Here is a 55,698-nt window from a genome sequence, read left to right on the forward strand (position 1 = left end):
CGCGCGCACGGAGAGCCCGACTCGCGCGCACGGAGAGCCCGACTCGCGCGCACGGAGAGCCCGACTCGCGCGCACGGAGAGCCCGACTCGCGCGCACGGAGAGCCCGACTCGCGCGCACGGAGGCCCCGACTCGCGCGCACGGAGAGCCCGACTCGCGCGCACGGAGAGCCCGACTCGCGCGCACGGAGAGCCCGACTCGCGGGGGCGGGGGTCAGAAGGACTTGCTGCTGGGGCGGCTGCGCAGGGCGGCGACGTAGTCGTCGGGGGCGCCGGCCTGTTCGGCGGCGTCGGCGAGGACGCCGAGGTAGCGGGCGCTGGGCTCGCCGCCCTCGTAGTCGTTGAGCACGTAGATGTAGGCCAGGACGTCGCCGTCGAGGGTGTGCACCCGCAGCCGCAGCTTCTTGTGCAGGCCGAGCTCCCCGCCCTCCCACCGGTCGAGCTGGGGGGCGTCCTGCTCGGGCACGTCGTAGAGCACCACGAAGACCTGCTCACCGGGGGCCTCGACCACGGTGGAGAGGGCGCCCTCCCAGCCGTAGTCCTCGCCACCGAAGGTCAGGCGCCATCCCTGGAGCCACCCCGTCCCGGCCATCGGCGAGTGCGGGGCGCGCTGCTTCATCTGGGTCGGGTCCATGTTCGACCCGTACGCGGCGTAGAGCGGCACCGGCACAGACTAGTGCGCCGCCGCCCGCGTACCGTGATCGGGCAAGCAAGGTCGACATCCGAGAGGGCCCGATGACCCGCATCGTGATCATGGGCGGTGGCCCGGCCGGCTACGAGGCGGCCCTGGTGGCCGCGCAGCACGGCAGCGACGTCACCGTCGTGGAGCGTGCCGGCATGGGCGGAGCGTGCGTCCTGGACGACTGCGTGCCGTCCAAGACGTTCATCTCCTCGGCCGGCATCCGTGTCGACCTGCACCGCGCACCCGAGCTCGGCCTCGCCGTCGACCGCGACGCCATCGAGGTCGACCTACCGCGGGTGAACGCCCGGGTGAACGGCCTCGCGCTCGCCCAGTCGGCCGACGTCCGCGCCCGCGTGGAGCGCGAGGGCGTGCGGATCGTCCGCGGCGCCGCCTGCTTCACCGACGAGCCGGTGGCGCGCGCCCCGCACGTCGTCGAGGCCCGCACCGCGGACGGTGGCCGCGAGATCCTGCCCGCCGACGTGGTGCTGGTCGCCACCGGCGCGACCCCCCGCATCCTCGACGACGCCGAGCCCGACGGTGAGCGCATCCTGACCTGGCGCCAGCTCTACGACCTCGACGAGCTACCCGAGCACCTGGTGGTCGTCGGCTCGGGGGTGACGGGCGCGGAGTTCGTGTCCGCCTACGTCGAGATGGGGTCCCGCGTCACGCTGGTGTCCAGCCGCGACCGGGTGCTCCCCGGGGAGGACGCTGACGCGTCCGCCGTGCTGCAGAACGTCTTCGCGGACCGCGGTGTGGAGATCCTGGCGCAGGCCCGCGCCGACTCGGTGCGCCGCGAGGGGGACGGTGTGGTCGTCACGCTCGCCGACGGCCGCACGGTCCACGGCACCCACGCCCTGATGACGGTCGGATCCGTCCCCAACACCGGCGATCTGGGCCTGGAGCAGATCGGCATCGAGACCGACCGCGGCGGGTTCATCCCCGTCGACCGCGTGTCCCGCACCTCCGTGCCCGGCGTCTACGCGGCCGGTGACTGCACGGGGCTGCTCATGCTCGCCTCGGTCGCCGCCATGCAGGGCCGGATCGCGATGTGGCACGCGCTCGGCGAGGGCGTGGCGCCGATCAAGCTGAAGACCGTGGCGTCGGCGGTGTTCACCCGCCCGGAGATCGCCACGGTCGGGATCAGCCAGCGGGCGATCGACGCCGGCGAGGTACCGGCCCGCACGATCATGCTCCCGCTGTCGACGAACCCCCGCGCGAAGATGCAGGGGCTGCGGCACGGGTTCGTGAAGCTGTTCTGCCGGCCGGCCACCGGCGTCGTGGTCGGCGGGGTGGTGGTCGCGCCGGTCGCGTCCGAGCTGATCCTGCCGATCGCCCTGGCCGTGCAGAACGGGCTGACCGTCGACGACCTGGCGTACACGTTCTCGGTGTACCCGTCGCTGTCCGGCTCGATCACCGAGGCCGGGCGGCAGCTGATGCGCCACGGCGACCTCGACTGAACGACGCCGCCGGGTCCGGGTCGGGTCAGGGCCATCCCGGATACGGCGGACGGGCGCCGCGCCGACGATGGGCACATGAGCATCCAACCCGTCACGTCGAAGGTGCCGGCCGGACCGGTCGTGGTCGCCGCACTCGGCGCCCAGCTCCTCGACGACGCCCTGTTCCTGCTGATCCCGCCCACCGGGATCGTCCTCGGCCCGCTCGCGGGGCTGGTCGCGATCGCGCTGACGGCCGCAGGCGCCCGCGCGATCACCCGCGGCCGAGGCGCTCCGGTGGTGGCCCGCACCGGCCTCGCGGTGGGCCTGGCGTCCGCGGGCGTCGGGCTGGTCGTCGGCGGGCTCGGGTGGGTCGCGCTGCTGCTGGCCGGGATCACGGTCCTCGCCGGTGTGGCCGGGGCCGTCGCCGGGCGCGGGCTGACCACCTCGCGCCTGCCCTGAGCTCTCAGCCCAGCACCCCCGCGGCCCGGGCCGCGGTGATCCAGGACGGGAACTCGGCGAGCAGCCGCTCGTAGAGCGAGGCGTCGGGGACGTCGTCGATGTCGTCGACGGCGAAGAAGCCCACGTTGTCGACGCGCCGTCCGGTCATCGTGTCCAGCCGCTCCAGCACCCCGAACCGGTTGTGACGCCCGAGCCCCACGAACTGCCAGAAGATCGGTTCGTCGACGGCCTCCCGCAGCTCGCGCTCGATCTCGCGGTTGCGGGTGATCCCGCCGTCGGAGAAGAACAGCACCAGCGTGGGGGCCGCGGGGGCCGACCGGACGAACGCCCGTATCTGCGCGATCACCTTCGGCTCGTCGTTCGCGCCACCGACCGCGGCCATGTCGACCTGCCCGGGTTCCAGCGCCCGCGCGGGGCGCTTGCGGATCCGGAACTCGCCCACCCGGACGTGGCGCCGGATCCACTCCGGCAGATCGTCGACGGTGAGGTCGGGCAGCCGGGCCGGGTTGGTCGCGAACGTCCAGGCCTGCATCGACCCGTCGTCGTCCAGCGCGGCGGCGACGGCCGCCATCCGCTCCACGACGCGCCCGACGACGCCGTCGCGGTAGAGCCGCGACATCGACCCCGACGCGTCGAGCGCCAGCACCACCCGGGCGGTGACCCCGCGGGCGCCGCGCTTCTCCAGGGTGACCGTGACCTGGTGCTTGCGCAGGTCGAGACGCTTGCGCATGTCGATCGGCAGGCTCGAGCCGAGCACCGGGGGCTCGGCCACGGCGGGCTCGTCGACGGTGATGCCGTAGTCGGTGGCCAGCCCGGCCAGGCCCGAGTCGTACCCCTGGCCGACCGCGCGGAACTTCCAGGCCCCGCCCCGGCGGTACAGCTCGCCGCCGACGAACGCGGTCTCGGTCGACGCCGTCATCGCGAACTCGGCGACGACGCCGCCCCCGTCGCCGTCGACGATCCGCAGCGCCAGCCCGGGCACCTGGCCGAACGTGCCGCCGTCGGCCGACGCGCCCAGCACGACCCGGTCGACGGCGTCCTCGATCCGCCCGAGGTCGACGTGCACGGTGTCGCGACCGGGCCCCTTCCCGAGGTGGCGCACCGCTCCCGAGGAGTGCTCGGGCTGGTTGTAGAAGACCATGTCGGCGTCGGAGCGCACGCGGCCGCCGGGACCCAGCAGCAGCGCGGAGGCGTCGAGGTCGGGCAGGCCGGGTCCGTCGGTCCAGGTGAGCGCGACGTCGAGGCGGCGGGCGCCGACGGTGAGGTTGGCGCCCTTGGTCAGTGCGGTCATGGCGTGATCCTGCCGGAACGGCCGGACGGCCGGCGCGTCTGCAGTCGCGCCGGCCGTCCGGGGTTCAGCTGGTGTGGGCCAGGGGCACCTCGTGCGGTGCCCGGCAGCCCGACAGCGAGCAGTACGCCGTGCAGTCGAGGCAGTCGTGGAGCTCCGCCTCGGGGAGGGTGCCTGCGAACGGCCACCGGCCGGTGAAGCGCTGCAGGTACCAGTACACGAACAGGTAGTCGGGACGGTCGGTGTCGGTGACGAACGTCGCGGCTGCGGGGATCCGGTCGATCCACCGGGCGTAGGCGGTCATCGCGTGGACGGGTGGTCGGGACGCCCGGCGGGTGCAGAGCCAGTCGTCCGCCCGGGTCCGCCAGTGGGTCAGGCTGATCGGGTGGAGCGTGGCGCCGGGCAGTTCGCGGACGTTCGTGGTGAACGTCGCGGTCAGGACCCCGTCGGCGGTGAACGCCGCCGAGGTCAGGGTGAGCAGGGAGTGTGGGCCCGGGATGGGGCCGTCGGTGTGGATGTGGGTCGTGACGTACATGTCGGGGGGCATTTCGGATCCTGGTCGCCTGGATGGGACGTGCGGGCGCTCGCGGCGCGGCAAAGCCTGCGTGGCGAGAGGAACCGGGCCCCGTGGATGGGCACACGGGTGCATCACTGCTGTCCGCTATGCACTTGTCCAGCACGGTGCGGGGTCGCGGTGGAAGAACCTGGCCCGACGACGTTAGGCGCGGGTGCGGCGGAGCGTCAACGATCCGTCGCCAGGAGGCCGGTGACGACGATGTCGTGGTGCCGCCCGTCGGCGACCCAGGCCTCACGCATCCGTCCCTCGACGCGGAACCCGCACTTCTCCGCCACCCGGCCGGAAGCGGGGTTCCCCGCAGCCCACTGGTAGGTCACCCGGTGCAGCCCCAGCCCGCCGCTGAGACGTCCCACGAAGGCGAACCGCAGCACCGCGGACAGCGCGGTGGTCACCATCCCGCGCCCGCGCCCGGCGGGCAGTGCCCAGCACGCGGCCTCGGCCTGGCCCATCGGCAGGTCGACGTGCTCCAGCGACACCTCACCGAGCATCTCGCCCGTGGTCGGCTCGCAGACGGCCCACGTGAACCGCTCGTCGCGGGCCCAGTCCTGCGCGCGTCGGCGGATGTAGGCCTCGGCGTCGACGGGGTCGGCGGGCGGGCGGTGCCGCCACCGGAGGATCTCCGGATCGCGGCAGGACGCCAGGACGGCCGGGCCGTCGTGCATCCGCTCGTCGGCGCGCGGCACCCGCAGGTACCACGCGCCGGCGTTGATCTCGACGGCGTCCATGTCCTAGGAGAGGGGCGGAAGGGCCGACGGAGCAGGCCCGGCGGGGGTCAGGACGAGTCCTTGATCTCGCAGATCACGGAGCCCTGCGTGACCGAGTTGCCCGTCTCGGCGGACAGCCCCGTGACGGTGCCGTCCTTGTGCGCGGTGACCGGGTTCTCCATCTTCATCGCCTCCAGCACGACGACGAGGTCGCCCGCCGAGACGGTGTCCCCGTCGGCCACCGCGACCTTGATGATCGTGCCCTGCATGGGGGCCGTCACCGAGTCACCGGACGCGGCGGCGCCGCCCTGGCCGCCACCGCGCTTGCGGGGCGGGGCCTTCGCCGTGGCGCCGCCCCCGCCGCCGAAGGTCATGTCCCCGGGCAGCGAGACCTCCAGGCGCCTGCCCCCGACCTCGACGACGACCGACTGCCGGGGCGCGGCGTCGGCGTCGGCGTCGGTTCCCCCGTCGAAGGGCGGCACCTGGTTGTCCCACTCGGTCTCGATCCAGCGGGTGTGCACGGTGAAGTCCTCGCTCGCGAACGCCGGGTCGGCCACGACCGCGCGGTGGAACGGCAGCACCGTGGCCAGACCCTGCACCTGGAACTCCGCGAGCGCGCGGCGCGAGCGCTCCAGCGCCTGCGCGCGGTCCGAGCCGGTGACGATGAGCTTCGCGAGCAGCGAGTCGAACTGCCCGCCGATGACCGACCCGTTCTCGACGCCCGCGTCGACCCGCACGCCCGGCCCGGCCGGGAACGAGATCGCGGTGACGGTGCCGGGCGCGGGCAGGAAGTTGCGGCCCGCGTCCTCGCCGTTGATCCGGAACTCGATGGAGTGCCCGCGCGGCGCCGGGTCCTCCAGCAGGTTGAGCTCCAGGCCCTCGGCGATGCGGAACTGCTCGCGCACCAGGTCGAGCCCGCTGGTCTCCTCGGAGACGGGGTGTTCCACCTGCAGCCGGGTGTTGACCTCCAGGAACGAGATGAGCCCGTCCTGCCCGACGAGGAACTCGACGGTGCCGGCGCCGTGGTAGCCGGCCTCCGTGCAGATCGCCTTGGACGCCTCGTGGATGGACGCGCGCTGCTCGTCGGTCAGGAACGGCGCGGGCGCCTCCTCGACGAGCTTCTGGAAGCGGCGCTGCAGCGAGCAGTCCCGGGTGCCGACGACGATCACGTTGCCGTGGGTGTCGGCGAGCACCTGTGCCTCGACGTGGCGGGGTTTGTCCAGGTAGCGCTCGACGAAGCACTCGCCGCGCCCGAACGCCGCCGTGGCCTCGCGGACCGCCGAGTCGTACATCTCGGCGATCTCGCGCTCCTCGCGCGCGACCTTCATCCCGCGCCCGCCGCCGCCGAACGCCGCCTTGATCGCGACCGGGAGCCCGTGCTCCTTCGCGAAGGCGATCACCTCGTCGGCCCCGGACACCGGGTCGTTGGTGCCGGGCACGAGCGGCGCGCCCGCGCGGGTGGCGATGTGCCGCGCGGTGACCTTGTCGCCGAGGTCGCGGATGGCCTGCGGCGTCGGCCCGATCCAGACCAGCCCGGCGTCACCGACGGCCTGGGCGAAGTCGGCGTTCTCGGACAGGAACCCGTAGCCCGGGTGGACGCCGTCGGCCCCGGCCTGCTTCGCCGCGTCGACGACCTTCTGGATGTCCAGGTAGGACTCGGCGGCCGTCGACCCGCCGAGTGCGAACGCCTCGTCGGCGAGCCGCACGAACGGGGCGTCGCGGTCGGGGTCGGCGTACACCGCGACGCTGCCGATGCCGGCATCGGCACAGGCCCGGATGACGCGGACGGCGATCTCCCCACGGTTCGCTACCAGGACCTTGGTCAAGCGCGGCACGGTCGGCCTCCTCGAGATGCCCGGGGATCCCGTGCCCCGGCGCGTGGTTACCGGGGAGTTTAGGCATGCCTCCCGCAGGCGCCGGACGGGACGTGGCGAGGATGACGCCGCCGGTCGGCAGGTTCGCCCGGCCGGGTCGGTCATGATCGCGGCGGCGACGGCCTGCCGCGTGCACCTCGTGCCGGCGTCAGGTGTTCCTCGGTGTCGGTCGGGGCCGCAGGAGGCGCCCGAGCCGCGTGCGCAGCCGCGGCACCGGGGCGCCTCGGCCGTCGTAGCGCAGCCTGCGCTCCCGGTCGGCGAGCTCCCGCGCCGCACCGGTGTCGAGCCCGCCGCGGTCGCGCACGGCGCGTGCGACCTCCCAGCCCTCGCGCAGCGCCCCCACCGGTTCGTGCCCGTCGCGGAGCTCGGCGAACGTGCGCGCCCACTCCGCGTCGCCGAGGGCGGCGGCGAGCAGCGGCCACTCCTTCGCCGCCTCCCCGGCCCGCTTGCGCAGCAGGGCACGCCGGGTGGCGGCCAGGCGGGAGGGGTCGACACCCGCCGGCGGTGGGCCGCCCGCGACCAGCGCCGCCACCAGCGCCGACTGGCGGGCGGCGAGGTCGGCCCGCGACGGCCCGCCGCCCGGCTCCGGCCGACCCGGCTCGGGCCCGCCCGGGGCCGGGTCGGGGGGTGGACAGCGTCCGGGCGGGTGCGCGGGCGGCCCCCATGTCGCGCTCACGACGCCGCCGCGCGCAGGACGTCGAGCTCGGCGTGCAGCCGGGCCGCGGGTGGGTAGTGCCCGTCGCGTTCCAACATCACGGCCGGGGACGCCGGGAGGCGGTCGACCAGGTGCCCCAGCAGCGTGAGGACGTCGTCTCCGACCGCGGCGGTGTGGGTGTCGTGGTAGGGCCCCCCGGGGTCGTCGGGGTGTCGCCCACCGCCCGCGACGTGGACGTAGGCGATGCGGTCCAGCGGGAACGTGTCCAGCACGGCCTGCGCGTCCTGGCCGCGGTTCACCGCGTTGGCGTGGATGTTCGCGACGTCGAGCAGCAGCAGGGCGCCGGTGCGGTCGAGCAGCCGGGTCAGGAACTCGCCCTCGCTGAACTCGTCCTCGGGCCAGTCGAGCAGCGTGGCGATCGGTTCCAGGGACAGCGGCACGTCGAGCTCGCCCTGCAGGTGCACGACGTTGGCGACCAGCACGTCCAGGGTCTCGCGGGTGCGCGGCAGTGGCAGGAGGTGTCCCGCCTCGCGTCCACCTGCCCGGACGAACGCCACGTGCTCGCTGACCAGCGGCGCGTCCAGCGCGTCGGCGCAGGCGGCCAGGTGGGCGACGCGGGCCGGGTCGAGCGGGTCCGCTCCGCCGAGGGACAGCCGCACGCCGTGGGGCACCACCGGAACCCCTCGTTCCCGCAACTCCGCCACCCCTCGAGGCGGACCTGCGGGAACGAGGGCCTCGGCGATGACCTCGGTGAACCCGAGGTCCGCCGCGGCGACGACGCCGGCGATCTCGGGCCGCCACGCGAGCCCCAGACCCGCCACGGCCGGAACCGGCCCGGCGCGCCGCGGACGTTCACGCTCCGCAGCCACCGCCACCGCCACCGCCACCGCCACCGCAGCCGCTCCCGCCGCCGTCCCCGCCGGAAGCGTCCCCGCCGACGTAGCCCGATCCGCCCCCGTCTCCCGGCGTCGTGCGCTGCATCGCGAGCTCCTCGGCGAACGCCGGATCCGACGCCCACAGCGCGCTCGTGCCGAAGATCCCGATGCCGAGCGCGGCCGCCGCGGGGCCGTAGGCGACCCAGTCCGGGCGCGTGTCCGGGGCGAGCTCGTGGTGCTCGCGCTCGAGCCGGGCGAGCAGCCGGTCCCCGGAGCGGGACCGGCGCGGGGACCAGGCCAGCAGCACGCCCGCCACCGCGGACACGGCGAGCAGCGCGACGACGAGGAAGCCCACCGGCTTCCCGTCGGCGATACCGGCGAGCAGCCGCAGCAGCCCGAGCCCGGTCACCCCGGCGAGCCACCAGCCGGTCGCGCGGACCTGCCGGCGTTCGGTGTCGGAGAGCAGCATCCCGGTGTCGACGAGGCGCTTCTCGATCCCGCCCAGCGCCGACTGCACCGGCCGCTGCAGTGCCAGCCTGCGCCGCGTGACGGGGGAGCCGGCGGAGAAGTGGATGGCCCGCTCCAGCGCGTCGTCACCGGACGTGGGCCGGCCGACCGCGCGGATCTGCCCCTTCACCGGGGCGACGGTGCCCTTCAGGTGCATCGCGGTGAGCGCCGAGGTGACGGCCAGCTCGGGCCCGCCGTGCAGGTGGGCGACGTCGTGGGGGTGCGCGCCGGGGTCGCCGAACGGCCGATCGGGCCGTGGGTCGGCGAGCGCCCGGCGCGCCCGCATGGTGGCGAGGAGCACGGCGGCGGTGAGCACCAGGTAGGCCACGAGGAACGTCGGCCCGCTGATCCCCCAGGTGTCGCCCGTCATCGCGAGTGCCATGAGACACCTCCTGTGCGCGTCCTTATGGGACGACTCACAGTGGCACCGCGACGACCTCCCCGGGAACGTTCTTCACCAGGAATTGAGGTACGGCGCGACGCGGATGGCGCGTGCCGGAGGGCGGTTCGCGCGCCGGCGCGCGGCTCGCGCGCGGCCGGCAGCGCGCGAGCCGCGGGTGGGCGCGCGAGCTGCGGGTGGGCGCGCGAGCCGGGCCGGGGTGGCCGGCGGAGCGCTCAGGCCGCCGTGGCCGCGCGCACCTGGTTCTTGATCCGGGCGAGCATCGCCGACATCCCGCGCAGCCGCAGCGGGCTGACCGCCTGCGCCAGCCCGAGCGCGACGTAGAAGTCGTCGGGCACGGCGAGCACGTCGGGCGCCGGTTCGCCGTCCAGCCCGGTGTACATGATCGACGCGAACCCCCTGGTCGTGGGGGACTCCGGCGGGGCCGAGAAGAACAGGTGCACGAGCCGGGCCCCATCGCCGTCGGGGGGGTCGACCTCGACCGCGAGGAACAGCGGCGACTGGCACTCGTGGACCTGCTCCATCGTGTCCGCCGCGTCGGCGTAGCGCTGCGGCAGCTCCGGGAGCTCGCGGGAGAGCTCCAGGAGCAGCTCCAGGCGCTCCTTCGGGCCGACGTCGGCGAAGTCGTCCACCAGCTCCTGGAGCTGGGGCGGCAGCGTCATGCGGATCCCCGCTCGGTGCCCTGCACGATCGGCACCCGCACGGCGTTGCCCCACTCGGTCCAGCTGCCGTCGTAGTTGCGGACCTTGTCGAAGCCGAGCAGGTGGGTGAGCACGAACCAGGTGTGGCTGGAGCGCTCCCCGATCCGGCAGTAGGCCACCACGTCGTCGGACGGCGAGAGCCCCTGCTCGGTCAGGTAGATGGCCTCCAGGTCCGCGCGCGGTCTGAACGTGGCGTCCTCGGCGGCCGCGCGGGCCCACGGCACGCTCGCCGCGCCCGGGATGTGGCCGCCGCGGACGGCGCCCTCCTGCGGGTAGTCGGGCATGTGCAGCAGCTCGCCGGAGTACTCGCCGGGGCTCCGGACGTCCACCAGTGGCTTGCCCAGGTGGGCGAGCACGTCGTCCTTGAAGGCGCGGATCGCGGCGTCGTCGCGCTCCACGACCGGGTAGTCGGCGGTGGCCGGCGTGGCCTTGTCCGTGGTCATCTCGCGGCCCTCGGCGACCCACTTCGCGCGGCCCCCGTCGAGGATCCGGACGTCGGCGTGGCCGAACAGGCTGAACACCCACAGGGCGTAGGTCGCCCACCAGTTGTTGCGGTCGCCGTAGAACACGACGGTGGTGTCGCGGCCGATGCCGCGCTCGCCGCAGAGCCGGGCGAAGCCCTCGCCGTCGACGTAGTCGCGGGTGACCGGGTCGTTGAGCTCGGTGTGCCAGTCGACCTTCACCGCGCCCGGGATGTGCCCGGTGTCGTAGAGCAGCACGTCCTCGTCGGACTCGACGACGACGAGTCCCTCCGCGCCCAGGTTCGCGGCGAGCCAGTCGGTGGTGACCAGGCGCTCGGGGTGGGCGTACTCGGCCAGCTTCGGATCGGTGTCGTGTCGCAGAGCCATACGGTCCAGGCTAGTCCTGCCGCCACAGGTCGGTGACCTGGACGCCCACCCCGACGAGCAGTCGCCGGACCAGCGGCAGGCTCAGCCCCACCACGTTGGACGGGTCGCCGTCGACGCCCTCGACGAACCAGCCGCCCAGCGCGTCGAGGGTGAACCCGCCCGCCACCTGCATCGGCTCGCCGGTGTCGAGGTAGGCGTCCAGCTCGGCGTCGGTGGGGTCGCCGAAGCGCACCACGGTGACGGCGTGCCCCTCGGCGACCCGGTCGATCTCGCCGCCGACGACGCGCAGCACCGCGTGCCCGGTCACCAGCTCGCCCGTGCCGCCCGCCATCGCCCGCCAGCGCTGCCGGGCCTGCGCCGCGTCGGCCGGGCGGCCGACGAGCTCCCCGCCGACGTGCAGCATCGAGTCGCAGCCGATGACGACCGCGTCCGCCAGGTCGATCCGCCGGGCCACCGTGGTGGCCTTCGCGCCCGCCAGCGTGGTGACCTTCTCGGCCGGCGTGGCGTCGGGGATCGCCGCGAGGAGCGCGTCCTCGTCGACCGCGGAGACCTCGACGAGCGGGTCCACCCCCGCCGCGCGCAGGATCGACAGGCGGGCGGGGGAGGCCGAGGCGAGCACGACGCGCACGGTGGGCGACCCTACGGGCACACCCGGTGCGCGCCGGGCGCGACCCGGTTCAGCAGCTGCCGCCGCCCCCGCCGTCGCCCCCGCAGGAGCCGCCGCCGTCGCCGCCGGAGAACCCCGCCCAGCCCCCGGCCGCGGAGCCGGAGGATCCGAGGGTCCGCTGGGCACCGCCTGGCCGGTAGCCCCTGCGCACGGCGGCGACCGCGCCGGCCATCACGAGTCCGAGTACGACCAGCGCGAGCAGGCTCAGGACCACTGCGCTCATGTGACACCTCCTCGGGCCGCGCCCCGCGTCCCCCCGGACACCGGGCCGGTGCGGCCCCCGGTCACAGTGTGCGCCCGCTCACCCGTCGAGGCCAGGAACTTGATCAGGGCATAGGGATGTCGGGGTGGGGATCAGCGTGGCCAGTGGCTGGTGCGCCAGGCGCCGGGGCCGACGGTCAGCGGGCGGCGCATCGCGGCGGCCGGATCGGACCAGGGCCCGCGCGGCTTCGGCGGGGCGTCGCCGCCTGCGGACGCCGCGGCCGCGAGCACCACGGTGAGCGCGGCCAGCTCGGCGTCGGACGGCTCGCCCCGCACCACCCGGAACAGCGCCCGCCGCTCCTCCGGGGTGCTCACAGCGGGATGTTCCCGTGCTTGCGCGCCGGCCCCGCCTCGCGCTTGGTCTCCAGCATCCGCAGCGCCCGCCCGACGTAGCCGCGCGTGTGCGACGGCGGGATGACGCCGTCGATGTAGCCGCGGTCGGCGGCGATGTAGGGGTTGCACAGGGTGTCCTCGTACTCCTGCTGCAGCTCCGCGCGCCGGTTGGCGAGCTCGTCCCCCTCGAGGCCCTTGAGCTCCTTGCGGTAGAGGATGCTGACCGCCCCGGCGGCGCCGGTCACCGCGATCTGGGCCGTCGGCCAGGCCACGTTGATGTCGGCGCCCAGGTGCTTGGACCCCATCACGTCGTACGCCCCGCCGTAGGCCTTGCGCGTGATCACCGTGACCTTCGGGACGGTCGCCTCGGCGTAGGCGTAGATCAGCTTCGCGCCACGGCGGATGATGCCGTTCCACTCCTGCTCGGTGCCGGGCAGGAACCCGGGGACGTCGACGAACGTGACCACCGGGATGTTGAACGCGTCGCAGGTGCGCACGAAGCGCGAGGCCTTCTCCGAGGCGTCGATGTCGAGGCAGCCCGCGAACTGGGTGGGCTGGTTGGCCACCACGCCGACCGAACGGCCCTCGATCCGCCCGTAGCCACAGACGATGTTCGGCGCGAACAGCGCGTGGACCTCCAGGAACTCACCCTCGTCGACGACGCGGGTGATGACCTCGCGGATGTCGTAGGGCGTGTTCGCCGAGTCCGGGATCAAGCTGTCGAGTTCGAGGTCGGCGTCGGTGAGGCCGTCGGCGATCGAGCCCGCGGTGGGCTCCGGCGCCGGGTAGACCGGCGGCTCGGAGAGGTTGTTGGACGGCAGGTAGCCCAGCAGCTCCTTGACGTAGTCGAGCGCGTCGCCCTCGTCGTCGGCGAGGTAGTGCGCCACGCCGGACCTGGTGTTGTGCGCCCGCCCGCCGCCGAGCTCCTCGAAGTCGACGTCCTCGCCGGTGACGGTCTTGATGATGTCCGGGCCGGTGATGAACATGTGGCTGGTCTCGTCGACCATCACCGTGAAGTCGGTGAGCGCGGGGGAGTACACCGCGCCGCCCGCGCACGCGCCCATGATGAGCGAGATCTGCGGGATCACGCCGGAGCTGCGCACGTTGCGCACGAAGATGTCGCCGTAGAGACCGAGCGCGACCACGCCCTCCTGGATGCGCGCGCCGCCGCCGTCGTTGATGCCGATGACCGGGCAGCCGATCTTCACGGCCAGGTCCATCACCTTGACGATCTTCTCGCCGTACACCTCGCCCAGCGCCCCGCCGAACACCGTGGCGTCCTGGCTGAAGATCGCGACCGGGCGGCCGTCGACGGTGCCGGTGCCGGTGACGACGCCGTCGCCGAACGGGCGCTTGGCGTCCATGCCGAAGTTGGTGGACCGGTGCCGGGTCAGCGCGTCCAGCTCGACGAACGAGCCGGGGTCGACGAGCTGGTCGATCCGCTCGCGTGCGGTCTGGCGGCCCTTGGCGTGCTGGCGTTCCGCGCCGCTGCCGGCGTCGACGGCGTCGGCGGCCCGGCGGTAGAGGTCGGCGAGCTTGCCTGCGGTGGTGTGGACGTCGGGCTCGTCGGCGGCAGCGCCGGATGCGTCCCCGATCGGCTCCGTGGCGGCGGTCATGGGCAGGGAGCCTAACCGGCCGGTAACCGGCGGTCCGTGCGAGCTGCGTCATGCGCCGTCACGCGATCGAGGGGTCTTCCCCCTTGCCCCGGCGGTGATGGGGCCACTTGGATCGACACGTCAGCCGCTCGTGATCCCGATCACAGTGGAGTCGACCTATCCGAGCGGAGTCACCGATGTCGCAGCCACCCGAGCAGTATCCGGGCGCCCAGGGCTACCCCGGCCAGCCCTACCCCGGCCAGCAGCCCCACCCGGGCCAGTCCGGTCAGCAGTACCCCGGGCAGGGCTACCCCGGGCAGGGGCAGCCGGGACCGGGCTACGGCGGGCAGGGGCAGCCGGGCCAGGGCTACGGCGGGCCACCCGGGTCGGGTTACGGCGGGCCGGGCCACCCCGGCGGCGGGTACCCGGAGCCGGGGAGGTCCGCGGTACCCGGCGGCGCGCCGCCCCGGTCCGTCCAGACCTCCTTCCAGCTCTGGGTGGCCTACCTCGTCCTCGGCGTGATCGCGATGGTGGTCTCGTTCCTCACGCGCGACGCGCAGATCGACGCGGGGATCCGGATCGCGCTGGAGGGCTCGGGCTTCACCGAGGCCGACCTGCCCGCCGGCACCATCGAGAGCATCCGCGCGGCGGGTGAGGCCCAGTCCAACCTCTCGCTCGTGATCAGCATCGTGATCCTGGCGGTGCTCGCGGCGGCCGTGGTGTGGATGCGCAAGGGACGCAACTGGGCTCGGATCGTCCTGACCGTCGTCGGTGTCCTCGCGCTGCTGGCCGGCGTGTTCCTGTTGCTGGGCGCGGGGCTCCTGCTCGCCGTCGGCGGGCTGGGTGTGGTCTCCGTGCTCCTCGCGGCCGTCCAGGTCGCGCTGGCGATCGCGGCGATGGTGTTCATGTACCGCCCGGATGCCAAGGCGTTCTTCGCCGCCGCGCGCTGACGTGTCCCGCCCCGTACTCTCTCGATTGTCGAGATAATCGAGGGGTGCGCGACGCGGACGAGCGGGACTGCGTGGTCGTCGGGGGCGGGCCGGGGGGCGTGGTGCTGGCCTACCTCCTGGCCCGGCAGGGGCTGCGGGTGACGCTGCTGGAGGCACGGGCCGACTTCGCCCGCCGGTTCCGCGGCGACTCGCTGGCCCCGGCCGTCATGGACTACCTCGACGCGCTCGGGCTCGGCGAGGAGGTGCTCGCCCGCCCGCACGCCACCGCGGACGCGTTCGTCTGGCACAGCCGCCTCCCCGGCGGCGGCGAGCGGGCCTACCGGATCGCCGACTACAGCACCTCCAGCACCCGTCACCCGCACTACGTGCTGGTGCCCCAGCCCGAGTTCCTGGGCATGGTCACCGCCCGCGCAGCCGACCTCCCGGGCTTCCGGATGGAGCTCTCCGCGCGGGTCAACGAGCTCGTCGAGTCCGACGGGCGGGTCGTCGGCGTCCGGTACCGCGCGGCGGGCGGGGACGTCCGCGAGATCCGCGCCCCGCTCGTCGTCGGGGCGGACGGGCGGTTCTCGCAGCTCCGGCGCCTGGGCGGGTTCGAGACCGAGGAGCTGGGCGCCGGGCTGGACATCCTGTGGTTCGAGGTCCCGCGCCGCCCGGGCGACCCGGACCTGTCGGGCCTGGACTACTTCGCCGTGCCCGGGCGGGCGATCGTGGCGCTCGGGCAGGGCGCCACGTGGCAGCTGGGCTACGTCATCCCCACCGGCACGGTCGCGCAGGCCCGCGAGGCCGGGATCGGCCCGGTCCTCGAGCTGGCGCGCGACCGGATGCCGTGGCTGGGTGACCGGCTCGACGTGCTCACGGCCGGGGATGGAAGGGCCGACGGAGGAGGCCCGGGGTGGGTGGAACCAGCGTTCACCGACCTCACCCTGCTCAACGTCCGCATCACGCGGTTGCCCAGCTGGTACCGGCCCGGCCTGCTGCTGCTCGGCGACGCGGCGCACGTCATCTCGCCCGTCGGCGGCAACGGCATCAACATCGCCATCGCCGACGCCGCCGACGCGGGCAACACCCTGGGCCCGGTCCTCGCCGGTGCCGACCCGGACGAGCTCGACCGGGCCTGCGCGGCGTTCGAGGTGCGCAGGCGGGCGGTGTCCGACGTCGAGCAGCGCGCGCAGGTGCGCGCCGAGCGCGGCAGCCTGGAACGGATGCGCCGCGGCGACCCGCGCCCGGTGTGGATCCTGCGCCTGGCCGCCGCGGTGCCCGCCGTCGCGCGGGCGCTCGGCCGCCGCTCGGCGTCCGCGATCGCGATCCCCCCGCCGAGCGGGGCCGTCCTCGCCGGCGCCGAGGGGGCCCGCCGCGACGGGTGATCCCGTTCCGGCAACCGATGGGCAGGGGGAGCGCAGCACCGGGGTGGGCGGTGGCCGACGGGGTGCGCTCGTCCGCGATGCCGGTGCGCGCGGTCGTCCGGACGGGCGGCCCGCGCTCGGCGAGCGGTGTTGCGGACCGGATGGACCGGAGCCCACGACCGCCGTCACGACCGGCCGACCGGCGGGTGTGCGCGCCCGGCGACCGGTGGCGCCCGCCGGGCGGCCGGACCCCCGCTCCTCCCGCGTGGCCGCCGCCCCGCCGGTACCGTGATCGGCCATGAACCGCACCGCGCAGCCGCTGGACGTCGCCGCGTTGCGCGCCGCGCTGGTGGGGCCGTGGGCGCAGCTCGACGTCGTCGAGCGCACCGGGTCCACCAATGCCGACCTGATGGCCGCGGCCGTCGCCGGAGCCCCGGACCGCACTGTGCTGGTCGCCGAGCACCAGGAGGCGGGGCGCGGGCGGCTCGCGCGCAGCTGGGTGTCGCCGCCCGGCTCGGGGCTCACCGTCAGCGTGCTGTTCCGGCCCGCGGGGGTGTCCCCGTCGCGGTTCAGCTGGCTGCCGCTGCTCGCCGGGCTCGCCGTGCTCGAGACCGTACGCTCGTTCACCTCGGCCCCCGCCGGCCTCAAGTGGCCCAACGACCTGCTGCTGGGTGCCGAGCCGCGCAAGGTCGCGGGGATACTCGCCGAGGTGGCCGACCCGTCCCGGCCCGCGGTCGTCGTGGGGATCGGTCTCAACGTCGACTCCGCGCCGCCGGACCAGCCCGCGGCCTGCTCGCTGGCCGACGAGACGGGGCAGGGGGTCGACCGGGCCGCCGTGCTCGTCGAGCTGCTGACCCGCCTCGCCGAACGCGAGGCGGCCTGGCGCGAGGAGCGCGGCGACCCGGAGGTCACCCGGCTGCGCGCCGACTACCGCGCCGCCTGCGCCAGCCTCGGCGTCCCGGTCCGGGTGGAGCTGCCCGGGGGCGCGTCGGTCAGCGGTATCGCCGAGGACGTCGACGGTGACGGCCGGCTGCTCCTCCTCGACGCGGGCAGGCACCGCCGGGCCGTGGCCGCGGGTGACGTCGTGCACCTGCGGCCCGCGGAGTAGCCCCGCTCGCTACGGTGACGCCGTGGCGTACCCCGACGATCTCCTGGTGGACGGCGAGCGGGTCGTCATGCACAAGCATCCGCACGTGAAGATGCTGCTGGCCCCGGTGCTGGTGCTGCTGCTCGTGGTGGCCGTGGGGACGTTCCTCGCGGCGCTGGTGCGCGAGCAGCCGTGGGCGCCGTGGGCGTGGCTCGCACTCGCGGTCGGCGGGCTCGCCCTGGCGGTGTGGCTCACGCTCGTACCGGTGATCCGCTGGCGCACCACGCACTTCGTGGTGACCACGCGCCGGGTGCTGGTCCGCGAGGGCGTCCTGTCGCGCACCGGCATTGACATCCCGATGAGCCGCATCAACTCGGTGCAGTTCCGGCACACGGTGCTGGAGCGGTTCCTGGGCTGCGGGACGCTGGTCATCGAGTCCGCCTCCGACGAGCCGCTGGAGTTCGCCGACATCCCCGACGTCGAGCGGGTGCAGGGGCTGCTCTACCAGGAGGTGGCCGATGAGTCGTGATCTTCCCATGGTCGTGCCCGCGCCGGGGCTGCCGGGGCGCGTCACGATCTACGAGGTCGGGGCCCGGGACGGCCTGCAGAACGAGAGCTCCGTGGTGCCGGTCGAGGTGAAGGCGGAGTTCCTGGACCGGCTCGCCGCCGCCGGGCTGACGACGCTGGAGGCCACCAGCTTCGTGCACCCGAGGTGGGTGCCCCAGCTCGCCGACGCCGCCGACCTGCTGGCGCGGCTGGCCCGGGTGCCGGGCGTCGACTACCCGGTGCTCGTGCCCAACGAGCGCGGCCTGGACCGGGCGCTGCAGGCCGGTGTCGAGCACGTCGCGGTGTTCGCCAGCGCCACCGAGTCGTTCGCGCAGCGCAACCTCAACCGCTCCCTCGACGCGCAGTTCGCCATGTTCGACGCCGTGGTCACGCGCGCGCTGGCGGCGGGCCTGCGGGTGCGCGGGTACGTGTCGATGTGCTTCGGCGACCCGTGGGAGGGGGCGGTCGATCCCGCGCAGGTGGCCGCCGTCGGGCGCCGCCTGGTGGAGATGGGCTGCCACCAGCTCTCGCTCGGCGACACCATCGGCACCGGCACGCCCGGTCACGTCGACGCCGTCCTGGAGGCGTGCGGGGCCGCGGGTGTGCCGGTGGCACGGATCGCCGTGCACTTCCACGACACCTACGGCCAGGCGCTGGCCAACACGCTCGCGGCGCTGCGCCGCGGGGTGGTCACGGTCGACGCCAGTGCGGGCGGGCTCGGCGGCTGCCCCTACGCGGAGTCGGCCACCGGCAACCTCGCCACCGAGGACCTCGTCTGGATGCTCGACGGCCTCGGCGTCGGCCACGGGGTCGACCTCGACGCGCTCGCCGCCACGAGCGCGTGGATGGCCGGGCGGCTGGGCAGGCCGTCGCCGTCACGGGTGGTGCGGGCGCTCACCGGGTAGTGGCGCGGCCCCCGGCCGTTCGGCCCCGCCTCACCCCGCCGCCCGGCGACCGGTGATGTCCCTAGGAGCGCGTGCCGAACATCCCGGTGAAGGTGCTGCGGAACACCTCGTCGGTGCCACGGTGCAGCTGCGCGCGCAGCTTCACCAGGCCCAGACCGGGGCGGCTGCGGGACAGCCGCGCCTCCAGGATCTCCATGCTGGCGCGCAGCTCGTCGCCGGCGAACACCGGCGCGGGCCAGGCGATGTCCTCCCCGCCCGGCGAGCCGAGCGAGGTCGCGCGGCTGAGCACCTCGTCCACGTAGAGCCGCATCCACAGCCCGGCGGTGAACCACCCCGACGCCGCCAGCCCGCCGAACAGCGAGGTGGCCGCGGCGGCCTCGTCGACGTGGAAGGGCTGGGGGTCGAACCGGCGTGCGAACGCCACCATCTCCTCGCGGTCGACCACGGTCGTGCCGAGCTCGAACACGCGCCCGGGGGTGAGATCCTCGAAGGCGAGCTCGCTGGTGCGGGCACTCGTACCCGCTCCCGGCCCGGTCACGCCAGTGCCGCGAGACCGGCCTCGGCCACGTCCTGGTCCTGGCTGTAGTGCCCGCCGCTGACGCCGATCGCGCCGACCACCGCACCGTCGACCTGGATCGGGTACCCGCCGCCGAAGATCACCAGCCGGTCGATGCCGGTCGGGGCGCCGTGGGCGAGCGGCGCATCATCCTTGATGAAGTCGTGCCAGCCGTGGGTCGGCATGCCGAACCCGACGGCCGTGTACGCCTTGTCCTGGGCCACCTGGGTGGACAGCAGCGCGGCCCCGTCCATCCGGGAGAACGCCTTGAGGTTGCCGCCGGTGTCGGCCACGGCGATGCACATCGGCACGCCGATCTCGGCGGCCTTCGCCTCGGCGGCCGCGATCACGCGGTGCGCGGCGTCGGTGGTGATGGTCGCGACGTTGACGGTGTCGGCCACGGTGCCTCCTTCGGATTCGCTGTCGATCACGGAGACTAGTGCCGTGTCAAGAAAGGTTCGGCACCGAACTCGGCGGCCCAGGCGCCCGCAGGCGGCGTTGCCGCCCTGGCGAAGACGCCCGGTATGAGCTGCGGGCGGCGCCTTGCCTGCGAACGCCTGGATCCACCGATTCCGGCACCGACCTTCCTTGACACGGCACTAGCGTTCGACGGCTCCCGCCAGCAGGGGCTCCATCATCAGGTCCGGGTGCTTGCGGCGGACCGTCTCCATCCGCCACTTGTTGCCGAACACCGCCAGCAGCGCGCCGTCGACGGAGCGGGTGAGGACCTCGACCTCGCTCTCCCTGTCGAGGACCTCCGCGCCCTGCGCGTCGGTGAGCCGGGCCACCGAGTACCCGAGCGGCTCCAGCGTGACCGGCGCACGGAACTCGGTCTCCAGCCGGGCGGTGACCACCTCGAACTGCAGCGGTCCCACCGCGGCGAGCACCGGGGCCTGGTCGCCGCGACGGTCCGAGCGCAGCACCTGGATGACGCCCTCGCTGTCGAGCTGCTCGATGCCGCGCCGGAACTGCTTGTAGCGGCCGGCGTCCCGGCCCCGGACGACCGAGAAGTGCTCGGGCGCGAAGCTCGGGATCGTGGGGAACTCCACGGGCAGGTCGGCGTAGAGCGTGTCGCCGGGGCGCAGTGCGCCCGCGTTGACCAGCCCGACGATGTCGCCGGGGAACGCCTCGTCGAGCGTGCTGCGCTGCTGGCCGAACACCGCCTGCGCGTACTTCGTCGCGAACGGGCGTCCGGACGCGGCGTGCGTCAACACCATGCCGCGCTCGAAGCGCCCCGAGTTGATGCGCAGGAAGGCGGTGCGGTCGCGGTGGGAGCGGTCCATCCCGGCCTGCACCTTGAACACCAGCCCGGACAGCGGCGTGTCCAGATCGCGCGGCGTGCCCTGCGCGTCCGGGCGGGGTGCGGGCGCCGGGGCCAGGTCGACCAGCGCGTCGAGCAGGCGGGCCACCCCCACCTGCTGCAACGCCGCCCCGAACAGCACCGGGGTGGCGATGCCGGCGAGGAAGCCGGTCTCGTCGAACTCCGCGCCGATCTCGCGCAGCAACGCCATCTCGCCGTCCACGGTCTCGGCGTAGAGCGGCTCCTGCTCCGTCGCCGTCGCGGGGTCGAGCACCTCGATGTCGGACCGGGCGCCGCCTGCGCTGCGCGAGTACCGGTAGAGCTCGCCGGTGCCGCACTCGACGATGCCGCGCAGGTCACCGGCGATCCCGACCGGCCAGGTGATCGGCATCGGCCGCAGCCCGATCGTCTGCTCCACCTCGTCGAGCAGTTCCAGAGCCTCGCGGCCGGGGCGGTCCCACTTGTTGACGAACGTGAGCACGGGGATCCTGCGGCTGCGGCAGACGTCGAACAGCTTGAGCGTCTGCGCCTCCAGACCCTTCGACGCGTCGAGCAGCATCACCGCGGCGTCGACGGCGGCGAGCACGCGGTAGGTGTCCTCGGAGAAGTCGCCGTGGCCGGGGGTGTCGAGCAGGTTGATCACGTGGTCGCGGTAGACGAACTGCAGCACCGCCGAGGTGATCGAGATGCCGCGCGCCTGCTCCATCTCCATCCAGTCGGACGTGACGCCCTTGCGCCCGGCCTTGCCGTGCACGGCGCCCGCGGAGTCGATGGCCGACGCGTGCAGCGCGAGCGCCTCGGTGAGCGTCGACTTGCCCGCGTCGGGGTGGCTGATCACGGCGAACGTGCGGCGGCGTACCGCCTCCGCGGCGATCTGGCCGGTGGCGCGGGGCGGGGAGAGTTGCTCGGTCATGGTGCCCCCAGGCTACGGCTGCTCGCACGCTTCGCTCGACACGGCCGCACGCACGCCCCGACTCGCGCTCCGCGAGACCCCGACTCGCGGGGATCGGGCCCGCCCTGCCCGCGAGTCGGGGTCTGGGTGCGCGCGAGTCGGGCTGTGCGTGTGCGGGTCGGGATCAGGAGGCCAGGGTCTTCAGAGCCTGCTCGTGCAGGACGCCGTTGGTGGCGATGCCGTCACCGCCCCGGAAGGTGTCCGCGCCGGCGAGGCTGGTGAGACGACCGCCCGCCTCGGCCAGGATCGGGACCAGCGCGGCGAGGTCCCACGGGCTCGCCCCCGCGTCCACGGCCACGTCGACGGCGCCCTCGGCGACCAGGCAGTACTGCCAGAAGTCGCCGAACGCGCGGGTCTCCCACACCGCGGTGGCCAGGCGCGTCCAGCTGTCTGCGGTGAAGCTGCGGAAGTCGGTGGTCGACAGGTACGCGTCCGCCAGGTCGGCCACCGCCGACACCCGGATCCGCCGCGGGGGCGCGCCGGGCGAGTCGGTCGTCCACGCACCGTGCCCGGTGGCCCCCCACCAGCGTCTGCCCAGCGCCGGGGCGCTCACGACACCGACCGCCGGCGTGCCGTCGACCGTCAGCCCGATCAGCGTCGCCCACACCGGCAGGCCGCGGGAGAAGTTCTTGGTGCCGTCGATCGGGTCGAGCACCCAGCCCCGGCCGGTGTCGGCGACGTCGCCGCCCTCCTCCTCGCCGAGCACGGTGTCGTCCGTCCGCTCCGCGCCGTTGGCGGCGCGCAGGGCGGCCTCGGCGGCGGTGTCGGCGTCGGTGACGGGGGTGCGGTCGGGCTTGCGGGTCACCCGGAGGTCGGCGGCCCGGAAGCGGGGGAGCGTGACGGCGTCGGCGGTGTCGGCGAGGCGCAGCGCGAGGTCCAGATCGGGGGTGCTCACGGCCGCCAAGGATGCCCGGTGTTCGCGACCGGCACCGCACCGGCGTCGTGGGCACCGCACCGGCGTCGGGACGTCGGTGCGGCCACCGGGACGTCGGTGCGGCCACCGGGACGCCGGTGCGGTCACCAGGACGCCGGGTGCCCGTGCGACGGCGATGCTGTGGGCGGGCCGGCCACCTGGTGATCGGCAGCTCGGAACGTCGAGACGTGCCCCGACCCGGCTCCTGTTCCCATCCGATGATCTCCGGTTGGGGCTGCCGCGGTTGGCTCCGGTCATCCGCGGTGATCGACGATCGGGAATCCGCAGGCGTGCCATGGCCGGTCGCCGGTGCTGATTCGACCGTGCGGCGCACGCGCCCTCTGCAGGCGGGTTCCGCACCTGAGCTGCGGTACGGGGGCCGTATGGTGGCAGCGTGACCACGGTCCTGCTGGCCGAGGACGATGCCGCCATCGCCGAGCCACTGTCGCGCGCGCTGCACCGGGAGGGCTACGCGGTCGACGTGTCGGTCGACGGTGACGCCGCGCTCGCCCGTGTCCAGGCCGGGCACGTCGACCTGCTCGTCCTCGACCTGGGCCTGCCCGGCATGGACGGCCTGGAGGTGTGCCGGCGCGTCCGCCTCGACCACCCCGACCTCCCGGTGCTGATGCTCACCGCCCGCACCGACGAGGTCGACTTCGTCGTGGGCCTGGACGCCGGGGCCGACGACTACGTCGGCAAGCCCTTCCGGCTCGCCGAGCTGCTGGCCCGGGTGCGGGCGCTGCTGCGCCGCCGCACCCCCGAGTCGGTCGAGGTGGCGGGGGTGCGGATGGAGCTGTCGGGGCGCCGCGTGCTCGTCGACGGCACCGAGGTGGGCCTGGCGAACAAGGAGTTCGAGCTGCTGCGGGTGCTGCTGCTGCGCGCCGGGCAGGTCGTCACCCGCGAGGAGATCCTGCGCGAGGTGTGGAACGACCCGGAGATGAAGACCTCCAAGACCCTGGACATGCACATGTCCTGGCTGCGCCGCAAGATCGGCGGGGAGCGGCGCATCGCGACGGTCCGGGGTGTCGGCTTCCGCTTCAACCATGACTGAACCCGGCGACGGCTAGATGCGCCGTCGCATCCTGCAGTCGACGCTGCTCGTGGTCGCGCTCACCGCGCTGGTGCTCGGCGGCCCGCTGGCGATCACGACGTGGCAGCTCGTCGACGACTTCGACCGCGCCGAGCTGACGTCGCGCCTCGAGCAGGTGGCGGCCCGGCTGGAGGGCCCGGACGCGGTGGTCGACGTCGCGGGTCTGGAGCTCGCCGTGCCGGCCGGGGGACGGCTCGTGCTGGAGCAGGAGGGCCGGGAACCCCTCGTGATCGGTGTCGACGTCGGGCCCGACCCGGTGGCCGAGACCCTGCCGTTCGGGCCCGGTGGGCTGATCACCATCGAGGAGCCCCGCGCGGTCCTGCTCGCCCAGCAGGTGCAGGTGACGCTGGTGGTGCTGCTGCTGATCGTGCTGTCGGTGGCCACCGGCACCGTCGTCGCGACGCTCACCGCGCGCCGCCTCGCCGAACCGCTGCGCGACGTCGCCGACCGCGCGGCCCGCCTGGGCGCAGGCGACTTCCGCTCCGCCCCCGTCCGGCACGGCATCCCCGAACTCGACCGCGTCTCCGAGGTGCTCGACGCCTCCGCCGCCGCGCTCGCGGAGCTGGTGCAGCGCGAGCGCCAGCTCGTCGGCGACGTGTCCCACCAGCTGCGCAGCCGGCTCACCGCGCTGCAGCTGCGCCTCGACGAGCTCTCGACACATCCCGACCCCAGCGCCCGCACCGAGGCGCTCGCCGCGCTCGACCAGGCGGAGAAGCTCGCCGCCGTCCTCGACGAGCTGCTGGAGGCGGCCCGGGCGGCCCGGGCGGCGGGGGCCGAACCGCTCGACCTGCGGGTGGGTCTCGACCAGGTCGCCGAGGAGTGGCGGCCCGCGCTGCGGGCGGCCGGGCGCACGCTCCGGATGCGCGTGCCCGAGGGGCTGCTCGCCCGCGTCACCCCCGCGCGGATCACCGAGGCCGTCGGCGCCCTGCTCGACAACGCGCTGCGCCACGGCGCCGGTACCGTCACGGTGGCCGCGCGGGCCACGGAGAAGAGCCTGGTCATCGAGGTCACCGACGCCGGCGAGGGGGTGCCGGAGGAGCTCGTGGCGCACGTCTTCGAGCGTGGCGTGTCCGTCGGCTCCTCCACCGGCATCGGTCTGGCGCTGGCCCGCGCGCTGGTCGAGGCGGACGGGGGGCGCCTGGAGCTGTCCCGGGCCCGCCCGCCGACGTTCACGATCTTCCTGCCGACCCCGCGCGCCGAGGACGTGGTGGCCCAGGGCCGCCGCGGCGCCTCGGGGCCGCGCTGAGCGGGTCCCGTCGGCGGCACCGTCGTCCGGGCTACTCGGCGCCCGCTGGCACCTGGCGCCGCGCGTCCTCGTCGGGGAAGACGAAGCGGCGGAACGCCCACCAGCGGAACGCCATGCCGAGGAGCACGCCGAGGATCTGCCCGCTGACGAAGTCGGCCACCTCCTGGGAGAACAGGCTCACGTCGGGCACGCTCAGGTGCAGCACGTAGCGGGAGACGGCCAGCGGAGCGGTGTACACGGCCACCCCGATGCCGCTGACCAGGAAGAACAGCGTGGCCTCGTGGGCGCGCTCGCGTCCGCCCCGGGTACGGAAGGACCACTCCCGGTTGAGCACGTAGGACGCGATCGTGGCCACCAGCACCGCGATGATCTTCGCGGTGAGTGGTTTCTCGACCAGCACGGTGTTCTTGAGCAGCAGGAACACGGCGGTGTCGATGATCCACGTGGTGCCGCCGACCATGGCGAACTTCAACAGTTCGCGGTGGCGGATCGCGACGGCGCGGTACGGCTGCGGGATCTGGGCCAGCACCGACTCGACGACGGACACCCGTTCGATCGTGCCAGACCCGGGCCCTGCGCCCCGGCCCGGGCGGGCGGACGTAGGCTTCGAGCACTGTGGACGTGACTTCTCGGTTGCCCGGCGGGGGCCCGCTGCCCGTCGTCGGCATGGTGGGCGGCGGTCAGCTGGCCCGGATGACGCACCAGGCCGCGATCGCGCTGGGCCAGTCCCTGCGGGTCCTCGCCGTCGATGAGGGCGACCCGGCCGCGCTGGTCTGTGCCGACGTCCGGCTCGGGCGGGCCGACGATCCTCCGACGATGCGCGCGTTCGCGAGCGGCTGCTCCGCGGTGACGTTCGACCACGAGCAGGTCCCCCCGGAGGTCCTGCACCGGCTCGTCGGGCTGGGCGTGCCCGTGCATCCCGGGCCGGACGCGCTGCTGTTCGCCCAGGATAAGCTCGCCATGCGCGCCCGGCTCGCCGACCTGGGCGTGCCGGTGCCGGACCACGCGTCGGTCCACGAGCCCGCCGACGTCACCGCGTTCGGCGCGGTCCACGGCTGGCCGGTGGTCCTCAAGGCCGTCCGGGGCGGGTACGACGGCCGCGGCGTCTGGGTGCTCGACGAGGACGCCGGGGGCCTGGTGGCCGAGCTGCTCGCCGTCGGCACGCCACTGATGGTCGAGAGGGCCGTGCCGCTGCGCCGCGAGCTGGCCGCGCTGGTCGCACGCTCGCCCCACGGGCAGGCGTCGGCGTGGCCGGTCGTGGAGACCGTGCAGGAGGGCGGGCAGTGCGTGCAGGTGCTCGCCCCCGCCCCCGACCTCGACGACGACGTCGCGGCGGGCGCGCAGCGGCTCGCGCTGCGACTGGCCGCCGAGCTGGGCGTCACCGGCCTGCTCGCCGTCGAGCTGTTCGAGGACACCTCCGGCGCCGTCCTGGTCAACGAGCTGGCCATGCGCCCGCACAACTCCGGGCACTGGACCATCGAGGGTTCCCGCACCTCGCAGTTCGAGCAGCACCTGCGGGCCGTGCTGGACTACCCGCTGGGGACGACGACCGCCACCGCGCCCGCGGTGGTCATGGCGAACGTCCTCGGCGCCGCGCACGAGCCCGCGATGGGCATGGACGAGCGCGTGCACCATCTGTTCGCCCGCCTCCCCGACGTCAAGGTCCACCTCTACGGCAAGGCGGCGCGCCCGGACCGCAAGATCGGGCACGTCACCGCGCTCGGCCGCGACATGGCCACCGTCCGCGGGCGCGCCGCGCTCGCGGCCGCGTGGCTCTCGACCGCGCGGTGGCCCGACGGCTGGTCCCCCCACACCGGAGCGCCCCGTGCCTGAGCCGCTCGTCGGTGTGATCATGGGCAGTGACTCGGACTGGCCGGTGATGGAGGCCGCCGCCGCCGCGCTCGCCGAGTTCGACGTGCCCCACGAGGTGGGCGTGTACTCCGCGCACCGCACACCGCAGCGGATGCTCGACTACGCCACCTCGGCCGCAGGTCGCGGCCTGCGGGTCATCGTCGCGGGGGCGGGCGGCGCGGCGCACCTGCCGGGCATGGTCGCGGCCGCCACGCCGCTGCCCGTCGTCGGCGTCCCGGTCCCGTTGGCCCGGCTCGACGGGCTGGACTCGCTGCTGTCGATCGTGCAGATGCCCGCGGGGGTGCCGGTCGCCACGGTGGCCGTGGGCGGTGCCCGCAACGCCGGGCTGCTCGCCGTCCGCATCCTCGCCGCGGGCGATCCGGCGCTGCTGGACCGGATGGAACGGTTCCAGGCGGAGCTGGCGCAATCCGTGCTGGCGAAGGACGCAGCGCTGCGCGACCGTCTGGCCGATCCCCGCTGACGTTCACTCGTTCGGGTGAAAACCGCGCGACGGTCGATCGCCGAAAGACATTCCCGTAAGGCGCTCCGAATAACGGCCACCGGACCCGGGTCGAGCGAGCGTTAATCAAGTTCCTGGATTTCGGGGAACGGTACGGGGTGTGGAGCGACCAGCTGATGCGCACATTTCCACCGCTGCCGGTGGATTCGGCGGACGTCGGGACCCTGCAGGAGTGGGCAGGTTCGGGTGACGGTGCGTCCACGGTCGCGAGGCGTGCCCGGATCGTCCTGCTCTCGGCCGACGGGCTCGGGCCCACCGCGGTCGCGGCCGAGCTCGGCTGTTCCAAGCAGACGGTGATCACCTGGCGGGAGCGCTACCGCGCCGACGGGCTCACCGGCCTGCGGGACGCCCCCCGGTCGGGCCGGCCGGTGTCGGTGGACCCGGCCGCGGTGATCGAGCGCACGCTGCAGGAACTGCCTCCGCGGCTGCGTGCCCGGCGCTGGTCGAGCCGCCTGCTCGCGTCCGAGCTGGGGGTCAGCAACGTCGCGGTGGCCAACGTCTGGCGCAGCTGGGGAGTCGTTCCGCGCGAGGGTGGCCGGGTCCGGCTCGCCACGGAGCCACCGCTCGACGACGCACCGGCCGCCGTGGCCGGGATGCATCTCGATCCCGATCCACGGCTGCTGATGCTCACCGTCGGAAAGTCCTGCGGCGCGCCGGTGCCGCTGCGGGAGCGTCCCCGGCTCGGCGCGCGCCTCGACGACCTCGAGGCGGGCCGGCACTCCGACCCGGACGCGCTCGCCGCCTTCCTCGCCGCCTTCGACGACGTGCCCGCGGACGTGCTGCGGCTGGTCGCGGACGACGCGCCTCCCGTGGTCACGGGCTGGGCGGGCCGGCGCGGGGTCGCGCTGCACGTGGTCCCGCGCACGCTGTCGTTCACCAGGCTGGCGCGCGTGGCGAGCGTGCTGGCCGGGCGGACGGCCGCGGGGGCGGTGTCGGTGGCGGAGCTGCGGCAGGCGCTCGTCGGCCACGTCCCGGGCCGGCCGTTCGCCTGGGTCGATCCCGAGCTTGTCGCCACTGATATGCATTAAATGGCTTCGGCATTTTCTTCACGAACTCGTCCGGGGTGAATCCGGATCGGCGAGTATCTTTCCGCGTTTCGCGGTCGTTCGACCGTTGACGGTCCATTTCGGGCCGCTTCTGGAGTTGGTTGGTGCGGGGGCTCGACGCCGCACCGTCTCCCGGGCCGGTGCCCCAGCCGGGTCCGGGGAAAGGATGGACGATGTCCGAAACCCCGCGCAGGCGTCGCGCGGCCGTAGCGATGATCATCGCCGGCAGCACGCTCGCCACCACCGCACTCGCGCTGATCCCCAGCGGCGCTGCGGTCGCCTCATCCCACCGGGAGGCGCCGCTCATCGCGGACGCCCCCGCCTACGACAACACCGACGTCTACGCGTTCGTCTCGCCGGAGAGCCCGGACAAGGTGACCTTCGTGGCCAACTGGTTCGGTCTCCAGGAGCCGAACGGCGGCCCCACGTTCTACCCGTGGGCCGACGACGCGTACTACAACATCAAGATCGACTCGGACGGCGACGCGGTGGCGGACACCACCTACCGCTACGAGTTCACCACCGACAACGCCGCGCAGCAGGACACGTTCCTCTACGCCAACGGCCCGGTGGAGAGCCTGGACGACGAGAACCTGCTGTTCAAGCAGTACTACACGCTGACCAAGATCGACGCCAAGGGCACGGAGACCGTCGTCGCCGAGGGTCAGGCCGCGCCGTCCAACACCGGCCCCGCGTCGGTGCCGGACTACGACGCGCTGATCGAGGACGCCACCGTTCCGGTGGGCAAGGACGGCACCACCTTCGTCGGCCAGGTCGAGGACCCGTTCTTCCTCGACCTGCGCGTGTTCGACCTGCTCTACGGCGGTGACCTGTCCGAGATCGGCCAGGACACCCTCGCCGGCTACAACGTCAACACCACCGTGCTGGAGGTGCCGATCGACGAGGTCGCGCTCAACGGCAACGGCGTGGACAACCCGATCATCGGCGTGTGGAGCACCACCGACCGGCTCTCGAACGTCACCTACGGTGGCGGGCTCGAGGAGGCCTCCGGCGACTACGTCCAGGTCTCGCGCCTGGGCAACCCGCTGGTCAACGAGGTGGTCCTGCCGGTCAGCCTGAAGGACGCGTTCAACGCGATCAGTCCGGACCTCGACGCCACCATCCCGGCCGTCGTCGAGCGGGTCACCGACCCCGAGGTCCCGAAGCTCGTCGAGGCGATCTACGGCATCCCGGCCCCGGCCACCCCTCGCAACGACCTGGTCGAGATCTTCCTGACCGGCATCGCGGTCGACGCCCCCACGCTGGACGGTTCCGCCGCCCCGATCGCGGCCGATCTGAACAGCCAGATCCTGAACGCCGACGCCGACCCGAAGGCCTTCGTGCCCTCGGAGATGCTGCGGCTCAACACCGCCATCAAGGAGCCGACCGCGCTGGACGGCACCCCGACCGAGTTCAGCCGCCTCGGTGTGCTGGGCGGCGATATCCAGGGCTTCCCGAACGGCCGCCGTCTCGCCGACGATGTCGTCGACATCGGCCTGGTGGCACTGCAGGGTGCCGCTCTCGACCCGGCCGTGCTCACCGGCCCGCTCGCCGGCGGCGATGCGGTCAACGAGAACGACAAGGCGTTCAGCAACGAGTTCCCCTACGTCGTGGCGGCCAACAACCTGAACGTCAACGACGCGGCGAACAGCCAGGGCGACGGGACCGTCGCCCAGGGCGCCCCGGCGGCCGCTCCGGCGGACAACTCCACCCCCGGTGGCGGTGCCACCGGTGGTGGGCCGCTCGGCTTCCTCACCGACCTGCTTCCCGGTGTCATGACCGGCATGGCCGGCATGGTGCTGATCGGAGCGGGCGCGACGCGCCACCTGCGCCAGCAGTGACCTCGGTCACCGACTGACGCACCCGAAGACCCGAGTGGCTCCGGCTCCGCCCCGAGCCGGAGCCACTCGGTCCCTACTGCAAAGGTCTTCCCCATGACCGGTCAGCCCCGCTCCAGGGTCCCCGCCCTGCTGGTCGTCATCGGTGTACTGCTCCTGGTCATCGTGGTGGCCGGCGCGCTCACCCCCCACGCCACCCCCGCTCCGCCAGCCGCGCCCATGGCGCAGCCGTCCGCCCTGGACGAGACGATCGAACGGGCGCAGGTCGCGCTGCGGCGCAACCCGGCCGACGCGCCGCTGTGGGCCAAGCTCGGGGCCGCCTACGTGGAGAAGGCCAGGCTCACCGGTGACCCGTCGTACTACGGCCGCGCCCAGGGCGCGCTGGACCGGTCGCTCGAGGTCGAACCCGATGACAACGGCGAGGCTCTGATCGGGATGGGGCAGCTGGCCAACGCTCGCCACGACTTCGCCACCGCCCGTGACCTGGGCGAACGGGCCCGCGTCCTGCGCCCCTACACCGGCGCCGTCTACGGCGTGCTGGCCGACGCCTATACCCAGCTCGGCGACACCGCCGCCGCGTCGGCCGCGATCGAGTCGATGCTCGGCGTGGATCCGGGCCTGGCCGCGTTCACCCGGGCCTCCTACGACCGGGAACTCAACGGGCGTCCCGGCGAGGCCCGCCAGGCCATGCAGCGTGCGCTGTCCTCCGCGAACACCCCCGCCGACATCGCCTACTGCCGCTACTACCTCGGTGAGTTGGCCTGGAATGCCGGTGACGTCGACGGCGCCGCCGAGCACTACGCGGCGGGCCTGGTCGCCGCCCCCGACGACGTCGCGCTCGCCCAGGGGGAGGCCAAGGTGGCGTGGGCGCAGGGCCGGGTCGACGAGGCCCTGGAGGCCTACGCCGCGATCACCACCCGGATCCCGCTGCCCCAGTACCTGCTGGAGTACGGGGAGCTGCTGGAGGCCGCCGGGCGCGACGACGACGCCCGCGCCCAGTACGACGTGCTCGCCGTCCAGCAGTCGCTCTACGCGACCGAGGGATCTACCGACGACCAGGTCGCTGCGCTGATCGCCGCCGACCACGGCGACCCGGCCGAGGCGCTGCGCCTGGCGCAGGCCGAGTGGGACCGGCGGCAGAGCATCTTCAGTGCCGACGCCCTGTCCTGGGCGCTGCACGTGAACGGCCGGCACGCCGAGGCGCTGACCTACGCCGAGCGGGCGGACGCCCTGGGCTGGCGCAACGCGAGCTATGACCACCATCGCGGGATGATCCTGGCCGCCCTGGACCGGCCGGCCGAGGCGGTCGCCGCACTGGGCGAGGCCCTGGAGACCAACCCGAACTTCCATCCGCTGCACGCCCCCGAGGCGCGCGCCACGATCGAGCGGCTGTCATGAGGTTCCTCTCCCGTGCGACGGTGCTGATGCTGGCCGTCGGTGCCCTGCTGCTGGTGCCGGTGCACCCGCCGCAGGCCCAGGCCCATCCGCTGGGCAACTTCACCGTCAACCACTACGACGCCATCACCCTGTCCCCGGACCGGGTCGAGGTGCTGTCGGTCCTGGACTCCGCGGAGATCCCCACGGTCCAGCAGCGCCGGGCCACCGACACCGACGGCGACGGCACCATCTCCGCCGCCGAGGGCGCCGCGCACGCCGACATGACCTGCGCTGCGATGCTGCCTGCCACCTCCGTCGCCGTCGACGGGGTCGCGGTGGTACTGACCGTGACCTCGGCGACCGCGGAGTACCCGATCGGGGAGCAGGGCCTGCCCACCACCCGGGTGACCTGCCTGCTCGCCGCCGCCGCCGACCTGGACGGTCGCGCGACCGTGACCTTCGCAGACACGTTCGCCGCGGACCGGATCGGCTGGCGGGAGATCACCGCCACCGGCGACGGGCTACGGATCGACGCGAGCGACGTTCCCGCCGAGAGCATCTCCGACGAGCTGCGGGCCTACCCCGAGGACCTGCTGGCCAGCCCGCGGGACCAGCGCTCGGCGCAGATCACCGTCGTACCCGGCAGTGGAACGGCCGTCGAGCCGCTGGTGGCGCTGCCCGTCACCGGGGTCGGCTGGTTCGATTCGGCCGCCCAGGCGGTGGAGCGGTTGCTCTCCGGGATCGCCGCCGGCCCGCAGCTCTCGCCGGTGCTCGCGACGCTCGCCGTCGTGATGTCGCTGGTGCTGGGCGCCTCACACGCCGCGCTGCCCGGGCACGGCAAGACCGTGATGGCCGCGTACCTGGCCGGCAAGCAGGGCACCCGCCGCGACGCGCTGGTGGTCGGCGCGACGGTGACCGTCACGCACACCGCCGGGGTGCTCGTGTTCGGGGTGTTGCTCTCGCTGGTCGCTACGTTCTCGCCGGTCACGGCACTGCGTTGGCTCGGGGTCGTCAGCGGGCTGCTCGTCGCCGCGGTCGGGGTGCTGCTGCTGCGCACCGCGATCGTGCGGCGCCGCGAGCTGGCCGCGTTGCCCGCGGCCGAACGCACCGGGGTGCTGGTCGGGGCGGCGATCGGCACCGGCGGGGTCGGCCACGGCCACGGCCACGGGGTGCCCGGGTATGGCCACGGGCACGGTGGACACGGGGTTGAACCGGACCGGTGGAGTCGCACCAGCCTGATCGGGATGGGCATGGCCGGTGGCCTGGTGCCGAGCCCGACCGCGGTGATCGTGTTGCTGGCCGCCGTGCGGGCAGACCGCCCGTGGTTCGGTCTCGTGCTGGTCGCCTGCTATGCGCTGGGCATGGCCGGCACCCTGACCGCCGCCGGCCTGCTGCTGGTCTCGGTGCGCGACCGGCTCGTCCGGATGGAACGCACCCAGGCCTGGCGCGACCGCGCCGGCCGGTTGCTCGCGGCGCTGCCGGTGGCCACCGCCCTGCTCGTACTCGCCGTCGGCGTCGGGCTCGCGCTGCGCAGCCTCGCCGGCTTCTGATCCCGGAGGACGTCGTGCGCCGTCTGCTGCTCGGCCTCGCTCTGCTCGCCGCGGTGGCGGGCTGCTCGTCGGAACCCGCCGTGTTCGACAATGCAGGCGGCGAACCGGTCACCTGCCTGCCCCACCAGTCCGGCGAACCCGGTCCGGCCTACACCGACCCGGCACAGCGCGACACCGCCCGGGTCTTCGCGCTGATGCGCTTCCACACCGAGCACGGGACGCTGCCCTACTGCGATGGTGAGCCGGCCGGTGACAGCGATCGTGCCTGGGCGCAGGTGTACCTCGACCTGGGTGGGCGCGCGGAGAAGGTGACCTCCGCGCTGGGCTGAGAAGTCCCCGTGGCGAATTCCCCGTGGCGCGAGTAGGCCGCCCGGTCGTAGGGTGACGGTACACGTGAGAGGAGGTGGTCCAGCGTTGAGTAGCTACTGGATTCGTGAGGTGGCTGTCCGCTAGCACCGCAGAGGACAGTTCTTCGACCGTTGTGGAACCGGCGCGGTGCCGGTGAATTCCAGGCAGTCACCCGTGGTCCCCGGGCCCGAGCCCGTCCAGCTCGGCTTGCGCATCCGACGATGCGGCCCGGGGATCACGCACGTCCGGGTGTCGCGCACGGGCACGAGCACATTCCGCGCCCGGTCGGTGCGCGGGCATCCTCCGCGCTCCGGCGGACGTCTCGCGCGCTGCCGTGCGGTTCGCGCGCTGCCGGTCGTCTCGCGCGGTGTCGGCAGTGCGCGAGACGCACTTCCGCGCGCGAGCGCCGGTAGGCCGAGCGCCGGTAGGCCGAGCCCCGGGAGGACCGAGCCACTGGAGGCTGCGTCCTGGACGGCCGAGCGCGGGGGCGAGCACCGGGTTGCGCCGGCGGGCGTGCGGGCGGCGCGCCCACGGCGGGCCGAGCCGCAGGCGACCTCAGGACGCCGCGCCGCGCTCCAGGCGGGTGACCGCGAGTTCCAGGCGCTCGGTGAGCGGGCGCAGATCCGCGTCCCGGGGCAGCATGTCGGCGACCCGCCGGAAGCGCCCCAGGCAGGCCTCGACGCCGCCGGCCGGGGCGCCGTCGGCGAGCCAGGCGCGCAGGGCGAGGTTGTGGGCGGCCACCACCGCCGACCCGGTGACGGCCGCGCGCAGGTCCCCGTGCGGATCCCCGGCGAAGCGCCGCCGCAGGTAGCGGGTGAACAGGCGGCGGTAGTGGTCGACGCTGGCCGACTCGCGGTCGCGCAGCACCGGCACCTCGTGGGTGAGCCGGAAGCGGGCCACCGACAGCGCGGGGTCGTCGGTGTAGAGGTCGAACACGGTCTCGCCCGCGCGCAGCACCAGGCTGGGGGCGGGCTCGTCGGGATGGGCCGTCTCGAAGATCTCGGCGATGCGGGCGAGCGCGGTCTCGTGGTCCGGCGAGATCGCGTCCTCCTTGCTGCGGAAGTAGCGGAAGAACGTGCGGCGCCCGACGCCTGCGGCGGCCGCGATGTCGTCGACGGTGGTGTCGTCGTAGCCGCGGTCGCGGAACAGGGCCACCGCGGCGGCCACGAGATCGCGCCGCACCTCGGCCCGGCCCTCGACGGACCGACCTCTCCGCGGCTGTGACATGGCACTGAGGGTAGCAGTGAGCTTGCCTGACGGCACGCAGTGCCGTTACGATCGCGTCCATGAACCCTGACTTCGACAGCTACCGGCTCAGCGACGAGCACGAGGCGCTGCGCGACGCCGTGCGCACGCTGGCCGAGAAGGAGATCGCGCCCCACGCGGCCGAGGTCGACGAGCAGGGTCGCTATCCCGTCGAGGCGCAGGAGGCCCTGACCAAGGCCGGCTTCCACGCCATCACGATCCCCGAGCAGTTCGGTGGCGAGGGCGCCGACGAGCTCGCCGGCTGCATCGTCATCGAGGAGGTCGCCCGGGTCTGCGCGTCGTCGTCGCTGATCCCCGGCGTCAACGGGCTCGGGCTCACCCCGATCCTGCTCTCGGCCTCCGACGAGCTCAAGCAGCAGGTCTTCCCGTCGATCGCGTCCGGCGAGGCGATGATCAGCTACGCGCTCAGCGAGCGCGAGGCCGGGTCCGACGCCGCCGCGATGAAGACCCGGGCGGTGCGCGACGGCGACGACTGGGTGCTCAACGGCACCAAGTGCTGGATCACCAACGCCGGCGTCTCCACCTGGTACACGGTCATGGCGGTCACCGACCCGGAGAAGGGGGCCAACGGCATCTCCGCGTTCGTGGTCCACCGCGACGACCCGGGCTTCGAGGTCGGGCCGAAGGAGCGCAAGCTCGGCATCAACGGCTCGCCCACCCGCGAGATCTACTTCCAGAACTGCCGGATCCCGGGCGACCGGATCATCGGCGCCGAGGGCACCGGCTTCAAGACCGCGCTCAAGACGCTCGACCACACCCGCCCCACGATCGGTGCGCAGGCCGTCGGTATCGCGCAGGGCGCGCTCGACGTCGCGATCTCGTATGTCAAGGAGCGCAAGCAGTTCGGCAAGCACCTCGCCGAGTTCCAGGGCCTTCAGTTCATGATCGCCGACATGGCGATGAAGGTGGAGTCCGCGCGCCAGCTGGTCTACGTCGCCACCTCGCGCGCCGAGCGCGGCGAGCCGAACCTCGGCTTCATCTCCAGCGCCGCGAAGTGTCTGGCCTCCGACGTGGCCATGTCGGTGACGACCGACGCCGTGCAGCTGCTCGGCGGGGCGGGCTACACCCGGGACTTCCCGGTGGAGCGGATGATGCGCGACGCGAAGATCACGCAGATCTACGAGGGCACCAACCAGGTCCAGCGGATGGTGATGGCGCGCTCGCTGCTGCGCTGAGCCGTGCGGCTCGCGGTCGGCGGTGTCGCGGCCCCGTTCGCGGGCTCAGCCCAGTCGCGTCGTGGTCCGCTCGGCCGCGGCCCGGCGATCCAGTGCGGCGGGGTCGGCGTTGCGGCACTGCACCAGCGACGCACCCGCGGCGAGGACGGCGAGCAGGCCGTCACCCAGACCGTCGGGGGTCGACCAGTCCAGCGTCGAGAGCACCCGGTCGGTGCCGGACAGGCCCAGTCGCTCCGCGCGGATGCGGGCGTCGGCGAGGACCCCGGCCGCCGGCTCCCCGTCCAGCGCGGGCGCCGAGTCGGGCACCGGCGCCCACGGCAGGAACTCGTCGCCGTGCAGCCGGACCTCCGTGGCGTAGTCGAGCACCCCGGCCGGCAGGCCGGGCAGCCCCGTGCCGAACGCGTCCAGGGAGAGCGCGACGACGCCGTTCGCCGGTGCCGCGGCCAGGGCCAGGTCGAGGCGGTCGGCGTCGCAGAGCACGAGATCGGCCGGCCCGGAGACCACCTCCGCCCCGCACCACCACGCCCCGAGCAGCACGGCGAGGGTCTGCCAGTGCGCCGGGAGCATGACCGCCACGGTCGTGCCCGGCTCGACGTCGCACTCGTCGCGCAGCAGGTTCGCGGTCTTGGCGGCCCAGTTCGCCGTGCTGACACCGGAGAGCTCCACGCGCTCGCCCGTGGCGTCGTCGTAGAAGGTGATCAGCGGGCGGGCCGACGTGCGGTCGAGCAGCGATTCGATGAGGATCACGGGCCCATCCTCCGCTAGTGCCGCGTGAAGAAAGCTACGGCACCGAACTCGGCGCCCGCAGGCGGCGTTGCCGCCCTGGCGAAGACGCCCGGTATGAGCTGCGGGCGGCGCCTTGCCTGCGAACGCCTGGATCCACCGATTCCGGCACCGACCTTCCTTGACACGGCACTAGTCGATGCAGGGCACGCCGCCCGCGGTGATCGGGGCGGCCACCGGCGGGGGTGGCGCCGCGGTCGGCGAGGGCGTCTCCGGGGCGGGTGCCGGCAGCACCGACGGGTCGAAGTCGGCGCCGAGCACCACCAGCAGGTGCCCCCGGGTCACGGTGTCGTCGCCCCGCACGGGGAGGCCGCCGAGCTGTTCGGCCACGGAACGGGCCGCGTCGCCGTCGGGGCCGGTGTAGCGCACGACCGACTCCTGCGCCGGGTCGGTGTTGTCCACGGTGCCGCGGTCGAAGCCGAGCGACGCGAGGTGGGTGGCGACGTCCCCGGCGAGCCCACCCGCCTCCGACCCGTTGCGGACGTCGACGATGTAGCGCGAGGCGATGACGTCGACGGGGGGCGGCGGGGCGGTCTCGCGCGCGGCCGCGGCCTCCTCGGCGGCGAGCCGCCGGGCCTCGATGCGGTCGGCGACGAAGGTGCTCACGACGTCGGTGTCGACGAGCACGACGTCACCGCGGCCGTTCGTCTCGAGCCCGGCGGTCGGGATCGTCACGAACTCCAGGTTGCCGGCGGCGATGTCGGCGGCCTGCTGGGCGAAGGCGAGCAGGTCCCATCCGTCGTCGATCACCACCGACTGCTGCACGACGTCGATCAGCGCGCCGAGGGCCGACGGGTCGGTCAGGGTGCCCGCGGAGAGCACCTTGTCGGCGACGGCGGCGAGGAACACCTGCTGGCGGCGGATGCGCGAGAGGTCGCCCTGGGGCAGGTCGTGGCGCTGCCGGACGAACGCCAGCGCGTCCCGGCCCGAGATCGTCTGCGCGCCGGCGGGGAGCCGAGCGCCGGAGAGCGGCTCGTCGACCGGGGCGGTCAGGCAGACCTCGACGCCGCCGACCGCCCTGGTCAGGTTGTAGAAGCCCAGCAGGTTGATCTCGGCGTAGTGGTCGATCTCCTGGTCGGTGAGCCGCTCGACGGCCGCGATCAGCGCGCTGCGTCCGGCGCGGGCGGACTCGGCCTCCAGCCGGGCCCGGTCGCGCACCCCGTCGGCGACGAGCCGCTCGGCCGTCAGCGCCTTCACGGCCGGATACGCGGCGTTGATCTTGTCCCGGCGGTATCCGGGGATGTCGACGTAGGCGTCGCGCGGGATGGAGAACGCCACCGCCGCCCCACCGCCGTCGGGCACGTGCAGCAGCATGATCGTGTCGGAGTTCAGGACGCCGGTGTCGGCGCCGCTGTTGAGTTCCCGCAGGATCTCCGGCGGCAGCGGGTCGCCCTGCGCGTCGGTGCGGCTGTCCACGCCGACGAGCAGGATGTTCTGGTCACCGCCGTCCCCGCCGCCGAGGACCACGTCGGTGGTGACGATGCCGGCGGTGATGTCGCGGTAGAGGCCCCACGCCGCGCCGGTGACGGTGAGTACCAGCACCGACGCGACGACGGTCGCGATGCGCAGCCGCCGCACCAGCCGTTGCGTGCGGGTCCGGGACGGCTGGGGCGCGCGGGCGGGCTCCGGGCGGGTCCGGGCAGGCGGACGGGCGGGCCGCGGGGTTCGTGTGGGGCCGGACGGCGCGGCGGGCGCCGAGGTGCCGGTGGACCGCCCTCGTCCCCGGCCGTCCGCGGGCGGGCGGCCGCGCCGCGGGCTCGCGTTGTCCGGACTGCGGTCGGTGCCGCCCCGGTCACCGGGGGTGCGAGCCGCCCGGCCGCGACCGGTGGTGCCGCGGCCGGTGCCGGACCGGTCGGTGCCGCCCCGGTCGGTGCGGGGCGAGCCGCCGCGGACGCGCTCCGCGGTCGAGCCGCCGCGGGGCTCCGGTGGCGTCCACGGCCGAGCCTGCGACGTGGACCGTGCCGGACGCGGCCGGTCGAGCCGGGAGGTATCGCTGCGCACGTCGCGGGCGGCGGCGCGGGCCAGCCACGGCGGTTCCGGCGGGGTCCCGGCGCCCATGATCCACCTCGCTCCGTCCCCCGACGTACCTCCCGCGCGACCGGTCGTGCCGCCGGGCCTTCTAGGGTGCTACATCGGACGCGGCTTCCCGGTGATGCCGCGCGCGTGTCGCGGGTGATCGTGCTCGCCCCGCTCGTCGTCACGGTGGGTGAGGGGCGCGGTGAAGGGAGAGGCGGGCCGTTGCCCGAACAGTTCTCGCTGCTGCTGCCGGTCTGGGCCGGTGACCGCGGCGCTTTCCTGACCGTGGCGTTCCGGTCCAGCGTGGACTGCCAGACCCGCAGGCCCGATCACGTCGTGATCGTGCGTGACGGTCCGGTACCGGACGGGCTGGCCGCCACGATCGCCGAGCTGGTGGCGACCAGCCCCGTGCCCGTCGACGTGCTCGAGGGCGCCCGCAACCGGGGCCTCGGGCCCGCGCTCGACGCCGGGCTGGAGGCCTGCCGGTACGACGTGGTCGCCCGGATGGACGCCGACGACATCTCGATGCCGCACCGCTTCGCCGTGCAGCTGCCGATTATCGAGTCCGGCTACGACCTGGTGGGAGCGGGCCTGCTGGAGTTCGGCGAGGACCCCGACGACATCGTCGGTACGCGCACGCCGCCGACCGGCGCCGCCGACATCGCCGCCCGCGCCCGGTTCGCCGACCCGTTCAACCACCCCACGGTCGTCTACCGGCGCGACCTCGTCCGCGCCGTCGGCGGGTACAGCGACTTCGCGCTGATGGAGGACTACCTGCTCTGGGCGAAGATGCTCGTCGCGGGGGCGCGGGTGGCCAACGTGGCCGAGCCGCTGGTGCGTTACCGGGTCGGGGCGGGCGCCTACGCCCGGCGCGGCGGGATGGGGCAGCTGCGGGCCGAGCTGGCCGTCCAGCGCCGGTTCCGCCGGCTCGGGTTCACGACGCGCACGCAGTACGTTCGCAACGTCGTGCTCCGCGGCGGCTACCGGATGGTCCCCGAGTCGTTGCGCCGGATGGCCTACAGAAAGGTCATCGCCACCTACCGAGGGTGACGGCCGGGCACGGACCTGGGACGATGGATCACCTCATCGAGGAGGATCCGCGTGCCCGACGACGAACCGCTCTCGACGGAGGGTGCCGCGCTGCTGGCGGCCGGGCGCGCCCTCGACGCGGTGGAGGTGCTGCGCCACGCCGTGGCCACCGGAGAGCCGTCGGCGCCCGACCTGCTGGTGCGGGCCTACCTCGACAGCGGCAGCTGGCACGCCGCGGCCGAGTGGCTGGCACCGCTGGTGGAGCAGGGGCACGTCCGCTTCGCCGGACGTCTGGGCGTGGCGCTGGTCCGGACCGGTGACCGGGAGCGGGCCGAGGACACGCTGCGCCTGGCCGTCGCCTCCGGCGAGATCGCCGCCGCCAACGACCTGGCGATCCAGCTGCGCGACCAGGACCGGCTCGGCGAGGCCCTGCAGGTGCTCGCCCGCGCCGCGGAGGCGGGCGACGGCCAGGCCCCCGCGAACCTCGTGGCCCTCCATCTCGAGGACGGCGACGTCCCGGTCGCGTCCATCGCCGCCGAGACCTACGTCGACGAGTCGCGACCGGACACGGTGCTGGCGCTGGCCGACGTGCGCGCCGCCCAGGCCCGGTTCGACGAGGCCGCGGTGCTCTACCGGCGGGCGGGTGCGCTCGGTGCCCTGCGCGCACACACCGCGTACGGCCAGTTCCTGCTGGCCGGGTACGGCGACGTCGACGGTGCGGAGCGGCAGTTCGCCGAGGCCGTCCGGCACCGGGAGCCCGGCTGGGCGTACACGATGGGCCGCTTCCTGATCGACGTCGGCCGCACCGACGAGGCCCGCGGGTACCTGCGGGAGGGCGTCGACAGCGGCGACCCGGACGCGGCCCGGGCCCTCGCGGAGCTCGACGGCGACCCCGCCGACGACTGATGCCACCCGCCCCCGCCCGCGGTCGGCGCAGCGCGGACGCGTCGGTGCCGGTGGGCGTCGATAGGGTGGTGGCGTGGAGGCGCCCGCGGTGTACGGCGACGGCCTCGGGGTCGTGGTCCACCCGCCCGGCACCGGCGGCTTCCTCGCCTCGCTGCCCGCCGTCTCGGCCCGGCCGGTACGCGTGGTGGCGGTCGCGGGCGAGGACGAGCCCGGCGCGGCCGGGGGCGTCGAGGTCGTGCGGGTCGGGGAGCGGGTGGCGCGCGCGGCGGCCGTCAACCGGGGAGTGGTGGCCCTGCCGCCCGACGTGGGCTGGGTGCTCCTGGCCGACTCCGCGCTCCGGCCACCTCCCGGGCTGCTCGACACCCTGCTCGCCGCCGCCGACCGGTTCCCCCGCGCGGGCGCACTGGGCCCCCGGCTGCGTGGCCCGGACGGCGCGCTCGTCGCGTGTGCCGGCGCCCTGCCCACTGCCCGTGACCTGCGACGCGGCCGTGTCCCGGTCGGCGCGCCGCGCGTGGCCGGCCCCGTGGGCTGGGTCTCCGCCCGCTGCCTGCTGCTGCGCCGCACCGCCTGGGACTCCGTCGACGGCCTCGATCCGCGCCACCTCGGCCCCGTGGACTCGGTGGACCTCTGCGAGCGGCTCGGTCGGGCGGGCTGGTTGGTCGTGCACGTGCCGGGGGCGGAGGTCGAGGTCGCGCCCGGCGAGGCGCCGGGCATGCTGGAGCCGACGCGCAGCGGACTCCGCCGCTACGCCCGGGACCGACGGCGGGCCCGCTAGTGTCTTCAGGGATGGCGATGGACGACGTCGAAGCCGTGGTGCTGGTCGGCGGCAAGGGCACCCGGCTGCGCCCGCTGACGCTCTCGGCGCCCAAGCCGATGCTGCCCACGGCGGGCGTGCCGGTCCTCGCGCACCTGCTCTCCCGCATCCGGGCCGCGGGCGTGCGGCACGTCGTGCTGGGCACCTCGTACCTGGCGGAGACGTTCTCGGCGCACTTCGGGGACGGCGAGGCGCTCGGGCTGGCGCTGACCTACGTCGTCGAGGACGAGCCGCTGGGCACCGGCGGTGGCATCCGCAACGTCGCCAAGCACCTCACGGCCGACCACGTCCTCGTGTTCAACGGCGACGTGCTGGGCGGCACCGACGTGGCGGCCGTCGTCGACACGCACCGCCGCACCGCGGCCGACGTCACGCTGCACCTGGTGCGCGTCGCCGATCCGCGCGCCTACGGCTGCGTCCCCACCGGCGCCGACGGGCGGGTGCTGGAGTTCCTGGAGAAGACCCCGGACCCGCCGACCGACCAGATCAACGCCGGCTGCTACGTCTTCCGCCGCGCGGTGATCGACTCCATCCCCGAGGGGCGTCCGGTGTCGGTGGAGCGCGAGACGTTCCCCGGGCTGCTCGCCGCCGGCGCACGCGTGTCGGGTCACGTCGACGCCGCCTACTGGCGCGACATGGGCACCCCCGCCGATCTCGTGCACGGCTCGGCCGATCTCGTGCGCGGCATCGCGCCGTCGGCGGCGCTGCCCGGGCCGGCGGGCGAGGCCATCGTGCTCGACGGGGCGCAGGTCGATCCGTCGGCGCAGGTCGGGGGCGGTTCCACGGTCGGGCGCGACGTGCGGATCGGGGCGGACGCGCGGATCGTCGGCGCGATGCTCTACGACGGCGCCGTGGTGTGCGACGGCGCGGAGGTCGTGCACTCGGTGGTCGGTGCGGGTGCGCGGGTGGGCGAGCGAGCGACCGTGGTCGACTCGGTGGTCGGTGACGGCGCGGCGGTCGGCGCCGACTGCGAGCTGCGCGGCGGCGCCCGGATCTGGCCCGGCGCGGTGCTGCCCGACGGCGGCATCCGGTTCTCCCCGGATGCCTGAACCGCTCGTCCGCGAGTGGACGCCCGGCTTCCGGCTGGACCTGTCCGGCGCGCTCGCCCCGCTGCGGCGCGGTCGCGGGGACCCCACCTGGCAACCGGCCGGCCAGGGCATCTGGCGCACCGCCACCACCCCCGACGGCGCCGCGACGACGCTGGTGCACCGGCGCCCCGACGGCACCGTGGTGGGGCGCGCCTGGGGCCCCGGCGCGCAGTGGTCGCTCGACGGCCTGCCCGCGCTGCTGGGCGCCGACGACCGGCCCGAGGACTTCGTTCCGTGCCACCCGCTGATCGCCGACGCGCACCGGCGGATGCCCGGGCTGCGGTTCGGGGCCTCGCGGCGGGTGTGGGACCAGCTGCTGCCCGCGGTGCTGGAGCAGAAGGTCACCGGCGTCGAGGCGCGGCGGTCCTGGCGCGAGCTGTGCCGCCGCTTCGGAGACCCGGCCCCCGGACCCGCCCCAGAGGGGATGCGGGTGCCGCCCACCCCGGCGCAGGTGCGCGCGATCCCGGACTGGGAGTGGCACCGCGCGGGCGTCGACTCCGCCCGGCGGCGCGCGATCCTCGCCTGCGCCGCGGTGGCGCACCGGCTGGAGGCCGCGGCCGAGCTGGGCGGCGAGCCGGGTCGCGAGCTGCTGCGCCGCGTCCCCGGGATCGGGGTCTGGACCGCGGCCGAGGTGGCCCAGCGCGCCTGGGGCGACGCGGACGCCGTCAGCTTCGGCGACTTCCACATCCCGTCGGTCGTCGGCTGGGCCCTGCTCGGGCACACGATCGACGACGCCGGGCTGCTGGAGGTGCTCGCGCCGTACAAGCCGCAGCGCCAGCGCCAGCGGGCCGTGCGCTACGTGGAGGTCTCCGGCTTCCGCCGCCCCCGGCTCGGCCCCCGGTTCTCCCCGCGCGACTACCGGGCGATGTGACCCGCGCCCGGTAGACTGATCGAGTGATCGCACGCGTGGTGAGTCGCAAGCGCCTCGGTGCGCCGGATACCGACGTCGCGTTCTGGCGCTCCCGTCCCGTCGCGGAGCGCCTTGCACATGTCCAGAACCTGCGAGCCGAGTACCACGGGTGGGCTGATGGAGCTGGACCCCGACTTGAGCGAGTTCATCGAGTGCTGCGTCGCTCGTGAGGTCCGGTTCCTCGTCGTCGGCGGGTACGCGGTCGCCGCTCACGGTCATCCGAGGTACACCAAGGATCTCGACGTCTGGGTGTGGATCGACCAGGCTAACGTACGGCGGCTGATCGAGGCACTGGACGACTTCGGATTCGGCTCGCTCGGACTGACCGACGAGGATTTCGGTGAGCCCGGGATCGTCGTCCAGCTCGGCCGTCCGCCCAAGCGGATCGACCTGCTGACCAGCATCGACGGTGTCGACTTCGAGTCCTGCTGGTCCGACCGGATCGTGGTCGATGTCGGCGGAATGCCGATGCCGGTCATCGCCGTGAAGCACCTCGTCGCCAACAAGCGCGCCTCCGGGAGGCTGCAGGATCTCGCCGACGCCGAGGCTCTGACGGGGAGCGCGGCCGACGACGGCATCTGGGATTCATGACCGCTCATGTCGTCCACCGGCTCCGCACATGCGCGGTCTCCGCTGATGCCGGCGCCGCGCCGGACGTGGGCTGCCCGGCGGATCCGAGGGTGCGCCGCTCAATCCGCTCGGCCGCGGAGGGCGTCCGGCGTAGGTTCGCGGGCATGGGGACCGTGCGGAGCATCGAGGAGCTGGCGGCGCTCTACGACGCGCCGGTGCCGACGTCGCTGACCAAGGAGGTCGACCACCTGACCGACCTGCACCGGCGCTACGTCGAGGCCTCGCCGTTCGTGCTGATCGCCACGAGCGGCCCGGACGGGTCGGACTGCTCGCCACGTGGGGACGCCCCCGGCTTCGTCCGCGTCGCCGACGAGCGGACCCTGCTGCTCCCGGACCGCCGGGGCAACAACCGCCTCGACACGCTGCGCAACATCGTCGTCGACGGCCGGGTCGGGCTGCTGTTCCTGGTGCCCGGGGTGGGGGTGACGCTACGGGTCAACGGCACCGCCGAGCTCACCACCGACGACGCCCTGCGCGAGAGCTTCGCGGTGCGGGGGAAGCTGCCCACGACCGTGCTGGTCGTGCGCACCGCCGCCGTCTACACGCAGTGCCCGAAGGCGCTGGTCCGCTCGCACCTGTGGGACGCCGGGCGGCACCGCGACCCGGCCGAGCTGCCGCCGGTCGGCCAGATCATGGCGGCGATCACCGAGGGCCGGTTCGACGGCGAGGCCTACGACCGCGCGTATCCCGAGCGGCTGCGGCAGACGATCTACTGACGGTCCGGGACCGGACGGGAAGCGCGGGTGGCACGTCGTAGGCTCGCAGGTGTGGAGCCCGCACCTCCGGAGGCCATATGAAGATCACCGTGCTGGTCGGCGGCGTCGGCGGCGCGCGTTTCCTCGTCGGAGTGCGGGCCGCCTACCCCGACGCGGACGTCACCGCCGTGGTCAACGTCGGCGACGACATCTGGCTGCACGGGCTGCGCATCTGCCCCGACCTCGACACCTGCATGTACACCCTGGGCGGCGGGATCGACACCGTGCGCGGCTGGGGGCATGCGGGGGAGACCTGGTCGGTGCGCGACGAGCTCGCCGCCTACGGGGCGGACCCCGACTGGTTCGGGCTCGGGGACAAGGACACCGCCACCCACCTGGTCCGGTCCCGGATGCTGAGAGCCGGCTACCCGCTCTCCGACGTCACCGCGGCCCTGTGCCACCGCTGGCAGCCCGGCGTCACGCTGCTGCCCGTCACCGACGACCGCGTCGAGACCCACGTCGTCGTCGACGACCCGGCGACCGGCCCGAAGGCCCGCAAGGCGATCCACTTCCAGGAGTGGTGGATCCGGCACAAGGGCGAGCTGCCCGCTCACCGCTTCGCCTCGATCGGCGCCGACGAGGCCACGATCCTGCCCGCCGCCCGCGACGCGATCACCGGAGCCGACGTGGTGCTGATTGCGCCGTCGAACCCGGTGGTGAGCATCGGCTCCCTGCTCGACGTGCCGGGCGCCCGCGATGCGCTGCGGGCGACCGCGGCCGAGGTCGTCGGGGTCTCGCCGATCGTGGGCGGCCGGCCGCTGCGCGGGATGGCCGACCGCTGCCTGGCCGCGATCGGCGTCGAGACCACGGCGGCGGCCGTCGGCGCCCACTACGGATCCCGGGCGCGCGGAGGGATCCTGAACGGCTGGTTGATCGCACCCGGGGACTCGGCCGACGTCCCCGGCGTATCGGTCCGATCGGTGCCGCTCCTGATGACCGACGTGGCGGCCACCGCGCAGATGGCCCGCGACGCCGTGGAGCTCGCCGGTGTCTGACCACGCCGCCGCCGACTCGCTGACGATCCGCCCGGTGCGGGGCCTGCCCGAGTTCCGCCCCGGCGACGATCTCGCCGCCGCGCTGGCCACCGGTGCTCCCTGGCTCGCCGACGGCGACGTCGTCGTCGTCACCTCGAAGGTGTTCTCCAAGGTCGAGGGCAGGCTCGTCACCGCCCCCGCCGATCCGGAGGCCCGCGACGCGCTGCGCCGCGAGCTCGTCGACGCCGAGACCGAGCGGGTGGTGGCACGGCGGGGGAACACCTCGATCGTGGTCGGCAAGCTCGGGATCGTGCAGGCCGCGGCCGGCATCGACGGTTCCAACGTGCGCCGCGACGAGCTCGCGCTACTGCCCTCGGACCCCGACGCCAGCGCCGCCCGGCTGCGCGCGGACCTGGCGTCCCGCCTGGGCGTCGACGTCGCGGTGGTCGTCACCGACACGCTGGGCCGGTCCTGGCGGGTGGGCCAGACCGATGTCGCCATCGGCTCGGCCGGGCTCACCGTGCTGCACCGCTACGGCGGGGTGAGCGACGCGGAGGGCAACGAGCTGCTGGTCACGGAGGTGGCGCTGGCCGACGAGCTCGCCGCGGCCGCCGACCTGGTCAAGGGCAAGCTGGGCGGGCTGCCGGTCGCCGTCGTGCGCGGGCTGACCCCCGTCGACGACGGGTCCACGGCGCGTGACCTGGTCCGCCCGGTCGACGAGGACATGTTCTGGCTGGGCACCGCGGAGGCGATCGCCCGGGGTCGCCGGGAGGCGGTGCTGCTGCGGCGCAGCACGCGCGCGTTCACCGACGAGCCGGTGGACCCGGCCGCGCTGCGGCGTGCCGTCGGGGTGGCGCTGACCGCGCCCGCCCCGCACCACAGCACACCGTTCCGGTTCGGGTGGGTGCGGTCCCGGCGCACGGAGCTGCTCGACGCCTTGGCCGCGCGCTGGCGGTCGCACCTGGAGGCCGACGGGCGCCCGCGTGAGGAGATCGGGCGACGGATGGCGCGCGGCGACCTGCTGCGCCGCGCCCCCGAGCTCGTCCTCGCCTTCCGCACCGGGGACGGGATGCACACCTACCCCGACGACGCCCGCCGGGTCGGCGAGCGCACGATGTTCACCGTGGCGGGCGGGGCCGCGGTGCAGTCGCTGCTGGTGGCGCTGGCCGCGGAGGGCCTGGCGTCGTGCTGGGTGGGATCGACGATCTTCGCGCCCGACGTGGTGCGCCGGGTGCTGGAGCTGCCCGCGGACTGGCAGCCGCTCGGCGCGATCGCTGTCGGCATGCCGGCCGAGCCGCTCGCGCCGCGCACGCCGCGGGACCCGGCCGAGGGGTGGAGCGAATGGTGATCCGCGACGCCGTCGGCCGAGGCGGCCTGCGGTGGTAGCCGCCGCCGTCGCGTCCGCCGAGCTGGGCGCGTGGGACCCGAAGGACGAGGGCCAGCGGGCGCTCAAGCACGCCCTGCTCGCGTTCCTCGACGCGCGCCCCGACGCCTGCGAGCGCTCCTGCGTGCCGGGCCACCTCACCGCCTCCGCGCTGGTGCTCGACGCGGTCGGGGAGCGCACGCTGCTCACGCTGCACCCGCGCGTCGGGCGATGGATCCAGCTGGGCGGGCACTGCGAGCCCGGCGACCCGTCACTGGTCGCGGCCGCGCTGCGCGAGGCGACCGAGGAGTCCGGCATCGCGGGCCTGCACATCGACCCGCGACCGCTGCACGTCGACGTCCACCCGGTCACCTGCTCGCTCGGGGTCCCCACCCGCCATCTCGACGTGCGCTACCTCGTGCACGCGCCTGCGGGGGCCGTGGAGCGGATCAGCGAGGAGTCCGACGACCTGCGCTGGTGGCCGGTCGGCGCGCTGCCGGTCGGCAGCGACACCGTGGCCACCATGGTGGCGGCCGCCCGGGAGCGCTGACGCCCCCGGCGGCCCGGTGCCTGCCGCGCGCCGGTCAGCGCCAGAACAGCAGCTCGCCGTAGCCCAGCGCCGCGGCGCGGCCGTCGCCGCCGACCGCGTCGAACACGGCGTAGGACAGGTCGAAGAAGGCCGCGGCGACACCCGGTACCCCGATGATCAGCAGGAACAGCACGATCGGCGCCCAGGGCCGTACCCGCGCGGCCAGCTCCCGCGCGGACGCCGACAGGTAGGGCTCGAGCGCTCCGAAGCCGTCCAGGCCGGGTACCGGCAGGATGTTGAGCACGAACGCGAGCACCTGGACCAGCGCGAGGCAGGACAGCCCGATCGCGAGCCCGACGGGCATCGGGACGGTGGCGACGGCGGCGGTCAGCAGCGCACCGAGCAGCAGGTTGGTGCCCGGGCCCGCCAGCGAGACCAGGCTGCGCACGGCGCGGGACCGGATCGCCCCGTGATTGATCCACACCGCCCCGCCGGGTAGCGGGATGCCGCCCAGCAGCAGGAACAGCACCGGCAGCACGAACGAGAGCCCGACGTCGGTGTAGCGGCGGATGTCGAGGGTCAGGTAGCCCTTGCCCCGGACGGACCGGTCGCCGCCCCGGAAGGCGACCAGGGCGTGCGCGAACTCGTGCAGGCACAGTGACACCGCCCACCCGCCGAGGACGAGCAGGACGACCCCGGCCGTGAGCAGCGCCGGTGGGCCCAGGGTGGTCAGGACCCCACCGCCCACAGCAACCACCACGAGCACCAGGAACAACGGACTGACTCGGTTCGATACACCGTGCACCCGTCCATTGTGCTGAACGGGGGACCGTCCGGGTGGACCGCGTCACCCGTTTGGCAGCTTCGGCTTGCTTAAGTCAACTGACAGCGCTGTACTTACAGGGCTGTGATTCGCGGGGGCACGCGGGTCAGCCATTCGCCGGGCGCGGGGAGGTGGGCGAGTGAACGTGGTGGCAGGAGTCCTGACCGGGGACACCCTCAACATGGGTCTCGGTATCGCGGGGACCGAGTTCCCGGTCGATCGGATCGCCGGCCCCTTCACCGTGATCGACGGTGGGGCGGGCGAGGAGCCGGAGTGGCAGGAGCGGGCGCTGTGCGCCCAGACCGATCCCGAGGCCTTCTTCCCGGAGAAGGGCGGATCCACCCGCGAGGCCAAGCGGATCTGCTCGGGCTGCGAGGTCCGGGCCGAGTGTCTGGACTACGCGCTCGCGCACGACGAGCGTTTCGGCATCTGGGGTGGGCTCTCCGAGCGGGAGCGCCGCAAGCTGCGCCGCAGCGAACTCGGCGCCGTCATCTGAGGCCCGACCGCTACTCGGCTCCGCCGCCGCCGTCGACGGCGTCGGGCTCGATGTTGAGGTACTCCGCCACCTGTTCCACGAGCACCTCGTGGAGCAGGTCCGCGAGATCGGCCCCACCCTTCGCCCGGGCCTCGAGCGGCCGCCGGTAGATCACGATGCGGGCCCGGGACGGCATGCCGTCGGGGTCCACCCCCGAGGGCACCAGCTGGGCCAGCGGCACGCCCGCGTCGGCCAGCACGCCCGCACCCCACGACAGCTCGTCGGGTGCGGTCCGGTCGACCTCCGGCACGTCGTCCACGGCCAGGTCGAGGTCGGCCAGCTCGGACCCCCAGCGCAGTTCGATCGGCTCCAGCGCCTCCAGCACCAGGTCGTCGAAGCGTTCCGCGCGCGTGCGGTAGCCCGGCGAGCTGACGGGGTGGAGCATCCCGCGCATCCCGCGGCCCCGCCGGTCCCGCCTGCGCGGGACCCGGCGCAGGGAGCGTCGTGCGAGGGTCACCGGAGGATCGTAGTGCCCGGGCCCGGATCGTCGCGACGCACGCGCGGCCCGGGCCGCGCCGGCGCCGAGTTGTCGCCGGACCTGCCACCACCCGCGCGTCGCGGCGGCGATCGGCGCCCGGCACGCGCTAGGGTCGCAGGCGTGCTGAGCGTGCGTCGGTGTTCGCGGACGGGGTGCACCGAACTCGCGGTGGCCACGCTCACCTATGTCTACGCCGACTCCACGGCGGTGGTCGGGCCGCTGGCCACCCAGGCCGAGCCCCACTCCTACGACCTGTGCAACCGGCACGCGCACCGGCTCACCGCCCCGCGAGGCTGGGAGGTCGTGCGTTTCGAGGGCGAGTTCGCGCCCCCGCAGCACAGCAGCGACGACCTCACGGCGCTCGCCGAGGCCGTGCGGGAGGCCGGGCGCGTCGACCGTCCGGGCGAGGTCGTGGCGGCCGGTACCCCCACCGGGCGCCGGGGGCATCTGCGTGTCCTGCCCGGCCCGTCCGACGAGTGAGCGCCCATCGTTAGGCTTCGCTCCATGAGCGACCTGTCGGCCGTCATCAAGGCCTACGACATCCGCGGCGTCGTCGGTGAGGGCATCGACGAGCCGACGGTGCGGGCCATCGGGGCCGCGCTCGCCCGGCTACTGCGGGCCGAGGACGGCGCCACGCGGGCCGTCGTCGTCGGCTACGACATGCGCGACTCCTCGCCCGGGCTCGCCGCCGCGTTCGCCGCGGGCGTCACCGACCAGGGCCTCGACGTGCTCGACATCGGGCTGGCCAGCACCGACCAGCTCTACTTCGCCTCGGGGAGCATGGGGCTGCCCGGGGCGATGTTCACCGCCAGCCACAACCCGGCCCGCTACAACGGCATCAAGCTCTGCCGCGCGGGCGCCGTCCCGATCGGGCAGGACACCGGGCTCGCCGCGATCCGTGCCGCCGTCGAGGCGGGCGTCCCGGCCGGGCCGGGCGGGGGCACCGTCGCCACCCGCGACGTGCTCGCCGGCTACGCCGCGCACCTGCGCGGTCTCGTCGAGCTGGCGGAGCGGCCGCTGCGGGTGGTCGTCGACGCGGGCAACGGGATGGCGGGGCACACGGTGCCCGCGGTGCTGTGTTCGTCGGAGCCGGGCACCCCGCTCGACGTGGTCCCGCTGTACTTCGAGCTCGACGGCGCGTTCCCCCACCACGAGGCGAACCCGCTGGAGCCGGCCAACCTGGTCGATCTGCAGAAGAAGGTGGTCGCCGAGGGTGCCGACATCGGCCTGGCCTTCGACGGCGACGCCGACCGCTGCTTCGTCGTCGACGAGCGGGGTGAGCCGGTGAGCCCCAGCGCGATCACCGCGCTGGTGGCCGTCCGGGCCCTGGCCGCCGCACCGGGCAGCAGCATCATCCACAACTGCATCACCTCGCTCGCCGTGCCGGAGATCGTCGCGGAGCACGGTGGCATGCCGGTGCGCACGCGGGTCGGGCACTCGTTCATCAAGCAGACGATGGCCGAGACCGGCGCGGTCTTCGGCGGCGAGCACTCCGCGCACTACTACTTCCGCGAGTTCTGGAACGCCGACACCGGCATGCTCGCCGCGCTGCACGTGCTGGCGGCGCTGGGGTCGTCGGGGGGCACGCTGTCGGAGCTGATGGTGGGCTTCGACCGCTACGCGGCGTCCGGAGAGATCAACTCGACGGTGACCGACGTGCCCGGCCGCGTCGCGGCCGTGCGGGCCGCCTACCCCGACGCGGAGATCGACGAGCTCGACGGGCTCACCGCGATGCTCCCCGACCGTTCCTGGTTCAACCTGCGACCGTCCAACACCGAGCCGCTGCTGCGGCTCAACGTGGAAGCCGCCGACGCCGCGGCCGTGGCGCGCCTGCGCGACGACGTGCTGGCGATCGTCAGGGCCTGAGCATGCGGGCCAGGCGTACCGAGCGGACACCCGTACGGATCCGGCGCCGAGGCCCGCATCCTGGCAGAGTCGACCGGACCCGGTCGACCGACCGACTTCAGGAGGAGACCCCCGTGGCCGTCCAGCTCGACCCCCAGCTGATGGAGATCCTGGCCTGCCCGTCCGACGACCACGCCCCCCTGCGCGCGGGCACCGCGGCCGACCCGGACGCCGACGTGCTGACGTGCACGGCGTGCGGCCGCGGGTTCCCCGTCGTCGACGGCATCCCGGTGCTGCTCCTGGACGAGGCCACCGCCCCGACGACGGGACACTAGTGCTCGACGACACCCTGCTCGCCGACCCGCGGGCGCTGGCGGCGCGAGACACCGGCGGCGTGCTGCGCTCCGCGGCCACCGCGGGTGCGCAGGTGCGCTCGGCGGCCCACGGCGCGGTCGAGGCGGGCGTGGCCGACCTCTCGGGCCTGCGGCCGCGCGCGCTGGTGCTGTTGCGCAGGCCGGGGTCGTCCGGATCGGCGGCGGGCCTGCTCACCGCCCTGCTCGGGGTGACGTGCCCGGTGCCGGTCGTCGTGGTCGACGCCGCCCCGGGCTGGATCGGCCCGCTCGACGTGGTCGTCGCCCACACCGACGACGGCACCGACGCCGAGCTGGCCGACTCCGTCGCGCGCGCCGTGCGCCGGGGTGCGGAGGTCGTGCTCTCCGCACCCGCCGAGGGTCCGGTCGGGGCGGCGGGAGCGGGCCGCGCTCGGCTGGTGGAGCCGCGGATCCCGGTGCCGCCGGGGCTGGATCTGCCGCGTGCACTGACCGTCGGCCTCTCCGTGCTGCGCGCGCTCGGCCTGCTCGGTGCGCCCCTGGACCCCGGCATGGACGTGCTGGCCGACCTGCTCGACATCGAGGCCGAGCGCAACCAGCCCGGCCACGAGCCGTTCATGAACCCGGCCAAGTCGCTGGCGCTGCGCCTGGCCGAGCACACCCCGCTGCTGTGGGGGGCCGACGAGCTGGCGTCCGCCGTGGCCGGGCACGCCGCGTCGTCGCTGGCCACCCACGCGGGGGTCGTGGCCCACGCCGCCGACGTCGCGCAGGGCGTCACGGCCACCGGCCTGATGCGGGCGTTGGCCGGGGCGGGAGCGGCCCGCGACGTGTTCCACGACCCGTTCGACGACCCGGCCCCCGGCAGCGAACCGCTGCCGCCGCGCCTGGTGCTGCTGGCCACCGGGGAGGACGACCCGGGCCAGGTCGTGCTGCGGCGCACCGGCGCCACCCTGCCCGACGCCGACGTGGTGCACCCGGTGGACGAGGTGGCCCGTGGCGCCCCGCACGCCGCGCTGCTCCGAGCGGTACTGCTGGCGTCGCGGCTCGACGTGGCAGCGGTATACCTGGGACTGGCCACCCGCACCACCGAACCGGCCTGAGACCCGCCCGACGACCGAGGAGCACGCAAAGCACCGTGGAGCTGCTGGAGAACCCCGTGCGGCCGTACTCGTGGGGCTCGCGGACCGTGATCGCGGAACTGCTGGGCCAGGAGGTCCCCTCCGCGCACCCGCAGGCCGAGCTGTGGTTCGGCGCGCACCCCGGCGACCCGTCGCATCTGCTCCACACCGACGGCACCCGCACCTCGTTGCTCGACGCGATCGCCACCGACCCGGCGGCGCAGCTCGGGGTCGCCCGCGCTGCGCGCTGGGAGGGTCGCCTGCCGTTCCTGCTCAAGGTGCTGGCCGCCGACGAGCCGCTGTCGCTGCAGGCCCACCCCAGCGCGGTGCAGGCGGCGGAGGGCTACGCGCGCGAGGAGGCCGCCGGCATCGGCCGTGACGCTCCCGAGCGCAACTATCGCGACCCGAACCACAAGCCCGAGGTGGTCTGCGCGCTCACCGACTTCCACGCGCTCGTGGGCTTCCGCGAGCCGACGGCCTCGGTGGCGCTGCTGCGCGCGCTCGACGTCCCGGCGCTGGCCGGGCACACCGAGCTGCTGGCCGGGCAGCCGGACGCGGGCGGCCTGCGCGCGCTGTTCACCACCTGGATCACCCTGCCGCAGTCGGTGCTCGACACCCTGCTGCCCGCGTTGCAGGAGGGCTGCGTGCGGCTGGCCGGGCAGTCGCAGGAGTTCCACCTCGAGGCCCGCACGGTGCTGGAGCTCTCCGAGCGCTACCCCGGCGATGCGGGCGTGCTGGCCGCGCTGCTGCTGCAGCGGGTCACCCTGGCGCCGGGCGAGGCGCTGTACCTGCCCGCGGGCAACCTCCACGCGTACCTGTCCGGCGCCGCGGTCGAGCTGATGGCCAACTCCGACAACGTGCTGCGCGGCGGCCTCACCCCCAAGCACGTCGACGTCCCGGAGCTGCTGAAGGTGCTCGACTTCACGGCCGCGACGGCCCCGGTGCTGCGGGGCACGCCGGCGGGGGGCTGGCTGCGCTACGACACCCCGGCCGAGGAGTTCCGGCTGCGACGCCGCGAGGCCGGTCCCGAGGCGGGTGAGGTCCCGGTGCCCGGGAGCGGGCCGCGGATCCTGGTCTGCACGCAGGGGGCGGCGGGCGTCCGCTCGGCGGGCGGCGAGCTGGAGATCAAGCGCGGGTCGTCGGTGTGGCTGGGTGCGGGAGAGACCGGGGTGACGGTCGCGGCCCGCGCGGAGGGCACCCAGCTCTTCCTCGCGGGCGACGGCCTGCAGGACGCGCGCGGCTGAGCCGCTCGTCCGCGGCGAGCAGCCCCAGCACCGCCCAGAGCGCGATCGAGAGCCGGATCGCGTTGGCGGGATGGTCGGCCAGGCTCATCACGGCGAACCCGGCCAGCCCCGCGCCCGCCGCGACCGCCGCCACCGATCCCCGACGGGACCCGCGCACGGCCAGCACCGCCGCCACACCGGTGAGCACCAGCGCGGCCACCAGCCCGGGCAGGCCGGCCTCGACCGCCCAGTGGAGCCACAGGTTGTGCGCGTGGGCGAAGGCCTCCTCGCCCGGGATCGCCGCGTCCAGCAGCGGCCCCGCCCGGCCGGGGCCGACGCCGAACGGGGCGTCGGCGACGAGCCGTGCGGCCGCCGCCCACACCTCGCCGCGCACGCCGAACCGCCCGCCCGTCACGGCGGCGGCGATCCCCGCCACCGCACCCGCGGCCGCGGCGGCGAGCAGCAGCCGGGTGCGGGTCGGCCTGCGCAGCACGACGAACGCCGCGACACCCGCCAGAGCCGCGACCACGCCGCCGCGCGAGGCCGTCAGCAGCACCGCCGCGTAGCCGACGACGACCAGCGCCACCCCGACCAGCCGTGACGTCCGGTCGGCCAGCGCGGCCGCCCCGGTCGCGGCCACCGGCAGCAGCAGCACCAGGAACGCGGCCAAGAGGTTCGGGTTGCTGAACGGGCCGGTCGCACGGATCAGCTCCGCGCCCGTGCACAGGTCGGCCGAGCCGTCCAGGGCTCCGCGGCAGAAGCCGGTGGGAGTGCCGTTCGCGACCTGCTGCGCGGCGCCGGCGCCGGCCGCCGCGACGGCGACCAGCACCAGCAGCGACACCGCGGGCCAGGAGTCCGGCAGGGCACGCCGCACCCCGGCGGCGAGGTAGCACACGCCGACGGCGGTGAGCAGGCCGCGCCACGGCGCCCACGGCTGCCCGGCCAGGGCGGTCGCCGCGGCCGCGACGACCAGCAGGAGTACGACGGGCACGTCCAGCGGGGTCCGCGGCCACCGGCCGCGGGCCGTCACCGCCGCGACCAGCCCGACGAGCAGCACGAGGCGCAGCGGGGTGAGCACACCCAGCACCGGGTCGTCGGGCAGCAGGTCGGCGGTGGACTCCAGCAGTGCGGCGCCGAGGCACAGCAGCGCCGCACCGCCGGCGATGCCGGCCCGGCGTGCCCCCCGGTGGGGACCGGGGACGGCGCCCCCGTCGAGGGACCGGGGCCCCCGACCCCGCGCCGCGTGCCGGGTGTCTCCGGCCGGGCCGTCTGTTCGGCTCCACCGTGCCTGCGGGGGCTCGACCTCGGACCGGGCCGTGGGCGGGGCCCCGCGCGCGACCGAGCGCAGGGGCGCGGTCGGGAGGGGCGTGGTCAGGGGCTCGTCGGAGGTCGGCGCGGCCACGGATGCCAGTGAGGCGCACCCGCGTGTACGGCGGCCCACGGGTCGGTGACGGGCAGGAGCTGATCGTGTGACGGTCCCCGTGCGCGGGCCTGTCTCATGCCGTTGCGGTTATATAGCCCTATTGGTATGTTGCTCCGGTGACGTTCGAGGTGCTCGCCGAGCCGGTCCGCCGGCGCATCCTGGACCTGCTCCGGGAGCGCCCGCGGCTCGTCGGCGAGCTCACCGCGGAGCTCGGCCTGAGCCAGCCCGGCACCTCCAAGCACCTGCGGGTGCTGCGCGACGCCGGGCTGGTCCGCGTCCGCGTCGAGGCGCAGCGCCGCCGGTACGAGCTGGAGCCGGGTCCCCTGGCCGAGATCGACGCGTGGCTCGCGCCCTACCGCTGGATGTGGGCCGACCGGCTCGACGCCCTCGAACGTCGCCTCGACGCCG

At 74.5% G+C, this 55,698-nt stretch carries 59 protein-coding genes (1 of these 59 only partly in view); 34 read left to right on the forward strand and 25 right to left on the reverse strand.

The window, feature by feature from the left end:
• Positions 1-212 precede the first annotated feature (212 nt).
• On the reverse strand, positions 213-662 hold the full coding sequence (locus Q1K26_RS13200) for a gamma-glutamylcyclotransferase (RefSeq protein WP_300011328.1): 450 nt from the start codon (positions 660-662) through the stop codon (positions 213-215).
• Positions 663-733: 71 nt separating this feature from the next.
• Between Q1K26_RS13200 and Q1K26_RS13205 the strand changes: the two genes are divergently transcribed.
• Positions 734-2,137, forward strand: a complete 1,404-nt coding sequence (locus Q1K26_RS13205) for an NAD(P)H-quinone dehydrogenase (RefSeq protein ID WP_300011331.1) — start codon at positions 734-736, stop codon at positions 2,135-2,137.
• 75 nt (positions 2,138-2,212) lie between these two features.
• Positions 2,213-2,575: a hypothetical protein gene (locus Q1K26_RS13210; RefSeq protein WP_300011334.1), complete on the forward strand. Its 363-nt coding sequence runs from the start codon at positions 2,213-2,215 to the stop codon at positions 2,573-2,575.
• 4 nt (positions 2,576-2,579) lie between these two features.
• Here the strand turns inward: Q1K26_RS13210 and Q1K26_RS13215 are convergent, their stop codons facing one another.
• The 13 genes from Q1K26_RS13215 to Q1K26_RS13275 form a co-directional block, all read right to left on the reverse strand.
• Positions 2,580-3,866 (reverse strand): VWA domain-containing protein, encoded by a 1,287-nt coding sequence (locus Q1K26_RS13215; protein WP_300011336.1) that lies wholly within the window; start codon positions 3,864-3,866, stop codon positions 2,580-2,582.
• Positions 3,867-3,930: 64 nt separating this feature from the next.
• Positions 3,931-4,410 carry a hypothetical protein gene (locus Q1K26_RS13220; protein WP_300011338.1) on the reverse strand — a complete coding sequence of 160 codons (480 nt, stop codon included), beginning with the start codon at positions 4,408-4,410 and terminating at the stop codon, positions 3,931-3,933.
• Between the two features lie 194 nt (positions 4,411-4,604).
• The gene (locus tag Q1K26_RS13225) at positions 4,605-5,165 is read right to left on the reverse strand and encodes a GNAT family N-acetyltransferase (RefSeq protein ID WP_300011340.1); all 561 of its coding nucleotides are present in this window, start codon (positions 5,163-5,165) and stop codon (positions 4,605-4,607) included.
• A gap of 47 nt (positions 5,166-5,212) precedes the next feature.
• Positions 5,213-6,979 (reverse strand): acetyl/propionyl/methylcrotonyl-CoA carboxylase subunit alpha, encoded by a 1,767-nt coding sequence (locus Q1K26_RS13230; protein WP_300011342.1) that lies wholly within the window; start codon positions 6,977-6,979, stop codon positions 5,213-5,215.
• Positions 6,980-7,166: 187 nt separating this feature from the next.
• Positions 7,167-7,694: a hypothetical protein gene (locus Q1K26_RS13235; RefSeq protein WP_300011345.1), complete on the reverse strand. Its 528-nt coding sequence runs from the start codon at positions 7,692-7,694 to the stop codon at positions 7,167-7,169.
• Positions 7,691-8,566: a DUF692 domain-containing protein gene (locus Q1K26_RS13240; RefSeq protein ID WP_300011348.1), complete on the reverse strand. Its 876-nt coding sequence runs from the start codon at positions 8,564-8,566 to the stop codon at positions 7,691-7,693. Before Q1K26_RS13240 ends, Q1K26_RS13235 begins: the two co-directional genes overlap by 4 nt.
• Positions 8,526-9,437, reverse strand: coding sequence for a TIGR04222 domain-containing membrane protein (locus Q1K26_RS13245; protein ID WP_300011351.1), 912 nt, complete (start codon positions 9,435-9,437; stop codon positions 8,526-8,528). Before Q1K26_RS13245 ends, Q1K26_RS13240 begins: the two co-directional genes overlap by 41 nt.
• Before the next feature lie 233 nt (positions 9,438-9,670).
• Positions 9,671-10,117 (reverse strand): SufE family protein, encoded by a 447-nt coding sequence (locus Q1K26_RS13250; protein ID WP_300011353.1) that lies wholly within the window; start codon positions 10,115-10,117, stop codon positions 9,671-9,673.
• Positions 10,114-11,004, reverse strand: a complete 891-nt coding sequence (locus tag Q1K26_RS13255) for a sulfurtransferase (protein WP_300011355.1) — start codon at positions 11,002-11,004, stop codon at positions 10,114-10,116. The genes Q1K26_RS13250 and Q1K26_RS13255 overlap by 4 nt, the downstream gene beginning before the upstream one ends.
• A gap of 10 nt (positions 11,005-11,014) precedes the next feature.
• Complete coding sequence (locus Q1K26_RS13260; protein ID WP_300011358.1) at positions 11,015-11,632, reverse strand: nucleoside triphosphate pyrophosphatase; 618 nt, start codon at positions 11,630-11,632, stop codon at positions 11,015-11,017.
• A 49-nt stretch (positions 11,633-11,681) separates the two neighbouring features.
• A complete protein-coding gene (locus tag Q1K26_RS13265) occupies positions 11,682-11,894 on the reverse strand; it encodes a hypothetical protein (protein WP_300011361.1) in 213 nt (70 codons plus the stop codon).
• Positions 11,895-12,025: 131 nt separating this feature from the next.
• The gene (locus Q1K26_RS13270) at positions 12,026-12,247 is read right to left on the reverse strand and encodes an acyl-CoA carboxylase subunit epsilon (protein ID WP_300011364.1); all 222 of its coding nucleotides are present in this window, start codon (positions 12,245-12,247) and stop codon (positions 12,026-12,028) included.
• Positions 12,244-13,881, reverse strand: coding sequence for an acyl-CoA carboxylase subunit beta (locus tag Q1K26_RS13275; RefSeq protein WP_300011367.1), 1,638 nt, complete (start codon positions 13,879-13,881; stop codon positions 12,244-12,246). Before Q1K26_RS13275 ends, Q1K26_RS13270 begins: the two co-directional genes overlap by 4 nt.
• A 176-nt stretch (positions 13,882-14,057) precedes the next feature.
• On the opposite strand from Q1K26_RS13275, the gene Q1K26_RS13280 reads away from it, so the two are divergent.
• From Q1K26_RS13280 to Q1K26_RS13300, 5 genes are all read left to right on the forward strand, one after another.
• A complete protein-coding gene (locus Q1K26_RS13280) occupies positions 14,058-14,810 on the forward strand; it encodes a hypothetical protein (RefSeq protein WP_300011371.1) in 753 nt (250 codons plus the stop codon).
• A complete protein-coding gene (locus Q1K26_RS13285) occupies positions 14,807-16,174 on the forward strand; it encodes an FAD-dependent monooxygenase (RefSeq protein WP_363320479.1) in 1,368 nt (455 codons plus the stop codon). The genes Q1K26_RS13280 and Q1K26_RS13285 overlap by 4 nt, the downstream gene beginning before the upstream one ends.
• Before the next feature lie 277 nt (positions 16,175-16,451).
• A complete protein-coding gene (locus Q1K26_RS13290) occupies positions 16,452-17,261 on the forward strand; it encodes a biotin--[acetyl-CoA-carboxylase] ligase (protein WP_300011377.1) in 810 nt (269 codons plus the stop codon).
• A gap of 22 nt (positions 17,262-17,283) precedes the next feature.
• Complete coding sequence (locus Q1K26_RS13295; RefSeq protein ID WP_300011380.1) at positions 17,284-17,769, forward strand: PH domain-containing protein; 486 nt, start codon at positions 17,284-17,286, stop codon at positions 17,767-17,769.
• Complete coding sequence (locus Q1K26_RS13300; RefSeq protein ID WP_300011383.1) at positions 17,759-18,691, forward strand: hydroxymethylglutaryl-CoA lyase; 933 nt, start codon at positions 17,759-17,761, stop codon at positions 18,689-18,691. The genes Q1K26_RS13295 and Q1K26_RS13300 overlap by 11 nt, the downstream gene beginning before the upstream one ends.
• Before the next feature lie 61 nt (positions 18,692-18,752).
• Here the strand turns inward: Q1K26_RS13300 and Q1K26_RS13305 are convergent, their stop codons facing one another.
• From Q1K26_RS13305 to hisN, 4 genes are all read right to left on the reverse strand, one after another.
• Positions 18,753-19,229: a MaoC family dehydratase gene (locus tag Q1K26_RS13305; RefSeq protein ID WP_300011386.1), complete on the reverse strand. Its 477-nt coding sequence runs from the start codon at positions 19,227-19,229 to the stop codon at positions 18,753-18,755.
• Positions 19,226-19,648: a heme-binding protein gene (locus Q1K26_RS13310; protein WP_300011389.1), complete on the reverse strand. Its 423-nt coding sequence runs from the start codon at positions 19,646-19,648 to the stop codon at positions 19,226-19,228. The genes Q1K26_RS13305 and Q1K26_RS13310 overlap by 4 nt, the downstream gene beginning before the upstream one ends.
• Positions 19,649-19,846: 198 nt before the next feature.
• Positions 19,847-21,460 carry a peptide chain release factor 3 gene (locus Q1K26_RS13315; protein ID WP_300011392.1) on the reverse strand — a complete coding sequence of 538 codons (1,614 nt, stop codon included), beginning with the start codon at positions 21,458-21,460 and terminating at the stop codon, positions 19,847-19,849.
• A gap of 163 nt (positions 21,461-21,623) precedes the next feature.
• Positions 21,624-22,394 (reverse strand): histidinol-phosphatase, encoded by a 771-nt coding sequence (gene hisN, locus Q1K26_RS13320; protein WP_300011395.1) that lies wholly within the window; start codon positions 22,392-22,394, stop codon positions 21,624-21,626.
• Between the two features lie 412 nt (positions 22,395-22,806).
• On the opposite strand from hisN, the gene Q1K26_RS13325 reads away from it, so the two are divergent.
• Both Q1K26_RS13325 and Q1K26_RS13330 read left to right on the forward strand, forming a co-directional pair.
• The gene (locus tag Q1K26_RS13325; RefSeq protein ID WP_300011398.1) at positions 22,807-23,463 is read left to right on the forward strand and encodes a response regulator transcription factor; all 657 of its coding nucleotides are present in this window, start codon (positions 22,807-22,809) and stop codon (positions 23,461-23,463) included.
• Between the two features lie 16 nt (positions 23,464-23,479).
• Positions 23,480-24,748 carry a HAMP domain-containing sensor histidine kinase gene (locus Q1K26_RS13330; RefSeq protein ID WP_300011401.1) on the forward strand — a complete coding sequence of 423 codons (1,269 nt, stop codon included), beginning with the start codon at positions 23,480-23,482 and terminating at the stop codon, positions 24,746-24,748.
• A 31-nt stretch (positions 24,749-24,779) separates the two neighbouring features.
• On the opposite strand, the gene Q1K26_RS13335 is transcribed toward Q1K26_RS13330, so the two are convergent.
• Positions 24,780-25,295 (reverse strand): GtrA family protein, encoded by a 516-nt coding sequence (locus Q1K26_RS13335; protein ID WP_300011404.1) that lies wholly within the window; start codon positions 25,293-25,295, stop codon positions 24,780-24,782.
• Between the two features lie 119 nt (positions 25,296-25,414).
• Between Q1K26_RS13335 and Q1K26_RS13340 the strand changes: the two genes are divergently transcribed.
• The 7 genes from Q1K26_RS13340 (at position 25,415) to Q1K26_RS13370 (ending at position 33,259) form a co-directional block, all read left to right on the forward strand.
• Positions 25,415-26,581, forward strand: coding sequence for a 5-(carboxyamino)imidazole ribonucleotide synthase (locus tag Q1K26_RS13340; protein ID WP_300011505.1), 1,167 nt, complete (start codon positions 25,415-25,417; stop codon positions 26,579-26,581).
• Complete coding sequence (gene purE, locus Q1K26_RS13345; RefSeq protein WP_300011407.1) at positions 26,574-27,080, forward strand: 5-(carboxyamino)imidazole ribonucleotide mutase; 507 nt, start codon at positions 26,574-26,576, stop codon at positions 27,078-27,080. Before Q1K26_RS13340 ends, purE begins: the two co-directional genes overlap by 8 nt.
• Positions 27,081-27,235: 155 nt before the next feature.
• The gene (locus Q1K26_RS13350) at positions 27,236-28,147 is read left to right on the forward strand and encodes a helix-turn-helix domain-containing protein (RefSeq protein ID WP_300011410.1); all 912 of its coding nucleotides are present in this window, start codon (positions 27,236-27,238) and stop codon (positions 28,145-28,147) included.
• Between the two features lie 191 nt (positions 28,148-28,338).
• A complete protein-coding gene (locus tag Q1K26_RS13355; protein WP_300011413.1) occupies positions 28,339-30,006 on the forward strand; it encodes a DUF4331 domain-containing protein in 1,668 nt (555 codons plus the stop codon).
• A 93-nt stretch (positions 30,007-30,099) separates the two neighbouring features.
• Positions 30,100-31,401, forward strand: coding sequence for a tetratricopeptide repeat protein (locus Q1K26_RS13360; RefSeq protein ID WP_300011415.1), 1,302 nt, complete (start codon positions 30,100-30,102; stop codon positions 31,399-31,401).
• The gene (locus Q1K26_RS13365; protein ID WP_300011418.1) at positions 31,398-32,930 is read left to right on the forward strand and encodes a High-affinity nickel-transporter; all 1,533 of its coding nucleotides are present in this window, start codon (positions 31,398-31,400) and stop codon (positions 32,928-32,930) included. The genes Q1K26_RS13360 and Q1K26_RS13365 overlap by 4 nt, the downstream gene beginning before the upstream one ends.
• A gap of 14 nt (positions 32,931-32,944) precedes the next feature.
• Positions 32,945-33,259, forward strand: a complete 315-nt coding sequence (locus Q1K26_RS13370) for a hypothetical protein (RefSeq protein WP_300011420.1) — start codon at positions 32,945-32,947, stop codon at positions 33,257-33,259.
• Positions 33,260-33,833: 574 nt separating this feature from the next.
• Here the strand turns inward: Q1K26_RS13370 and Q1K26_RS13375 are convergent.
• Positions 33,834-34,505, reverse strand: a complete 672-nt coding sequence (locus tag Q1K26_RS13375; protein ID WP_300011424.1) for a TetR family transcriptional regulator — start codon at positions 34,503-34,505, stop codon at positions 33,834-33,836.
• Positions 34,506-34,564: 59 nt separating this feature from the next.
• Here Q1K26_RS13375 and Q1K26_RS13380 point away from each other — a divergent pair, with 59 nt between their 5' ends.
• On the forward strand, positions 34,565-35,719 hold the full coding sequence (locus tag Q1K26_RS13380; RefSeq protein ID WP_300011427.1) for an acyl-CoA dehydrogenase: 1,155 nt from the start codon (positions 34,565-34,567) through the stop codon (positions 35,717-35,719).
• A 45-nt stretch (positions 35,720-35,764) separates the two neighbouring features.
• On the opposite strand, the gene Q1K26_RS13385 is transcribed toward Q1K26_RS13380, so the two are convergent.
• Together Q1K26_RS13385 and Q1K26_RS13390 are read right to left on the reverse strand one after the other, a co-directional pair.
• Entirely contained in the window at positions 35,765-36,466 is a 702-nt protein-coding gene (locus Q1K26_RS13385) for a TIGR03089 family protein (RefSeq protein WP_300011430.1), read from the reverse strand.
• Positions 36,467-36,634: 168 nt separating this feature from the next.
• A complete protein-coding gene (locus Q1K26_RS13390) occupies positions 36,635-38,080 on the reverse strand; it encodes an LCP family protein (protein ID WP_300011433.1) in 1,446 nt (481 codons plus the stop codon).
• Between the two features lie 585 nt (positions 38,081-38,665).
• Here Q1K26_RS13390 and Q1K26_RS13395 point away from each other — a divergent pair.
• The 10 genes from Q1K26_RS13395 to Q1K26_RS13440 all read left to right on the forward strand — a co-directional run bounded on the left by Q1K26_RS13395 (position 38,666) and on the right by Q1K26_RS13440 (position 47,537).
• On the forward strand, positions 38,666-39,568 hold the full coding sequence (locus tag Q1K26_RS13395) for a glycosyltransferase (protein WP_300011436.1): 903 nt from the start codon (positions 38,666-38,668) through the stop codon (positions 39,566-39,568).
• A gap of 51 nt (positions 39,569-39,619) precedes the next feature.
• Positions 39,620-40,453 carry a hypothetical protein gene (locus Q1K26_RS13400; protein ID WP_300011439.1) on the forward strand — a complete coding sequence of 278 codons (834 nt, stop codon included), beginning with the start codon at positions 39,620-39,622 and terminating at the stop codon, positions 40,451-40,453.
• 73 nt (positions 40,454-40,526) lie between these two features.
• On the forward strand, positions 40,527-41,228 hold the full coding sequence (locus Q1K26_RS13405; protein ID WP_300011442.1) for a glycosyltransferase: 702 nt from the start codon (positions 40,527-40,529) through the stop codon (positions 41,226-41,228).
• Positions 41,229-41,239: 11 nt separating this feature from the next.
• Positions 41,240-42,316: an NDP-sugar synthase gene (locus Q1K26_RS13410; protein WP_300011445.1), complete on the forward strand. Its 1,077-nt coding sequence runs from the start codon at positions 41,240-41,242 to the stop codon at positions 42,314-42,316.
• Positions 42,309-43,226 carry a DNA-3-methyladenine glycosylase 2 family protein gene (locus Q1K26_RS13415; protein ID WP_300011448.1) on the forward strand — a complete coding sequence of 306 codons (918 nt, stop codon included), beginning with the start codon at positions 42,309-42,311 and terminating at the stop codon, positions 43,224-43,226. Before Q1K26_RS13410 ends, Q1K26_RS13415 begins: the two co-directional genes overlap by 8 nt.
• A 156-nt stretch (positions 43,227-43,382) precedes the next feature.
• The gene (locus Q1K26_RS13420) at positions 43,383-43,856 is read left to right on the forward strand and encodes a hypothetical protein (RefSeq protein ID WP_300011451.1); all 474 of its coding nucleotides are present in this window, start codon (positions 43,383-43,385) and stop codon (positions 43,854-43,856) included.
• 143 nt (positions 43,857-43,999) lie between these two features.
• Entirely contained in the window at positions 44,000-44,611 is a 612-nt protein-coding gene (locus Q1K26_RS13425) for a pyridoxamine 5'-phosphate oxidase family protein (protein ID WP_300011454.1), read from the forward strand.
• Positions 44,612-44,688: 77 nt separating this feature from the next.
• Complete coding sequence (gene cofD, locus Q1K26_RS13430; protein WP_300011457.1) at positions 44,689-45,645, forward strand: 2-phospho-L-lactate transferase; 957 nt, start codon at positions 44,689-44,691, stop codon at positions 45,643-45,645.
• Positions 45,638-46,972 carry a coenzyme F420-0:L-glutamate ligase gene (locus Q1K26_RS13435; RefSeq protein WP_300011460.1) on the forward strand — a complete coding sequence of 445 codons (1,335 nt, stop codon included), beginning with the start codon at positions 45,638-45,640 and terminating at the stop codon, positions 46,970-46,972. The genes cofD and Q1K26_RS13435 overlap by 8 nt, the downstream gene beginning before the upstream one ends.
• Positions 46,973-47,003: 31 nt before the next feature.
• A complete protein-coding gene (locus Q1K26_RS13440; protein ID WP_300011463.1) occupies positions 47,004-47,537 on the forward strand; it encodes an NUDIX hydrolase in 534 nt (177 codons plus the stop codon).
• A 34-nt stretch (positions 47,538-47,571) separates the two neighbouring features.
• Here Q1K26_RS13440 and Q1K26_RS13445 read toward each other — a convergent pair whose 3' ends face one another.
• Positions 47,572-48,264 carry a site-2 protease family protein gene (locus tag Q1K26_RS13445; RefSeq protein ID WP_300011466.1) on the reverse strand — a complete coding sequence of 231 codons (693 nt, stop codon included), beginning with the start codon at positions 48,262-48,264 and terminating at the stop codon, positions 47,572-47,574.
• 214 nt (positions 48,265-48,478) lie between these two features.
• On the opposite strand from Q1K26_RS13445, the gene Q1K26_RS13450 reads away from it, so the two are divergent.
• Entirely contained in the window at positions 48,479-48,835 is a 357-nt protein-coding gene (locus tag Q1K26_RS13450) for a WhiB family transcriptional regulator (protein ID WP_300011469.1), read from the forward strand.
• A gap of 10 nt (positions 48,836-48,845) precedes the next feature.
• Here the strand turns inward: Q1K26_RS13450 and Q1K26_RS13455 are convergent, their stop codons facing one another.
• On the reverse strand, positions 48,846-49,331 hold the full coding sequence (locus tag Q1K26_RS13455; protein ID WP_300011473.1) for a metallopeptidase family protein: 486 nt from the start codon (positions 49,329-49,331) through the stop codon (positions 48,846-48,848).
• Between the two features lie 141 nt (positions 49,332-49,472).
• Here Q1K26_RS13455 and Q1K26_RS13460 point away from each other — a divergent pair, with 141 nt between their 5' ends.
• The 5 genes from Q1K26_RS13460 to manA all read left to right on the forward strand — a co-directional run bounded on the left by Q1K26_RS13460 (position 49,473) and on the right by manA (position 53,888).
• The gene (locus Q1K26_RS13460) at positions 49,473-49,832 is read left to right on the forward strand and encodes a DUF3499 domain-containing protein (protein ID WP_300011476.1); all 360 of its coding nucleotides are present in this window, start codon (positions 49,473-49,475) and stop codon (positions 49,830-49,832) included.
• A gap of 24 nt (positions 49,833-49,856) precedes the next feature.
• The gene (locus tag Q1K26_RS13465) at positions 49,857-51,218 is read left to right on the forward strand and encodes a phosphomannomutase/phosphoglucomutase (RefSeq protein ID WP_300011479.1); all 1,362 of its coding nucleotides are present in this window, start codon (positions 49,857-49,859) and stop codon (positions 51,216-51,218) included.
• Between the two features lie 113 nt (positions 51,219-51,331).
• Positions 51,332-51,532, forward strand: a complete 201-nt coding sequence (locus Q1K26_RS13470; protein ID WP_300011482.1) for a Trm112 family protein — start codon at positions 51,332-51,334, stop codon at positions 51,530-51,532.
• Positions 51,532-52,626, forward strand: a complete 1,095-nt coding sequence (locus tag Q1K26_RS13475; protein WP_300011485.1) for an SIS domain-containing protein — start codon at positions 51,532-51,534, stop codon at positions 52,624-52,626. Before Q1K26_RS13470 ends, Q1K26_RS13475 begins: the two co-directional genes overlap by 1 nt.
• Positions 52,627-52,661: 35 nt before the next feature.
• Complete coding sequence (manA, locus tag Q1K26_RS13480; protein ID WP_300011488.1) at positions 52,662-53,888, forward strand: mannose-6-phosphate isomerase, class I; 1,227 nt, start codon at positions 52,662-52,664, stop codon at positions 53,886-53,888.
• Here the strand turns inward: manA and Q1K26_RS13485 are convergent.
• Positions 53,770-55,269, reverse strand: a complete 1,500-nt coding sequence (locus tag Q1K26_RS13485; protein WP_300011491.1) for an O-antigen ligase family protein — start codon at positions 55,267-55,269, stop codon at positions 53,770-53,772. The two genes, manA and Q1K26_RS13485, sit on opposite strands and share 119 nt — an antisense overlap.
• A gap of 137 nt (positions 55,270-55,406) precedes the next feature.
• Between Q1K26_RS13485 and Q1K26_RS13490 the strand changes: the two genes are divergently transcribed.
• Positions 55,407-55,698 carry the 5' portion of a metalloregulator ArsR/SmtB family transcription factor gene (locus tag Q1K26_RS13490; RefSeq protein WP_300011494.1) on the forward strand. Its footprint extends 59 nt past the window's final position, so the window shows 292 of its 351 coding nt (coding positions 1-292); it begins with the start codon at positions 55,407-55,409; the stop codon falls past the right edge of the window.

The sequence above is a fragment of the Pseudonocardia sp. genome (genome assembly GCF_029263155.1).
GTDB lineage: Bacteria > Actinomycetota > Actinomycetes > Mycobacteriales > Pseudonocardiaceae > Pseudonocardia.

Coding starts and splice junctions, on each gene's coding strand:
- Q1K26_RS13205 (WP_300011331.1), top strand. CDS start 734: ATGACCCGCATCGTGATCATGGGCGGTGGCCCGGCCGGCTACGAGGCG.
- Q1K26_RS13210 (WP_300011334.1), top strand. CDS start 2,213: ATGAGCATCCAACCCGTCACGTCGAAGGTGCCGGCCGGACCGGTCGTG.
- Q1K26_RS13215 (WP_300011336.1), bottom strand. CDS start 3,866: ATGACCGCACTGACCAAGGGCGCCAACCTCACCGTCGGCGCCCGCCGC.
- Q1K26_RS13220 (WP_300011338.1), bottom strand. CDS start 4,410: ATGCCCCCCGACATGTACGTCACGACCCACATCCACACCGACGGCCCC.
- Q1K26_RS13225 (WP_300011340.1), bottom strand. CDS start 5,165: ATGGACGCCGTCGAGATCAACGCCGGCGCGTGGTACCTGCGGGTGCCG.
- Q1K26_RS13245 (WP_300011351.1), bottom strand. CDS start 9,437: ATGGCACTCGCGATGACGGGCGACACCTGGGGGATCAGCGGGCCGACG.
- Q1K26_RS13250 (WP_300011353.1), bottom strand. CDS start 10,117: ATGACGCTGCCGCCCCAGCTCCAGGAGCTGGTGGACGACTTCGCCGAC.
- Q1K26_RS13255 (WP_300011355.1), bottom strand. CDS start 11,004: ATGGCTCTGCGACACGACACCGATCCGAAGCTGGCCGAGTACGCCCAC.
- Q1K26_RS13265 (WP_300011361.1), bottom strand. CDS start 11,894: ATGAGCGCAGTGGTCCTGAGCCTGCTCGCGCTGGTCGTACTCGGACTC.
- Q1K26_RS13275 (WP_300011367.1), bottom strand. CDS start 13,881: ATGACCGCCGCCACGGAGCCGATCGGGGACGCATCCGGCGCTGCCGCC.
- Q1K26_RS13280 (WP_300011371.1), top strand. CDS start 14,058: ATGTCGCAGCCACCCGAGCAGTATCCGGGCGCCCAGGGCTACCCCGGC.
- Q1K26_RS13290 (WP_300011377.1), top strand. CDS start 16,452: ATGAACCGCACCGCGCAGCCGCTGGACGTCGCCGCGTTGCGCGCCGCG.
- Q1K26_RS13300 (WP_300011383.1), top strand. CDS start 17,759: ATGAGTCGTGATCTTCCCATGGTCGTGCCCGCGCCGGGGCTGCCGGGG.
- Q1K26_RS13315 (WP_300011392.1), bottom strand. CDS start 21,460: ATGACCGAGCAACTCTCCCCGCCCCGCGCCACCGGCCAGATCGCCGCG.
- Q1K26_RS13330 (WP_300011401.1), top strand. CDS start 23,480: ATGCGCCGTCGCATCCTGCAGTCGACGCTGCTCGTGGTCGCGCTCACC.
- Q1K26_RS13340 (WP_300011505.1), top strand. CDS start 25,415: ATGGTGGGCGGCGGTCAGCTGGCCCGGATGACGCACCAGGCCGCGATC.
- Q1K26_RS13350 (WP_300011410.1), top strand. CDS start 27,236: ATGCGCACATTTCCACCGCTGCCGGTGGATTCGGCGGACGTCGGGACC.
- Q1K26_RS13355 (WP_300011413.1), top strand. CDS start 28,339: ATGTCCGAAACCCCGCGCAGGCGTCGCGCGGCCGTAGCGATGATCATC.
- Q1K26_RS13360 (WP_300011415.1), top strand. CDS start 30,100: ATGACCGGTCAGCCCCGCTCCAGGGTCCCCGCCCTGCTGGTCGTCATC.
- Q1K26_RS13365 (WP_300011418.1), top strand. CDS start 31,398: ATGAGGTTCCTCTCCCGTGCGACGGTGCTGATGCTGGCCGTCGGTGCC.
- Q1K26_RS13375 (WP_300011424.1), bottom strand. CDS start 34,505: ATGTCACAGCCGCGGAGAGGTCGGTCCGTCGAGGGCCGGGCCGAGGTG.
- Q1K26_RS13380 (WP_300011427.1), top strand. CDS start 34,565: ATGAACCCTGACTTCGACAGCTACCGGCTCAGCGACGAGCACGAGGCG.
- Q1K26_RS13410 (WP_300011445.1), top strand. CDS start 41,240: ATGGCGATGGACGACGTCGAAGCCGTGGTGCTGGTCGGCGGCAAGGGC.
- Q1K26_RS13415 (WP_300011448.1), top strand. CDS start 42,309: ATGCCTGAACCGCTCGTCCGCGAGTGGACGCCCGGCTTCCGGCTGGAC.
- Q1K26_RS13420 (WP_300011451.1), top strand. CDS start 43,383: ATGGAGCTGGACCCCGACTTGAGCGAGTTCATCGAGTGCTGCGTCGCT.
- Q1K26_RS13425 (WP_300011454.1), top strand. CDS start 44,000: ATGGGGACCGTGCGGAGCATCGAGGAGCTGGCGGCGCTCTACGACGCG.
- cofD (WP_300011457.1), top strand. CDS start 44,689: ATGAAGATCACCGTGCTGGTCGGCGGCGTCGGCGGCGCGCGTTTCCTC.
- Q1K26_RS13465 (WP_300011479.1), top strand. CDS start 49,857: ATGAGCGACCTGTCGGCCGTCATCAAGGCCTACGACATCCGCGGCGTC.